A 57671-nucleotide genomic window follows, 5' to 3' on the forward strand; every position below is an offset into this window, starting at 1 on the left:
ATGTGGCCATGATTGTGGACACAGGTATTTTGCTGGCGATTGCACCGCTGATTATTTTGTATCTGTTTGTGCAGCGTTATTTCGTGGAGAGCATTGAGCGCTCAGGTGTAGTGGGTTAAGGGGAGCGTTGAATTGAGATGAAAGAAGCGTGGGTATTCGCTGTAACAATTCATGCGAATACTCACGCTTCTTTCTGGTGGGGTACATATGTAAATGGAGCTGTCCTTTGGAGAAACATTATAATCTGTTTCGAACCAAAATCTAGTTTGCCGGTTGTAGCATATCTCGGATATTGGGATATAAATTCACACTGTTCGTGAATAAGATATATGATTGATTAACCGTACGGATCAGAATCCTCTCGCTTGTGCCATTAACCGGACCGATCCGAATGGCGGATGGTTCGCTGCCACCGTACGTATCATCCAGAGTGACCGATGAGATATGTGCGATGGGGATTTCGATTTTGGAGAACTGCCAGCGGATGACCAGTTGATCTTCTATTTTTTTTACGTTAACACCAAACATAGGTTGATCTCCTCCTGTTGTAATTCATATCATTGTAGTAATCTCGTATGTCCAGTTTATCATATTATGGATAAAATTACCTTATTAATAATGAAGGGAGTGGAAGGGTTGAACGACTGGAATGCCTATCATTATTTTGAACAAAGTCTTGGTCCTTTCAGAAATCTCTCCAGCCTGTCTGCGGATGAAGCAGAAGCAGTAACTCAGCAGATCCGTCTTCAGGGAAGGAACTTTGCCAGTCGGCGATCCGCAGATTACATGGCCATTCGCAGAATGCTTGAGCATAGAGCTTATGAGCAGTTTGTTGCCAAAGGTGGAAAGCCGTTGCAATCATATCCCCATTACCTGACGCTTGGCGCATGTGAATGGTTGTCGTCCTGGTATTCAGAACCTGATCATGTGCTCATTCCGTGGGGTGATCTTCCTGTCGATGTTGTGAGTTTTACCTACGGGGACTTGTTTCCAACGATGAGGTTTGACGATGCTAAACCTTATCGTAAGCAGATTTATACCAAAGATGAAATCATCGAAGTGATCCAAACCTATGGTTGGCCTCAGGAATGGAACCGTCAGGGCGATAAGGGGCCGGAACGTTATATTGAGGTGCAAGTGTGGGACGAGCGGTTCATCCAATCGTACACACGGGTGTAAGATAACGGGGATGGATACAGGATTAACCATAAGACATACCGAATACAAATAGAGAAATGAGTCAGCTTAAACTCCAACACAAAGGGTGTGCCACATGACGAATCTATTCGAACATTGTTCAGGTCAGACATTATCTGCCAACCTGGGATGGCTGAACGAGCCAGCAGATTGGTCCATTGAAGACGGCAAAGTAACGATAACCGTTTCGCCAGTCAGTGACTTTTTCATTGATCCGGGAGGTGACCCGGTGAAAGCCTCAGCTCCATTTTTACATACGATAATCAAGGGAGATTTCAGCATCGTCACTCAAGTACAGGTGGACATGAAAGAACAGTATGACTCGGGCTGTCTGATGGTAATGGTGGACGATACGAATTGGGCTAAAGTCTGCTTTGAATTTTTTGAAGAACAGCCGTCCATTCTCAGTGTTGTGACCCGTGGTAACTCGGATGATTGTGTATCATCCCCTGTAGATGTCAGCAAGCCTTATCTGCGTGTAGCTCGTGCAGGCAGCAGCTTTGCTTTTCATTATTCCCAGGATGGTGAGAAGTGGAAACTGGTACGTTATTTTGGCCTTGATTGCCCCGAAGAGATCAAAGTTGGCATCGTGGCCCAATCCCCAATCGGGCAAGGGACCACAGTTACTTTTGCAGATGTATGGCTTCAGCATGGACTGACCGGAAGTGTACGCCGAGTAGAATAAAAAACGATCAGAACGTTGTTCTGTCATTTATTTCACTCGAATTAACAATCCGAACAGGCCGAGTACAGCAAAGGCCAGAAATGCCGTTGTATTGGAGAACACTTCAATCGTGTAACCTGCCATGGATGAACCGAGGAATTGCCCAGCACCCAGCGCGAGAAAGGCAAGACTAATTCCGATGGATACATTGGGACTGAATAGTCGCGTTGCCCAAACGATAAATACACTGGTCAGGAAAATATATGTGCTGCCAAATATGATCGCAGAGATCAGGCTTGCCGCCATGGATGGAAGCAGGATTACCCCCAGCGAGATAGCCAATAAAAGTATACCTATCCGGTAGGACCACCCAATCTCAATACGTTCAATAATGCGTCCGGCGCATCCACCGAGTATCCCCATAACCCCCATCACAATCCAGAACAACACGGCTTCCGAATCGGAGGCCCCTTTCTCGTCCGTGAGGAAGTTTCGGGCAAAGGTCCAGTAGATTGCGGAACTAACACCTGTTAACAGACAAGCCATCAGAAGAGCAGACCCGGGTCTGGTTGGTTTCATACATGTCCAGAGCGACTTGGTACAAGGCAGTGTCTTGGTTGCCGGAATGACACGTCTGTTCCACAGCAGAACTACAACACCGATCACGGCAAACAGGATGTAGGTTAGACGCCAGTAATCCGTGAACAGCCAGTAGAGTGGACCGGATATAACAATTCCGAAGCTGGTCCCTGTATTAATCCAGCTGTTGCCTCTGGCTTGCAGATCCGGTGCAAGTTCCGCATTAACCGTGTTACCAAGTGCCGGAGAGGCCCAGCCTGTACTTAAACCGGCTAGAAATACACTAAATGCAAGAACCCATGCATTCTGAGACAGGGCAATGCCGGTTAATCCGAGCACTGCGCTGATGCCTGCCAATTGAATGACATAATGGTGCCCCTTGTGATTAATCAACAGGGGTGCCGTTAGAAGGGACAGACAATAGGCAATATACGTTCCAGAGTTAATCGCCCCAGAGGCTGCGTCATTCAAGTGTAAGGCTTCCGAAATTTCCGGCATAAACAATCCATAACTGAATCGCCCGAATGCATAACATACAGCGATAAGTGCAATGCCTGGAAAGATAATTTTTTTCATAAAATCCACCGCCTTTTAGATAGAACGATCATTATATTTTCACTTAAATAAAAAAGTGAGTTGAACTACTAACTCACCCGGAATAGGACTACTTGAAACTGGTTTGCGTCATATGGATCAATTCTCGGCAGACGTCATTTACATTTTCTGTCTCAGCAAGTGCCGTAGAACCCTCCAGCAGCAGGGCAAATCGTATCAGATCTTGATCACTTGCAGCAGGCGCCAATGTTTGGATTAACGTTCGCATATGTCTTTTATGTGCATTCACTGTCTGGACGATGATATGGTCTGCATGACCTCCGAATTCTTCTTTGGCGCGTAAGAACAAGCAACCTCTTGACTCGTGTTCTTTCAACCAAGTTGCATGTCCTTCAGCCAGATTGAGAAACATGGGTTGTTCTTTATTGTTTGCATATTGCCTTAACTGTTCCAAATAACGCTGTTCGCGCCGGAGGAGCACCTGAACGATAAGGTCATCCTTGGATTCAAAGTGGTTATATAACGTCATGATGGCGATCCCGGCATCTGTGATAATTCGCTTCAATCCAATGGAGTGGAAGCCATGCAGATAAAATAATTCTTCAGCCACGTTCAAAAGCATTTCTTTTTTGCTGCTCATAATCAGGAATGTCCTCTCTTGAAAATAGGATAGAACGATCATTATACCTTATAAACGTATAAAAAATGGCTCACACTGTCAAATCGTGTGAACCGTTTCAATCTCCATTTGATGTAGGGCCTCAATCCATTCTGTCGAACATTCGGAGTCTGTAATGACCATTGATACGTGATTCATGGGGGAGATCTGTGCAAACGTGGATCGACCAAATTTGGTGTGATCGGCTACCAAAATGGACTCTTCTGCTCGTTCCATCATTCTGCGGGAAACAAGTGCTTCTTCCAGCAAATAGTCTGTTACACCATCCATTAACGAAACACCGCCGGCAGAGATGAATGCTTTGTTTACTTTGAACTGACTCAGCAATTCATGTGTGACTGGCCCCGTGGAAGCTTGTACCGCTGAATTGATTTCACCTCCAGCAAAAATGATTTTACCTGCAAAACCTTCCAGCGCACAGGTGAGGATTGGAACTGAGTTGGTGATGACAGTCACCTGTGAACGATTTCTTAGTTGACGCATGATCTCCAGTGTTGTTGTGCCATTGTCCAACATCACGGTTTCACCATCTTCAATCAGAGCGGCAGCTGCTATGCCGATGCGCTGTTTCTCACTCATCTGAAGCTGCGCACGCTTTTGAAAAGGGGCTTCGATCATTCCTGAACGTACACGAACAGCTCCGCCATAGACTTTACGCAATTCGCCTTCCTTTTCGAGTCGATCCAGATCACGTCGTATGGTTTCTGTAGATACCTGAAACAGATCTGCCAAAGCCTGAACCTGAACTTTCCCTTGGGTAGCCAAACGAGTAAGAATAGTGTTTTTGCGCTCTTCGTACGTTAGAGACATACGTTGTCGAACCTCCTGTATTGCGTATACATATGTATTTTAAATTTATAATTCGTGTAGTCTTGTGGATTTATGTTGATTTATATAGTTTAAAAGGTCAAGCAAAGCTTGTCAATTTGCCGAATATGTACTTTAAAAGAAATAAATCTGCACCGTCTAGGATCTTGATTATTTTGTTATCCAAGAACATGGGACAGAGATGTGATGATGAAGTTAATGATGTATTGACAGTACTATCATGTGAAGATAAGATCATATAAAACAACATAATGTCACAAGAAACAACATACGGAGTGTAACGAGATCATAATTATATAACATGTATTTTTACTTACTAATGAGGGGGTCAAAAGAGTGAAGCGACAGCTGACTTTTCAAAAAGATGGAACGTTTAAAATTGTGCAGTTTACAGATCTGCACTGGAAAGACGGTCGTCCTGAGGATATCAGAACCCGGAAGTTAATGAATACCGTTGTTCAAGCGGAACAACCCGATCTGGTTGTGTTTACAGGGGATGTGATCTATACGGGGCCGGTAGATCAGGGGAAAAAGGCATGTGAGCATCCGGAGCAGGCTTTCCGTGAGGCCGTAGCAGTTGTGGAAGAGTGTGGCATTCCGTGGGCATTTGTGTACGGCAATCACGATACGGAAAATCGGATTACTCCCGATGGATTAATGGATGTCATTCAGGAGCATGAGTATAACGTGACAGAGCCTGGTCCAAGCCAGATTGCAGGGATGAGCAATTACACGCTAGAGGTAGCCGATCCGAATGGGAGTCCGGCTGCAGTATTGTATTTCCTCGATTCAGGGAGTTATTCCACAGTTGAGTCTATTCCCGGCTATGACTGGATTCAGCCCAATCAGATCCAGTGGCTGATGTCTGAATCCATACGCGTCAATCCCGGCCGCAGCCGCGGAGATAAGCTACCCGCCTTGGCGTTTTTTCATATCCCGATTCCTGAATACCAGTCCATGTGGGACACGCAGATCTGTTATGGCAGCAAGTACGAGCCTGTCTGTTCTGCCCAAGTGAACTCGGGGCTGTTCTCTGCACTGCTGGAGATGGGCGATGTGATGGGAACCTTTTGCGGACATGATCATGTGAATGATTTTCACGGGAATTACCATGGCATTCGTCTCTGCTACGGGCGTTCGAGTGGGCACAGTACATATGGAAGGGAAGGCATGCTGCGCGGAGGACGCATCATTCAGATGAAGGCGGGACAACGCAGCTTTGATACATGGCTTCGTCTGGAAGACGGCTCTGTCGTGAAGGAGCAGCCAGAACATCAACCTGGGAGCGCTTCAGCACAATAGATTATATAAAAGAGTAATGGAGTAGAGAGGAACGTTTTGATTATGATTTTACCTATAATGCTGGTACTGGCTTCCGGGATGGCTCATGCCGTCTGGAGCATGTTTACCAAGCGCAGTCTGAATAAAAGTGTGTTTTTGTGGTCCATCATGATGATTCCAACGATTCTATTGCTTCCTGTACTCATTGTGGAATTGGCACGTGAACCCTTATCCATGGCAGCCTATGCGCTACTGATTCTGTCGATGGGCTTGCAGGCATTGTACTCTTGGCTGTTGTCTCAGACCTACGAACTCGGCGATCTATCTCAGATCTATCCGATTATGCGGGGAACGAGCACCTTATTGGTACCTCTAATCGGAGTTACTTTTCTGGGCGAAACCTTATCATTGTACGGCTGGATCGGCATTGCGTGTATGCTCGGCGGATTTACGGTGCTCAGTGGTGCCGGAAGCAGAGATGTTAATACGGGCTCGCGTGTAACGGGATTGAAGCCGGTTTTGATGGCTTTATGTGTAGGTTTATGTACAACCAGTTACGTGTTCGTGGATAAGCTGAATCTGGAACATATCTCACCCTTATCATTACTTGAAGTGACCAACATTGGTTTTGTCGCCGGTTTAACCCCTGCGTTGCTGGCTTCTCGTCAACTGCGTCAGGAGTGGAAGGTGAATCGATCGACCATTATGCTTGGCGCGTTACTGAATCCGGGCTCGTATCTGTTGTTTCTGTTTGCGTTACAGCAGGCACCGATGGCAAGACTGGGTCCCCTTCGGGAAGTAGGAACGATATTTGCAGCCTTCCTCGGTATTTTACTGCTGAAAGAACAGCAGGGGAAAAAGCGTATTCTCTGTTCCGTCGTTATTTTTGCAGGCATTTTGCTAATTGGGATGTGGGGCTGACTAAAAAAATGAATCAGATTTCTTCATGCAATCCCCTCAGGTGAATGACCTTAAGATGCATCTGTTCAGATGACACTTAGGTGACCGCCTGAGGGGATTTGTTCATTTTATCGGAGACACCCAAACATGATATATTGGATGCAGGCAGAGTAAGCAGGTAGAATAGATTGAGGGAGTGAGTAGAGCATCGGGAGTAAAGAGAAGGACCACTTGTTGCATGAGGAGAAATTCATCCGGGCAATTGCGGAGCACGAGCAATTAATGCATGACCTGCGGAGAGTCCGAGGTCTCCATTTGCCACAATGTTACATAGGTGCAGGATATATTCGCAATTATATCTGGGATGTTCTTCATGGATATGCTGTTCGAGAGCTGCATAGTGATATTGATGTTGTCTATTACGATGCGCAAGATCTGCGAGAGGAACGAGACATACAGTTGGAGTGTCAGCTTCGTGAGTTGACAGGCAATGCCAAGTGGTCGGTCAAAAATCAGGCCAGAATGCATCTGCGCAATGGCACAGATCCTTATCTTTCTACTGAAGATGCTCTTCGCTATTGGCCAGAGATTGTGACTGCCATAGGCGTACAGTTGGATGAAGAAGATCGGGTTAACATCTGCGCTCCTCATGGTCTGTATGATCTGTATGCGTTAATGGTTCGTCGAAGCCCGTTCTTCACGGATGCTGATTATTATAATCAACGCGTACAGAAGAAGTGCTGGCAACAACAGTGGCCCAAACTAACGATAATAACAGACTGAAAGATAAGTGATTTGCGGAAGTGCAGGTACAAGAAGGAGTGTCTACGGAATTGATGAAAAAGTTCTTACAGAAAAATGGACTGATCATTGATCTTGTCCTGTTGGCATGTTTTGTAGCTTTTCTGGTCTTTTGGGGCCAGAGGTTTGCGGTCATGTTTTTCGGAATGATCACGGTGGCTTTTATCGTGCTAAGACGGATTGACTATCAGAAGCATGTTATTCTGAAACGGATTATCCTTACCGGATTTGGTGTGGTTGCCGTCTCCTTTGTCATTGTTGAAGCACTTGTGTTCACACAGCTTAGTGCGAATGATCCGGAAGAAGCGGACTATGTCATTATTCTGGGTTCAGGCATTCGGGGAACGGAATTGTCATTGACCCTCAAGCAAAGGTTAGATGCCAGTCTGGACTACATTCGCAGTCACCCTCAGACGCCGGTCATTGTATCGGGTGGACAGGGACCCGGGGAATCGATTCCCGAAGCGCTTGCCATGAAAAACTATCTGATTGAACAGGGGATTAACCCCGCCCAAGTCATTATGGAAGATCGCTCGACGAGTACACAGGAGAATCTGGCCTTTTCCAAAAAAATCATTCATGAATCCGGATTGGAGCACCCCGAGATCATGATTGTCACCAGTGATTATCATATGTTCCGTTCCAAATATATCGCTGCCAAGAACGGGTACGCGGCAGAATACGGTATATCGGCCCCGTCACCGGGATATTTGAAGCCGGTCAACATGATCCGTGAATATTTTGCTACGATCAAAACGTTTATCTAATATGCAAAAAGGACGAAGCGTAATACTTATGCTTCGTCCTTTTGCATATATGGGTGTACTTGTTCCTTAACGTTGTGTTACTTCTCTGAAGGAACAAGTACAGCTTCAGAAATCTGATCCGCAGGCGCTACCATCTCAGAAGATGAGGCAGGAGAAGGAACGGTTGCAGCCTCGGAAGGGAGGGCTACCATCTCAGAAGATCCAGCAGGAGAAGGAACTGTGGCTGGTTCTACAACTTGAACTTCAGAGGGTTCAGTAGTCGAAGGAGCTGGTATATTTTCTGAAACTTCATCTTCAGGGATAGCCACGATTTCAGGCGTTTTGGAAGCAGCGGGAGCAGTTACAGCTTCAGAAATTCCGGATTTAGATGGAGAAGCTGCGATTTCAGGAGTTTCAGATACGGTAGGAACAGGCACGGCTTCAGTAGCTTTGGCCTCTACTTTAACCGTATGGTTTGATGCCCATACTGCGGTGGATGTACTTACTCCTGTAATAAGCAATAGGGCCCCCATACTTAACATCCAGTGTTTCTTGTTCAGTTTCTTCACGTTAAACATGTTCATCAATCTCCTTTTTAATTGTTTGCCTTCACCCGACAGGGATGAACAAAATTGAGCAGGCATATTCTTGGTTCCAGCCATCACATTTAAAATTGTCTCACCATATTGTCTTCGTTCTTCGTGGGACATCTCTTTCACCACATCTTCATCACAGGCTAATTCGCTCCAGGTATGAATGTCCCGGCGAATTATATGAATCAGGGGATTGAACCAGTGCAGGGCACTAACCCCCAAGGTCAGAGCTTTGACCCACAGATCTTGATGTTTCAGATGTACCAACTCATGATGAATCACCATCTTGATGTCCATCTTTACCGTATTTTCGGGTGGAAGATATATTGTTGGTTTAAACAAGCCGACCAGTATAGGGCTCCGTACTGCCGTGCTGTGAGCAAGCGTGATATTGCGTTGGATACCCAAAGTCTCTTTGATCAATGGCAGCTGTATAGCGGCTTCACTATCATAGAGAACTGGTGTACGTGTGCGTGATAGTTCATTCAAAAATCTCCGATAACAGTACACCTGCCATGCAGAAAAACCGATGACGCCAATGCCCCATATGCATAACAGGGACCAGGCTGTAGTTACAGAAATGGTTTGTGCCGAGATAAATGTCCCTGCAAGTAAGCTTGTAGATGTTGCATGCTCCATACTCGGTACAGTTGATGTAGGAGGGAATGCAAAACCCAAAAGCCATGAAAGGCCAAGGGATACCGGGAGCAGATAGAACAAGAGAGCCATTTTACCGAGTCTGTAGAGCCACTTGGTCGGAAAAACAGATACAGGTATGAGTCGCAGAGTCAACATACATATGGCAACGATACTTCCAGCCACGGTCAGGCTGCACAGAATTTCAAAAAAGATGTTCATGATCTGCACCTACTTTTCCGAAAGCCATTTTTTCAGTTCTGAAATGTCATCGTCTGAAAGCTTATCGCCGTCATACATGGCCGAAACCAAATTCTTGACAGAACCTTGATAAAGCCCATCAAGCACGTGCTGTGTTTCCTGTAGTTTATAGTCTTCTGGTTGTAGAAGAGGTTTGTAATCATTGATTCTTCCACGCCTCGTCACGGTAAGAGCGCCTTTATCCACCAATCTGGACAGAAAGGTAGACATGGTCTGCGCTTTCCACGCTTTCCCTTTCTCAGCGAATATGTCTAATAGCTCTGTCGAGGTGACGGGTGGATCGCATGACCATATAACGACCATTAACTCCATTTCTGTTTCGGATAATTTTTGAATCTGGTTCACCGTGAACACTCCTTAACATCGTTATGCGTCCATAACGAGCATATTACTACACTACGTAGTACGTATAAACTACTACAACTTGTAGTGGATAGTCAAGTTATCCTGATAGATGATTGCCAAACCATGTTATAATATAGGTCATTAATAGAAGAACGATGTAGGAGTGAATGATCATTACAGCGTATCAATTACCTGCTCTCTATGAGCAGAAGCGAGTTTCAATGCAAGAAATGGAAGAGATTGTACGCCTATTGGCCCAAGCCCCGCTACTATATGATGATGGAGAGAGCATTCAGGTTCAGGACTATCTGGAAGGATTGGAAGTCGAACTTGAGCATGAGGTACGCCTTGCTGTGACTGAATTGTATGCACTGGCTGTTCAGGCCTGCCGCGTCTTCGCTGATCCATTGGCGTACGAACAACTTCAAGATGCGCTTGGGTTACAGGCTGAGTTATGGCAGGAGGAAGTGCTTACTCTTGCGAAGTGGATGGACTGGCTGAAGCAGATCAGTGAAGGAAAAAGAACACTGCCCGAGTACAACTTTACAGCCATGCTTGGGACTTTGCCGGACGGATTCATGATCCATGACTTTTATGATGAGCTCCGATATCAACTGGAACAAAACCCTGCAAACACATGGGCTATCGAAGAGCGGGATCGCTTGTACACGGCGCTGGGTGCGAATTAAATCAAACCAACGGGTCACCAGCGGTGTTTAATCTAATATCTGTATTTTGCATGCATAGAAACAGGTTGATCTATCTCTTGCGAAATCTTTACCCAGTATGGGAAATGAGGGGATACCTTGAAAAAGATTGTATTAGCTGGTGGAACGGGTTTTGTTGGACAGGAGTTTGCCCAAAGGTTCAGGAAGCTAGGTTATGAGGTGCTGATTATCTCGCGTCAGCCCGGTCATATTGCCTGGGAGGATCGTACAGGAATCATAGAGGCACTGGAAGAAGCAGAGATGTTGATTAACCTGGCAGGTAAATCGGTGAACTGCCGTTATACGGATGAGAATCGCAAAGTCATTCTGGAATCCAGAACGCGTACAACACGTATTCTCGGTGAAGCCGTCCTGGCTTGTAAACATCCTCCCGAACTATGGATTAATTCGAGTACGGCGACCATATACAGACATGCTGAAGATCGTCCCATGACGGAAAAAGAAGGCGAGATTGGCTCTGGCTTCTCGGTCGACGTTGCCAAAGCTTGGGAACAGGCTTTCTTTGAATTCAGTTTGCCATCTACACGTCAAATTGCATTGCGAATTGCGATTGTGCTGGGCGAGGGCGGCGTGATGGTGCCCATGACGAACCTGGTCCGTTTTGGCCTGGGAGGATCTCAAGGTGCAGGAACACAGCAATTCAGCTGGATTCATATCGAGGATCTGTTCCGCATGGTGATCTATTTGCAAGAGCATCCACACTTAAATGGTGTGTTCAATGCGTCCTCTCCGCATCCGGTTACAAATCGGGAGCTCATGGCACGTCTGAGAGAACAGATGGGCGTTCGGATCGGGCTGCCTTCTCCTCGCTGGATGCTTGAACTGGGCGCACGATTCATCAAGACCGAAACAGAGCTGGTTCTCAAAAGTCGATGGGTCATTCCTGAGCGACTGGAGGGGGAAGGCTTCACTTTCACCTACGGAACGTTAGATGTCGCTCTTGCCGAGATCCTGAGTAAGAAGAAATGACACTATATAAAAAAGAAAACACAACAGCAAGGGCAGAGGCATCTGCCCTTTATTATATATTTTAAGGCTTCTATTAAATGGCGTTTCGCCATTTGAGGTTAAGGACTCATTTCATTTATATATGTTCAACTAAACATTTACACGATAACAGAGAGGACAGAAATAACTTGAAGAAGCGAAGCGTGCGCCCAAAAGCTTTCTGAAAGAAAGCTGCATCGGAAGCATCGGCTTATCCCCGGATTTTCCCTTTTTAAGAAGGGAATCAAAAAAATCTGGGGATAACAGCGATCGGAAAGTTGTTCTGTCATCGGAGTGTCTGTGTAAATACTAATTAGCTGAACTTATATATATCAGTCAGATGAACAGAAAGAGGTTGGGGAAATGCAACTTAGAAGAGTGAGGATTGCGGGAACAGGGAAGTACCTGCCTGAACAGGAAGTTACCGATGAGGAACTGGATCGCCGCTTGGGCGTGCCTGCAGGCTGGGTTAGCAAAGCCACAGGTGTAGGTGTACGCCATTATGCTTCGGGTGAAGAGACTTCCTCCTTCATGGGCGCGCGGGCTGCTGAAGCTGCACTTGCGGATGCAGGATTACAATTCAGTGATATCGACTGCCTGGTGTGTACCAGTGGCACGAAGGAACAACCGTTGCCTAGTACGGCGGTGTTTATCCAGCAGGCCATGGGGCAGCAAGATTCGGGCGTACCCGCCTTTGATATGGATGCAACCTGCCTGAGTTTCCTGAACGGACTGGATGTGATCTCCTATATGGTAGATGCCGGACGTTACCAGCGAGTACTGCTCGTAGCCACCGAGATTGCCTCAGCGGGACTAAATTGGTCGGATAAAGAGAGTGCGGCCCTGTTCGGAGATGGAGCAGCCGCCGTTATTATTGAGCGTTCGCCTGAAGGGTCATCCTCACAGATTGTACATGCTTCCCTTCAAACCTACAGCCGAGGTGCTCGCTTCTCGGAGATAGCAGGTGGCGGTACACGGCAGCATGCTTCGAATTATAATGCAGATCAGCCTGAGCCTTACCTATTTCATATGGATGGACAGGCCATCTTCCGCATGGCTTCCAGACTTTTACCCGGATTCATGGGTGGTATGTTGCAGGCGACCGGGAATCGGATGGAGGATTTCCAATTGGTGATTCCCCATCAGGGGAGTGCCATGGCGATGAGACTGATCCGCAAAAAGCTAGGCATTGCTGAAGATCGGTTTATGGACATCACACGAAATCACGGCAATACAATTGCGGCATCGATCCCGATGGGTCTGCATGAAGCGATTAGACAACAGCGGATTCAGCGGGGAGATCGGGTGCTGATGATTGGCACGGCTGCCGGATTATCATTGGGAGGACTCATTTTTGACTACTAGATCTGGGGAAACCGGACATCGTACAGCTGCTTCTCTTCGTGTGCTGCTTACAGGCGGAAGGGCTCCCGTGACGCTCGATCTGGCACGTATGCTTCATCGTGCAGGCCATCGGGTCTATGTTGCGGAGAGTGCCGTACGGCATCTGACCAGATCATCCCGTGCAGTGGAACAGTACGCTGTGGTTCCATCGCCGCGTCATGACACACGTACTTATCTGGCGGAACTGGAACGGTTGGTACAGGATTGGCAGATTGACCTGCTGATCCCCATGTGTGAAGAAGTCTTCTATGTTGCTCAAGGGGCAGACAGACTGCGTGCATATTGCCGTGTTCTGGTTACAACCATGGAGCAATTACATGAGCTGCACCATAAATATGATTTTATCCAGCTTGCAGGGTCACTCGGTCTTCCCGTTCCCGATACGCGCGTGATCAACAATCAGCAGGAATGGATGGAAGTTCATTCTGTTCTGGGAGAATCAGGAGATTGGGTGTGGAAACCGGTGTATTCCCGCTTCGCAGCCAAAGTTCGCATGCCAGCACGTTTGATCGATGAGGGTACGGCCGGGACTGAGCAAGAAGGACACACAAGCAAAAAGAAGCATCGACATTTACGTAACGATCCTCCGGAAGAAAGGGAATTATCCTCTGCTTCGCCTTGGGTTGCACAGGCCTTCATTCCGGGTCAGGTGTTGTGTACATACAGTATAGCCCACGAAGGACAACTGGTTGCGCACGCCACCTACGATAGCCGCTACCGCACAGGAAGCGTGGGGGCCAGTGTATTTTTTGAACAGGTGGAACATGAGGGTGCCCTTGCGTGGGTAAGACAATTCGTTGAAGGAACGGGGTTTAGCGGACAGATTGGGTTTGATTTTATAGTGGTTCAGGATGGGCAACTGTATGCAATTGAGTGTAATCCGAGGGCAACGAGCGGGATTCATCTGTTTCACCCCGGAGATGACTTGGTGCGTGCACTGACTGAACCGGAGACGTTGGTCAAAGAAGGAAAATGGATCACGCCTGCAAAGGGTAGCAAAGCCATGCTCATGCTTCCCATGCTGGGAAGCGGAGTACAGCAGATCTTCGGCAAAGGAAAGTTCCGGGCATGGGCAGCTGCCTGGCGTGGAGCCAGGGATGTGGTTTATTTAAGGCAGGATATTCAGCCTTTCTTTGAACAATTCGCGGTGGTGCTGGTCGCCTGGCGTCTGGCAAGATCACAGAAAATCTCACTGACTGAAGCTTTGACTCACGACATAGAATGGAACGGTGAACAACAATGAAGAGAGCATTGGTTACAGGAGCTACGGGATGTCTGGGCAGGCACCTCGCGATACGGCTTGCAAAAGAGGGATGGGACGTCACAGGCATGGGCCGACAGTCCAAGGTTGGTGCAGAACTTGAGTCGGCAGGAATCCGATTCCTGAATGGAGATATACGGGATGAGGCGGCAGTAAATGAAGCGTGTACGGGGCAGGATGTGGTCTTTCACTGTGCGGCGCTATCATCACCATGGGGGAAGTATAGGGACTTTTATGGAAGTAATGTGGAAGGAACACAGAAACTCATGGATGGCTGCCTGAAAAATGATGTACAGCGATTCATACATGTCTCGACTCCAAGTGTATATTTCAACTACATACCACGATTTAACGTACATGAAAATGACCCGTTGCCATCCAAACCAGCGAATCATTACGCAGCCACGAAGCTTCTCGCTGAACAGGTCGTAATGGAAGGGAATAGAAAGGGACTTCCGTCGGTCATGATTCGACCGCGAGCGATCTTTGGTCCGTATGACCAGACGTTGTTTCCCCGAATTGTCGCGGCCAATGCGAAATCCGGCGTGCCCATGATCGGTGGCGGACAGGCTTTAATTGATCTGACCTGTGTGGATAATGTGGTGGACGCCCTGTTATTGTGCCGTGATGCACCGGACGAAGCGCTCGGCAGAGCGTACAATATCTCCAATGGCGATCCGAGGGCGTTTAATGAGTTGGTGAGCAGCTTGTTTGGCATGCTGGACATGCCTCTGCGTCGTCGAAACATTCCTTATCAGGCAGCTTATGGCGTTGCAGCATTGCTCGAGCGTGTTCATGGCTTTATTCCTGCGCTGGGTGAACCTGTGTTGACAAGGTATACCGTTGGCTCCTTATCCATCCCGCAGACATTGGATATTACGGATGCACGGGAGCGATTGGGATACGTCCCTCGGGTGTCTATTGAAGAAGGTTTAGAACAATTTGCAGATTGGTGGAGGGCTGAATCATGCTGACAACAACTCCGGTAGAACTATATCTGGGTGCGGCAGGTTACTGTACACATCCAGAATTTCTGACGTTGCGGGGTGGTGGGTTGAAGCCGGTGCCTTTCCCGGCAGGTTTTGCCTGCATCATTCACCCTGTACATGGACCAATCCTGCTGGATACGGGATATAGCTCCCGCTTTTTCAAGGAAACGGCTCATCTGCCCAATGCACTGTATCGTCATATTACACCGGTTGTCTATCGTGAAGAGGATAGTGCCGTTCATTTTTTGGCTGGGCTTGGGCTGAAAGCTTCGGATATCCGGTATATTATCCTCTCCCATTTTCATGGCGATCACATCGCAGGTGTACGAGATTTCCCGGAGGCACAATTCATCTATCTGCCAAGGGCTTATGATGCGGTGCGCTCACTCGGTCCGATTGCGGCTGTGAAGGCAGGTTATCTGTCTGGATTGTTGCCTGAAGATTTTGTAGCCAGATCCTTGCCTGTTACGCGTCAGCCGGAGCGGTGGACAAGAGCGGGAGAATCGTTCCCTTATGATGAGGTTTACGATATCTTCGGCGATGGCAGTCTGCTGGGGGTGGAGGTATCCGGTCATGCGGAAGGCATGATGGGACTTCTGTTGCGTACAGAAGAACATGATTATTTCCTGTGCGCGGATGCCGTGTGGTCGAGTCGGGCTTTTCGTGAACAGCGCAGGCCTCATGCGCTCGCGGGTATCATTATGTCTGATCGACAGGAATACCACCGTAACTTTGACAAGTTGGTTCAGCTGCATCAGCAGTTTCCCGACATTCGGATTGTGCCGAGTCACTGCCGAGAGGTGCTGGACGCTTGGGGCACAGGAGGGCTGAAACGATGAGCAATACCCTTCGTATTGTAGTACATTATGCGCTTGCACGCGGGTTGCGAACATGGAAAACGCGAGAACAACTGGAGCGCTGGCAAGAGCGCCGGATTATTCGACATGTCCATCAGATCCGCGCCCGCTCTCCGTTTTACCGAAAGTGGTGGGGTGGCGTGGACGCATCCAACTGGAGAAGCTTTCCGATGATTGACAAATCAATCATGATGGAGAACTTTGATACACTGAATACGGTAGGCATTACCAAGGATGAAGCGTTGGCTCTAGCAGGTGAAAGTGAAGAAACGCGTGACTTCAAACCCTCCATTCAGGGAGTGACTGTTGGATTGTCCTCGGGTACGTCAGGGAACCGGGGAATATTTCTGGTAAGTGATCAGGAGCAGGATGCGTGGACGGGCACGGTGCTGGCCAAGCTGCTGCCTGGTGGGCTGTGGAAACCTGCGAAGATTGCGTTTTTCCTGCGGGCCAACAGTAATCTGTATGAATCGGTGCAGCGTGGGAAGTTACAGTTCCAGTACTTTGATCTGCTGGAGCGTGTGGAGACCTTGGTAAGACGGTTGGAAGAATACCAACCTACCGTATGGGTGGCTCCCCCATCCATGCTGCGTCTGTTGGCGGACGCCTATGTGGCGGGTCACCTGACCGCTGTACCCGATAAAATCATCTCGGTTGCCGAGGTGCTGGACCCCCTGGATCGCAAGGTACTGGAACAGGTCTTCGGACAGAACGTTCATCAAGTCTACCAGTGTACAGAAGGGTTCCTGGGAGCGACCTGTCGTTATGGCACACTGCATTTGAATGAGGATATAGTCCATATTGAAAAAGAGTACATGGACCCGGCCACCCGCCGGTTCGTGCCCATTATTACGGACTTCTCCAGAACATCACAGCCGATCATCCGGTATCGGCTGAATGATATTCTGACCGAGGCGGCGACGCCATGTGCCTGCGGTTCTCTGTTTACAGCGATTGAGCGGATTGAAGGCCGCTGTGATGATACGCTTTATTTTGAACAACTGCATACGGGTGTGTCTGTACCGGTCTTTCCGGATTTCGTTACTCGCGCTGTCATTGCGGCTTCGCCGGATATTGAACATTATCGTGTGGTGCAACGTGAGGACGGGACGATGGAGGTATCGCTAGTACTTGGTGGAAATGCAGCAATGGAGCAAGTAAGGGCTGATGTGTTGCATGAATTGAACAAGATGGCAGACAGGATGGATTGTACTTTGCCGGAGGTGAGATTCGTTCCGTATGCGTTCAAACCAGGGGTCACCAAGCTACGCAGGGTGGAGAGACAGCTTGATTGAGTTGGTGAGAAAATATTGGGGGAGAGCAGGTGGCTGCATGACAGTGGTGACATACAAGATAGGAGATGGACAGCAACGGATGCAGACAGAGAATGATAGAAATGAAGAAACGAAGGAAAAAAGAATATCAATATCCGGTGCATATGATCCCGTGGCTCTCATTACAGGCACATCCAGTGGCTTCGGTATGTTAACGGCCATTACTCTTGCCAAGCAGGGATACCTTGTTGTTGCCACCATGCGTGACCTGAACCGAAAAGAAGAGTTGGTCAGACTTGCAGGAGAGGCAGGCATAACAGAACGTTTGGTGTATGAGCAGTTGGACGTTACGGATTCTGAATCGGTGCAAGCAGCTATAACCAAAGTCGTTCTGGATTATGGGCGCATCGACATACTGGTGAACAATGCAGGATTTGCGGTTGGCGGGTTCATTGAGGAAGTATCGATGGAGGATTGGCGGCGCCAGATGGATACGAATCTGTTTGGGTTAATCGCTGTGACACGTGCAGTCCTGCCTGTGATGCGTGAACAGAAGCAAGGTCTAATTGTTAACTTGTCCAGTGTCAGCGGGTTGTCCGGTTTTCCGGGTTATGCTCCATATGCTGCCTCCAAATTCGCTGTGGAGGGATTCTCGGAAAGTCTGCGGCATGAGATGTCCTCGTTCGGCGTTCGCGTGGTATTGGTTGAGCCAGGTGCTTATCGTACGCCGATCTGGAATAAAGGTCTGGGTGAGATTCACCGGAGCGAGGACTCTCCGTATAAACATAAGCTGGATGCGGTCCTTCGTTATTCCCAACATGCAAGCGAGACGGCACCTGACCCACAGGAGGTAGCAGATCTGATCGGACGAATTGCACGGATGCGTGCACCAAAGCTTCGATATGCGCTGGGCAAAGGATCGCGTGTGCTGATCATAGGTAAAGCATTGCTACCGTGGAAGTGGCTGGAATGGATCATTGCCCGTGGATTAAAATAGAGATTATATACTTCAGTATCCATTCACAATTGCGGCTATTTCCAAGAGAGGGGTGGATTCGTGTTTGAAATCATTGTTGTTATTCTGCTTCTTGTGATTGTGGGCTTGCTCTTGCGAATCAACAGCAAGCTGCCGGAACGTGATTGGGTGAAGGAAGCGATGGAACGGGATCGGAATCAAAAACATAACCAGAATTCTCCAAATTAAAATAAGCGGAGGTTGCCAATGAAAATTGCATTCGTTTTGTTTGATGGACTGACTTTCCTTGATTTTGCTGGGTTTTATGATGTGATCAATCGGTTGAATTTCTTTGAACAAACCAAAGGAACAACATGGGAAACCTGTGCAATGACAGATCAGGTCACGGATGAGTCTGGTTTAACGATGAAGGTGGATCGAGTGAAGCCTGACCTGTCGGAATATGATCTCGTGTTTGTCCCTGGAGGCATGGGAACACGTAAGCTACGATACGACGAGGCATTTGTAGGCTGGTTGAAACAAGCGGAGTCTGTTCCTTTGAAGGTATCCGTGTGCACAGGCTCTCTTCTGCTGGGTGCGGCTGGATTTTTGTCTGGTAAAAGAGCGACGACACATCCGTATACCTATGATCTGCTTCAGCCGTACGTTGCTGAGGTTATTCAGAGCCGGATCGTGCGGGATGGAAACGTAATTACAGCCGGTGGAGTAGCCACGTCCATTGATCTGGGAATTTATGTTGTTGGGTTGCTTGCAGGACAGGAAGCGGCAGCAAATGTGAAACTCCAGATCGATTATCCTTATGAAATGGAGGGAGTGGTCGAAGAATGAACGAAAATGGAAAGCAAGAAACCTATATCTTTCGCAATATTAAGCGGGATGAAGCAGATGTATACTGGCCGTTTCGACTGGAAGCATTGAAAACACATCCTGAAGCCTTTGGGGCTTCCTTTGAATTATCCATTCGGATTCCCATGAATGAAGTGCAGGAACGCATACATAACGAGCCCGACGATTATATCCTGGGCGCATATACAACAGAAGGAACACTCGCGGGAATGATGGGTTTCAAGAGAGAATATGGCCTGAAGCTCAGGCACAAAGGCATAATCTGGGGCGTCTATGTTGCTCCGCCATATCGGGGAAACGGTCTGGCATCGCAATTGCTCCAGGAAGTCTTGGAACGGGGAAGATATCTGGAAGGCATCAAGCAAATTAATCTGAGTGTGGTAACGACGAACGAATCAGCCAGACGCTTATACGAGCGATATGGATTTGAAGTGTATGGCATTGAGCGTAACGCACTGGTGGTCCATGGTCAGGGATATGATGAGGCGCATATGAATTACTTTTATACGTAGCATTCAACATGAATGAAGATATCACAGCAGGAGGTGTCCTATGACAGGTCAAGTTGAACTTGAGATCGACGGTATTTCCTTTGTCTTGAAAGAGTCTCACTCATTTGATTGGTTACGGCCCTTGGGTACGGTCTTTCGCGTATTCGATCAGCAGGATTCAGGAAATCTCTCCTTCGGTATCGTGCAAAAGGATGGAAAGAGGTTGTTCGTAAAGTATGCGGGAGCACGTACCATTCATGCGAATCATACGGGAAGTCCCCCGGAAGCCTTTCGTAATCTGAAATCATCTGTTTCCGTCTATGAAGATTTGAAGCATGACACGTTGATCCGACTAACGGATCATTTTGCAACGGAGCAAGGGTATGTCTGTGTATTCGATTGGGTGGAGGGGGAGAATCTTCATAACCACTGGAAATTTCCGCCTCCGGCCAAATATGAAGATCCTCGTTCCCCCTACTATCAGTTCAGACAACTTCCGCTGAAGACAAGGATTGGCGCGATGGAGCAGATTCTTGATTTTCATATCGAGGTGGAGCGGAGAGGGTATGTGGCTGTTGATCTGTATGACGGCAGTCTGATCTATGATTTTGACAAGTACGTCATGAAAATTTGTGATATAGACTTGTATCGGAAGGGCTCTTTTACCAATACCATGGGGCGTATGTGGGGATCTTCCCGTTTTATGTCTCCAGAGGAATTCGAGCTGGGTGCACTCATAGATGCGGTTACCAATGTATTCAATATGGGAGCCATGGCATTCGCGCTGCTGGGTGGGGAGAAAGACCATTCATATGATAGATGGGATGCCGGAGAGGCTTTATATCAGGTTGTGATACGTGCAGTCAGCGCAGATCGGTCCCAACGGTATGCATCGATTGCAGAACTCGGTGAGGCATGGAAAGAAGCTGCAATGCAAAGGTAAGGAGCGCGTATACGAATTATTCGCAAATATGCAAAATCCATTCGTATGTGTGTGATAAATACCGTATAATGGAAATTATTAAGGGGGTGCAGATGATGTGCAGATATGCCATGTCAGGACCATACAAAGACATCTATGCATGCTTCAATTGTCGCAAATCATTTAAACAAGTTTCCAGATACGACCTTCGCCCTGAAGTTGTGGAACAACTCGAATATAAATGTCCACAATGTGCTGCGTCTATGGTTAGCATGGGACAGGATTTCCAGGCGCCCAAACAAAATGATAGCAAACAATGGACCAAAGTGATGATTCTGTATCGCCATGGTTATACCTTTCATAATTGTGGATGCGGGGCTGGATATCGGCCGTCAGATTTACGTGAATTACCCGATTTTCTGGATCAGCAGGAAGCAGGTAAAGGCAGTGAAGGCAAACGATTATTGCAAAGGTTAACTTCATAGTTATGGCTCCTACATCGAACCTGTCGTCTATGGAAATGTTGAAGATACAAGCGAGCACGTTATATACAATCAATGAGCAGCAGCGTCTATTAAGCATTAACGAGCCGGGTGGTGGGCAGGCTCCAGCCATATTTATCGGATTGGCTTCTGCCGGTTCACTGATCTATTACCACGAGCAGTTACCGCCGGATCTGATGGATGAATTGAGTAAGGAATGCGAGCTTCCATTGGATATTCCGAAACTGATTCGAAAGGTGCAGACCTTTGAGCCAGTTAACCATGTGTGGATGGGACCAGCCTATGTCTTTCCTGAGTCATCTGACGAATGGAATCGGCAGGTTCAGTTGATTGGTCAGGAGCAGTGTAATTTGCTGGCAGAGCATTTCCCTGAATTAACAGATCTCTTGCATGAAAAATGGCCTGTTTCGGCTTATGTTATTGATGATTCTGCTGTGGCAGTGTGCTGCTCCGCACGGATTTCCGAACATGGGGCGGAAGCAAGTCTCTATACGGCACCTGGTTATAGAGGACATGGGTATGCAGCGGAGACGGTAAAATGCTGGCAGTATCATGTCAAGGAACGTGGACGCATGCCAATCTACAGTACATCTTGGGATAATCTCGCTTCACAGCAAGTTGCCCGTAAATTGGGATTAATTCAGTTCGGTGTAGATTTCAGTATCACAACTGTGGAGTTGAGGAAGGGCTGTGATGTTGGATGATCCGCACTTTCCTACAAAAGGACCTTCAGTATGTCATTGAAGCGCATATCCGAATCTACCGAGATGAGTATAATTATGATGATAGCTTTGCTGAATTTATCACCCATGCGGTGAACTCGTTTGGTTGCTCAGGCAATCACGCGAAGGAGATGTTATGGGTTGTGGAGTTAGATCAGACAGCTTCCGGTTCCATAGGACTTACTCAGGTGAATGAACATACGGCTCAACTGCGCTGGTTTCTAATCGAACCGGAAGCGCGTGGTGCAGGGTGGGGCAGGAAACTGATCGAACAGGCAGTTCTTTACGCAAAAGAGCAGTGCTACACATCTATCATCCTGTGGACCAACGAGTCTTTGGATGGAGCACGCAGATTATATCAGTCCTTCGGCTTTAAAGTGATGGAAGTTCGTCAGCAGATTCTGTCAGGCCAGGAGCTTGCCGAAGAAAAATGGGAACTTGCTCTATGATTGGGACTGCGATTTAAGCATTACAGACAGCTTCCGGTTGCGTTAACTCGTTGTTGAAAGGAGTGGTCCAGTGAATCGCAGAAGATGGATTCTGGGTTTGTTATCTGGATGTATTGCACTGACGGTAACGGCGTGCTCGACTCAGACGGAAGAACAAGTATTATCATCAACCATCGAAAGCAACCTGCAGCAGATAGTTAGTGACCCTCTCCTGCTGACCAGCAGCAATCCCAATGATTACATTGCTGGTAACCCGGATGTTTACAGGGACATCCTGAATACGGGTAAGGAAGGATCTCTTCTCCTGTTACAGCAACTCGAATCCAGTCCGGAGAACGGTCTTAAGGAATGGATCATGGCTCAGGCAAGTAGCGAAATGCTTGGAGAGCACAACCCTGTAGAGACGTGGCATAGTGGCAAGGACTGGCTCAGGCAGTATAAAATAAACGTAGAATAATGATTCATCATCATCCCTAGTATCTGACTTAGCGGAAATAATGGAGGGGACGGAATCGATTCTGAAGAAGCGATAGCGTTCGCCTTTGTCTCCGAATTTATACATCTATAAGTTTATTCAAGAAGCTTTGGAGACAACAGCGATCAGAAGAACGATCCGTAACCGGGAATGATTCCCGCAAGTCGTCAAGCACTGTAGTGTGTGATGAGCCGGAAATACAAACCTCACCTCCAGTCAGCATGAGCAGCATTGAGAGGTTCTTGGAACCCGAAATAATACATTATAGAGGTGAAATCCTTGAATAAGAAAATTGCTTTTTTTGATTCAGGCATCGGTGGTTTGACCGTTTTGCATAAGGCATTACAACAGTTTCCCGAAGAAAAATTCCTGTATTACGCGGATACCTTGCATGTCCCGTATGGAACCAAATCTGCGGATGAGGTGAGGGGACATATTTTTGATTGTGTGGAAGCCATCGTTCAGGAGGATGTCCGAGCAATCGTAATTGCTTGTAATACTGCAACCAGTCTGGCTGTTAAAGATCTGCGCGCCAAGTACGATATCCCGATTATTGGTATGGAGCCTGCGGTGAAACCAGCCGTGGAGATGAATCGTGAGAGTGGGAAGAGAGTGCTTGTATTTGCCACGGCCCTCACCTTGAGCCAAACCAAGTATAACGAACTGGTATCGCGTGTTGATGATCACCACAGTGTGGATTCCATTGCGCTGCCGGAACTTGTGGAATGGTGCGAACAGCTGGATTTTGATCCGGGCAAAATCGCTGATTATTTCCGGCTCAAGCTGGCAGATCTCGATCTTCAGGTGTATGGTACAGTGGTGCTTGGCTGCACGCATTATCCATTCTATACGTCCATTCTGCGCACGGTTCTGCCAGATCATATACAGATTATTGATGGCAGTACAGGCACCGTGAATCATCTGAAGCAGCGGCTTGGATTGGTTGCTCAGCATGGAGACAGAATTGGGGAACAGGTCACTTTCCTCAGTTCAGCAGGCCGACCGGAAGAGCAGGAGAAGATGTACAGGGCACTCCAATATCTTGAGAAGAACTCCATGTAGGTTACACCATAGGAGGTGATCGCTATGCAGTCCATTTATCTTATCCGTCACGCCAAGGCCACAGGGCAGGAACCCCATGCAGAGCTTACAGATGAAGGGGTCAGGCAAGCCGAAAAACTTGCAGATATCTTGGCTGATCAATCCATTACGTATATTGTCTCCAGTCCGTGGAAAAGGGCTGTTCAGACGGCTATGCCGTTGGGCATGGCAACGCTGCAACATATACATACGGATGAACGTCTCCAGGAGAGGGTACTTAGCTCTTTGGATCTGCCTAACTGGATGGATGTACTGAAACGTACATACGATGATGTGGATTTGGTGGAAGAAGGCGGGGAATCTTCCAGAAACGCGGCTGCAAGGGGGCTGGAGCTTCTGGAAGAGTTGTGGAGCAGACCTGAACAGCATGGGGCCGTGGTTACACATGGGAACTTGTTATCACTGCTTATTCGTGAGTATGAACCATCCTTTGGCTATGAAGAGTGGGCCAAACTTTCGAACCCGGATGTGTATGTATTGGAGAAACAGCGGCCAGAAGCAGGGCAGTTCACCATTCGCAGAATCTGGACAGATTAAACAGGAAAAGAGTGCTCCAGCGATAGGATATCAGCCAGAACACTCTTTTCGTTTATTCATAGGGGATGCTTATAAGGCGGCAATCATGATCATAACCCATCCAGCCAAAAATGCGACTCCACCAAGTGGCGTAATGGCTCCCAATTTGCGAACACCCGTAACACTCAAAGCGTACAGGCTGCCAGAGAACAGGATGATGCCGGCGAACATCAGCCATCCGGCAAGCATGACGAGTGAAGAGGATTCGAGACGGTCTGCCAGCAGCCCAATCAGGATGATCCCCAGCCCGTGGATGAGGTGATATTGAACACCGGTTTCATAGATTTTGATCATGTCAGCGGATAATTTGCGCTTGAGCGCGTGTGCGCCAAAAGCACCCAAAGCAACAGCCAAGAACATCATAATGCTGCCGAGTATAATCAGGGTTTGCAATGTGTTTTTCTCTCCTTTTAAGGGTAATTAGTTATAACATCAAGGTTTATTTTGCACGAGTGTTGTTTAGAGTTTGCGCAATTGAATCAGCCCAATGGAGTGATCGGCTTCCTTTTTCAGAATCAGTCTGGCACGCCCTTTGGTTGGCAAAATGTTCTCATGCAGGTTTTTGGCATTGATATCCTGCCAGATCTGGTTGGCGGTCCGCACGGTTTCTTCTTCATCAATATTGGCGAAACGTTGATGGAAAAAGGAATCCGTGTCTTGGAATGCCGTATTGCGGAGCAGCTTGAAACGCTCAACGTACCAGTGTCTTATATGCTCTTCTTCTGCGTCAATGTAGATGGAGAAATCAAAGAAATCACTAACCAGCAAAGGCGTTTCTTTTTTGACCTGAAGTACATTGATGCCTTCAATTATGAGAATATCCGGTTGACAGATCTGCACCTCTTCTCCTTGAATGACATCGTAGGCGAGATGAGAATACACTGGTGCTTTCACTTCGGGTTTGCCTGATTTCACATCGCCCATGAACTGAATCAGGGATTTGATATCATAGCTTTCCGGGAATCCCTTACGGTTCATGATGCCCTTCTCTTGCAGCACGGCATTGGGATATAAGAAACCGTCGGTTGTGACAAGGTCAACCTTCGGGCTATTCTTGCCTCGAGCGAGCAGTGCCTGAAGTAAGCGGGCCGCTGTACTTTTGCCCACGGCAACACTTCCCCCGATTCCGATGATGTAGGGGGTGGGGAGCGCTTCTTTTTTCATAAAGGAGGCCGTTAGTCGATTCAGCTCTCGTGAAACTCTTGCATATAGGTCAATAAAGTGGGTAAGAGGCAAATATATATCTTCGACTTCTTGAATCGATACCTCTTCATTCAATCCCTTTAACTGTTCTAATTCGGCTTCCGTCAGTGGAAGAGTGGTCTGATGTTCTTTAAGTTCAGCCCATTCCTTGCGGTTAAACTCGATGTAAGGAGAGTATAAATTCATGAGATCCCGCTTTCTGTATGTAATATAATTGTGGACACAACCTTTAGTGTACCAAATTTCAGGAAACTGACAACACCTTTACATTGTCCGTTTCATAATGCCTTTCGTGAAAATGGAGCGAAAACCAACTTATAGGAAAGTTTAACCCAATTTATGTTAAAGTCAACGTATACCATGCGGAAGGGTGACAGCATATGATCATATATGAGAGAGAGCATGATTTTGTTTTGACCGCACAGCATGAGCATGGATTAGTAGCCGGAGAGATGGCTTCCCACTGGAAGAAAGAATTACTAGCCGACGCTGCACATCGGGATGAATTGATTCTGGCGGCGAGAGAACATGACCGGGGCTGGATTGAGTTGGATGCTGCTCCGTTCTGGAATGATTATAGCCAATCACCATATTCGTTTCGGGATTTTCCTTTGCGTCCGCGTTTTGTATTCTACCATAAAGGGATTGAAGAGGTTTGTCAGAAAAACCTCTACGCCGGATTATTGTGCAGTTTGATGTATACGGAGCTATTTCAAAAGAATCTGGGTGCTAATGCTCAGGATGATGAAGACATCCGAACTTATCTCCAGCAAGAACACGAACGTCAGCTGAATTGGCAGAAAGAGCTTGGCGGTGATGCTGAAGCATTGAAACAGAGGCTGCAAAGCGATGTGGAAATCATGCTTTTCTGCGATCAGCTCAGTTTGTTTCTATGTATGGAGGAACCTGGAACACCTGCTGCGCGTTATGATTTTTTTGCAGAAGGGCTTAGTTGCACGTTTGATGCCTGTTCCAGACAACCGATTCAGGCAGAGTGGTTATCCAATGAAAAAGTAGGCCTGTCTTTTTTTCCGTTTGATGAAGACTTTACGGTCGTTTTGCCTTATAAATCGGTGCCGAAGGCAAGTATCCGCAAATTTGGTATGCAACAGGCTTATCGCCGGGCTGAGTGGAAGGAACGTCGTGTGTTAATTACGGATTTGAACTGAGAACTGGAAACGCCAAGCTAGGGGAATGAGCAACATAGAATATCACAAAACAGGCGGGCTTCTGATGTACAGGGTGTCCGCCTTTCGTATGCATATATCAGCGTGGGAATAAAGAAGGAAAACACAGGTTATTCCCAGAAATGTTAGTGTACAGCAGAGAAGCGCATGTTAGCAGGAGGACGAATATGAACACCAGAATAGAGATATTAACGATGTGTATGGTATGGGACAAAGTGAATGATCAGGTGTTATTAATGAATCGGCCGGATCGCAAAGGATTTCCGGGATACATCGCTCCTGGGGGAAAGGTAGACTTTCCGGAGAGCATTGTGGATGGTGCTGTGCGGGAGGTTCTGGAGGAGACGGGTTTAACGGTCAATGAGATTACGTATAAAGGACTCGATGAATTCTGTGATCCCGAACAAGGATTACGTTACATGGTATTCAACTATTTGGCGACTTCATTCGAGGGACAATTATTGCAGAATCCGCCCGAAGGCGAACTGTTATGGGTGCCTATGAAGCGGGTGTCCGAGCTGCCTATGCAGGACTGGTTCGCTGAACGTCTCCCACGATTTTTCCAAAAGGGTACGTTTGAGCGGAGTGTGATCTGGGAGAAGTCATCCGGACGTACGCTGCAAGAGACATTTATGTTGTATAGCGATTCCGCTCTTGAACAGCGTGGGGTTCGATAAAATCAACGTGAAAGGGAGAGAAGATCATGGGATACCAGCATGCCTTAGAAGGATACATTGCAGCGACGAATACACATCAGTTTCATGAAGTGAGCAAATGGTTATCGCCAGATGCCGTATATTGGTTTACAGGAACGTCATGCACTACTCCAGACGAAATCCGGGCTTATTTTGAGAACGCTTGGGAAACAGTCCAGGAAGAAGTCTACAGTGCTGAAGAGGTTAAGTGGATTACGACTAGCAAAGATCAGGCAGTTTGTATTTATACCTACCACTGGAAGGGGATTTATCAGGGAGAGCCGGCTTATGGAAAGGGGCGGGCAACGAATGTGTTTGTTGCTGGGCTTGATGGGGAATGGAAATTAATCCATGAGCATTTAAGCTTGGGTTAGGATAAAATTAATGCCTCATAATATATCATCCATATCTATATATTTATATCCAAATATTATGGTATAATGAAGGTTACTATTTTTATGGGAGATGACTAGCCCAAGAGAAACAGTGTGTGTTTAATAGATTGAGTAAACTAGTTTGTTGAAGTAAGCATGATATATTTGTAGATTTGCCATACATAGGCTTCTGCAAACAGAACGAGAATGAATATTGTACGATGAAAAGGTGGAGATTGGCATGAAATTGTCGTTCCGGATTTTGGATTGGGAAGAAGAGCGACCATACGAACTTTTATTGATGGCTGATCCTTCAAAAGAAATTGTTGATGAGTACCTGAGTCGGGGTGTTTGTTTTATTGCTGAGTATGAAGGAGAGATGGTTGGAGAGTTCGTATTGCTCAAGACTCGTCCGGAGACTGCCGAGATAGTTAATATTGCCGTACAGGAAGAACTGCAGGGACAAGGTGTAGGTAAACACATGATTAAGGAAGCGATGGAAGCTGCACGCAGATTAGGCTGCCGGATTCTCGAGATTGGAACAGGCAACTCCAGCTTTCATCAATTGAAGTTATACCAACGTTGCGGTTTCCGCATTATCGGGGTTGATCGTGATTTCTTTGTGAGGCACTATGAGGAAGAAATTATAGAGGATGGTATTCGCTGTGTGGATATGATTCGTATGGCCATAGATCTGGATGCTGTTACAGAGGATGAAGACGAAAGGAAGAGTACTTAGGTGAATCGGTATACACATATTGGCGTATATGGCTTGGTCACTTGGGAGCAAAAAATTCTGTTGATTCATAAGGCACGGGGAGCATATCAGGGGCAATGGGATTTACCGGGCGGAAGGCTGGAGTTTGGTGAGCATCCAGAGGCAGCTCTTCATCGTGAGATTGAAGAAGAGACCGGCCTGACCGATCTACAAGTAATGATTTGTTCTGCGGAGTCTAAGGTTGTGGAATGGGTGCATCAAGGTGAGCCGGAAGAGCTGCACCATATCGGGATGCTGTACGATGTTGTTTTGACCGCAGCTTGTCAGCCGGATCAGATCAAAAAAGAACCCGATGGTGAAGATTCGTTAGGCGCGGATTGGTTTACACTGGAGCAAACTACTGATCTTTCCCTAACGCCGTTTGCAGAGTATATGATTAGTAAAAGAACACCCTGATGCGCCTCATCAACTATATTGTTAACTCAAATTGGCTATATCCAAAGAAGCTGCTCGGATCATTCATGTCTGGGCCAGCTTTTTTAGTGGGTCTCCTGAAGAAAAAACCAATTATTTGTTGAATGTCATGTCAATTGGTTAATGTTTAACTTGACGGTTTGTTTTTGAACATAATGGACCACAATTCAATTAAGGAGGTAAAATGGGAGATCATATGCCTATTTTGTTATAATTAAGCGTTCGTTGTTCTAACCAAATTGCTCGATGAATTTTGATTCATCTAATTTATGCATCAATTGAGCTAAAAATAGGAAATGCTCCTGAGCGTAAAAGTTTATAGAATAGATATTAGAACACGGACTTCACTTGAAGAAGAGGAGAAAGTGTAACCTTCGAACGGATCAGGACAGTATTCGACATCTGTGCGACGGTATATACAATCATTGTTCTACTTTGATTTTGAAAACGCAGACAAACCTTGACGGGAGCGTCGGACTAACGTTACTACCACCAACAGCACGATTATTGGACTTCATGAAAAATTTCGCTTAAAATGTTGAACGAACGCAAATTACGGCTTAGTCAATGATTTCCGTCAAAAACTTATGACTAAATCAAGACGGAGGGAACGTCGATGACGATCGTGGAAGGCAACAAGAAGCCCTGGGAAAGTTACTATGGCCCCAATATGGGATACGTACAGGAACAATATGAATTATTTGCTCAAGACCCTGGTTCGGTTACACCGGCCTATCGTGAACTATTTGAACAATGGGGTGCACCGCCAATGTCTGGCAAGGATGCACGCACAACCTCGAATTCCGGCAACGCCCAATCGGCTTCCGGAAGCGTGGACATTCAATTATTACAGAAAGCGGTTACAGCAGGTAAGCTGGTATGGAATATCCGTACGTATGGTCATCTTGCTGCAGACATAGACCCGCTTGGAATCAGTGAAGATACAGATACATCTTTGCTGGAACCTCAGCATTTTGAATTAAACGAAGAAGATCTGAAAGCTTTGCCTGCTTCCCTGATCTGGGAAGGTGCAGATGGGCAGACAGCAACCGGTTGGGATGCAATCCAACGCTTGCGTCAGATTTACACTGGACCCATGGCCTATGAATTCAGTCATGTGCACGAAGTTCAAGAACGTGAGTGGTTGAATCGCCGTGCGGAATCCCGGACTTCACCAGCTCCACTTACGCCGAAAGAACGTAAGGCTTTGCTGGAACGTTTGGTTGAAGTTGAGCAATTTGAAGACTATCTTCACAAAACATTTGTTGGACAGAAACGTTTCTCTATCGAGGGTAACGATGTGCTTGTACCGATGCTGGATGAAGCTGTTCGTATCATGGCAGAAGCCGGATCTAGCCACATTCTGATGGGTATGGCCCACCGTGGACGGTTAAACGTACTTGCCCATGTATTAGGCAAACCGTACAGCAAAATTTTCTCTGAATTCCATCATGCTCCGAACAAAGACCTGGTTCCATCGGAAGGTTCGACGGGAATCAACTACGGTTGGACGGGGGATGTCAAATATCATATGGGTGCCAACCGTTTTGTAAAAGACGGGGAAACTGTGCAGGCCCGTCTTACTCTCGCGAATAACCCGAGCCATCTGGAATACGTCAATCCGGTTGTACAGGGTTTTGCACGTGCGGCTCAGGATGACCGTCGTGACCCTGGATATCCGAAACAGGATGTAACGAAGGCAGCTACCATTTTGATGCACGGTGATGCCGCATTCCCTGGAGAAGGGATCGTTGCGGAGACACTTAACTTCAAAGCTCTGCCAGGATATCAGAATGGTGGAACCATCCATATTATCGTTAACAATCGTCTGGGTTTCACTACAGATAGCGGTGATTCCCGTTCAACATACTACGCAAGTGACCTTGCTAAAGGGTACGAAATTCCGATTGTACACGTGAATGCGGACAATCCGGAAGCTTGTATTGCAGCCATTCGTATGGCAGCAGAGTATCGCAATCGTTTTAAAAAGGATTTCCTGATCGATTTGATCGGTTACCGTCGTTACGGCCATAATGAAACTGATGATCCCGAAACGACTCAACCTATCGTTTATGACAAGGTGAAAAACCATCCAACGGTAAGCCACCTGTATCAGGATCTATTGAAGCAGGAATCGGTTATCGATGATGCGTCCATTACGAGCATTCGCGATGGAGTAACGAACAAATTAAAAGAAGCTTATGACCAGATGAAGAAAAATGAAGTACATGAATATTACCAACGGAAAATCAGTGAGCCGGAAGCAGTTACAATTACGCCTACTGCCGTACCATTGGAGAATCTGCGCAGCATTAATGCGGACCTGCTGAAATGGCCTGAGAACTTCAATGTGTATCCGAAGTTACAGCGCATTTTGCAACGCCGGAGCACTTCCCTGAACGAAGGGGAAAAAGTGGATTGGAGCCTTGCGGAGACACTCGCATTTGCAACCATTCTCGCTGATGGCAAACCAATTCGGATTAGTGGACAGGATGCCGAGCGCGCTACATTCGCTCATCGGAATCTGGTACTGCATGATTCGGAGAACGGAGCCAAGTTCTGTCCGTTGCATCACTTGCCACAGGCAAGAGCATCCTTTGCCATCTATAACAGTCCGTTGTCTGAAGAATCCGTTGTTGGATTCGAATACGGATATAACGTATATTCACCAGATACACTGGTCATCTGGGAAGCTCAATTCGGGGATTTTGCCAACTGTGCACAGGTTATTTTTGACCAGTTTGTATCCGCAGGTCGTGCCAAGTGGTCTCAAAAATCCAGTCTGGTGATGTTGCTTCCACATGCGAATGAAGGTCAGGGACCTGAGCATACAAGTGCTCGTCTGGAACGCTTCCTTCAGTTGTGTGCAGAAGACAACATGACGGTTGCCAACTTGTCGAGTGCTTCCCAGTACTTCCACTTGTTGCGTCGTCAAGCTTCGTTGACTGAAACGGAAGATGCCCGTCCACTTGTGATGATGTCACCGAAAAGTCTCATCCGGAATCCGCGTGTTGCATCACCGGCAGTGGAATTCAGTGAAGGCAAATTCGAACTTGTGCTTGAGCAAGCTGGGCTGGGTACGCAGCCGGATCGTGTGGAGCGCATTATTCTGTGCAGTGGCAAGATTGCCATTGACTTGGAAGATGCTTTTGAAAAAGACAAAGCAGATTGGTCATGGCTTCACATTATTCGAGTGGAACAGCTGTATCCGTTCCCGGCAGAAGAGATCAAACGTATCCTCGCACGTTTCAGTAATGTAAAAGAACTGGTATGGGTACAGGAAGAAAACAAAAATATGGGCGCCTGGACTTACATGGAGCCTCGTCTTCGCGAAGTTGCTCCGGAAGGCACAACCGTTAGATACGAAGGTCGCCCGGAACACGCAAGTCCTTCCAGCGGTTATCAGCTTGTGCATAGTATGGAACAGCAACAGATTATTACATCTGCGTTGAAACAAACGACGAAGAATAATATTCCACTGGGGAGGTAAGAGCTGTGAGTGAAATTAAAGTACCTGCAATGGGTGAGTCAATAACTGAGGGAACTGTATCCAGATGGATGGTTAAAGAAGGGGAAACCGTTAATCAGGGTGATGTGCTTCTTGAACTGGAAACGGATAAAGTAAATATCGAGATCAGCGCAGAAGAAAGTGGCGTGCTGGAGAAGATCATTCGTCAGGAAGGGGAGACGGTAGAGATCGGTGAAACGATCGGTACACTCTCAGCTGGCTCTGGAGGAGGAAGCGGTGCACCCGCTTCCGAACCGGCAGCGGCAGAAGAGAAAAAGGCCGCTACTCCTGCACCTGAAGCACCAACACCAACAGCACCTGTTGCTGCGGCACCGGAATCATCCGATAGTGCCAAGACGGCTTCACCGTCCGCTCGCAAGCTTGCACGTGAACGTGGTATCGAGTTGGATCAGGTTCAGAGCAAAGATCCAATTGGACGGGTATACCAGGACGACGTGAAGAGCCATAACAATCAGGCACCTGCTCCGGCAGCTCCACCTGCCAATAAAGCTCCTGCGGCACCAAGTGCTCCGGCAACTGGAAGTTCCACGTATACCAAACCAGTGGAGCGTCAGCGGATGTCTCGCCGTCGTGCGACCATTGCCAAACGTCTGGTAGAGGCTCAGCAGACTGCAGCTATGTTGACTACGTTTAATGAAGTGGATATGACTGCGATTATGGATGTACGTAAACGCCGTAAGGACAAGTTCAAAGAGAAACATGAGATTAACCTCGGGTTCATGTCCTTCTTCACCAAAGCAGTTGTGGGAGCTCTGAAAAAATTCCCTACAATTAACGCAGAGATTGATGGCGAAGATGTTGTACTCAAAAAGTATTATGATATCGGCATTGCCGTATCTGCGAAAGAAGGACTGGTTGTACCGGTTGTACGTGATGCCGATCGACTGGGCTTTGCCGAGATTGAGAAGAGCATTGCGGACCTGGCATCCAAAGCTCGTTCCAACACACTGGCGTTATCTGATCTACAAGGTGGAACGTTCACCATCACGAATGGTGGAACATTCGGTTCCTTGTTATCTACGCCAATTCTGAATACACCACAAGTGGGTATTCTGGGGATGCATAAGATCCAGCTTCGTCCAGTGGCGATTGATGCAGAGCGGATGGAAAACCGTCCAATGATGTACATCGCGCTATCTTACGATCACCGAATTATCGACGGCAGTGAAGCTGTACGTTTCCTTGTGACCGTGAAAGAACTGCTTGAAGACCCGGAATCACTGTTGATTGAAGGTTAATCCATAACGTTTGATCAAGGCTATTATTCATATCGCTTAACAAGAAACCCCTGAATTGGAGCGCAGCGTGAGCTGTACATCCGATTCAGGGGTTTCTTTTGCTATAATATAGTATTGTATTGTTCCGGCTCTATTATATAGAGTCAGCTGTTTCAGTAAGGCTCACAGGCCTATCGTGTGTATTCGAGCCAGGGGTATTCCGCTCTAGCCAGTCTACAACATGCTGAGCCACTTCTGTTCGGTTGATCTCATGCAGCATTTCGTGGCGTCCACCCGGATACAGGCGATACTCAATATTCTCCAGTTGAAGATTCTTGTACTGGGAGACCAGATTAAGAACACCTTTGCCATGAAGTCCAACGGGGTCCTTTTCACCTGAGAACAGATATACGGGTTTGTGTTTGGGTATGCGCTCCATATTGTGTGGAAGATGGACTTCGAGCAGCAATTTGAAGAAGTCGCGGAAAAAGCCTGCTGTACAGACTGCCCCGCACAGGGGATCATCAATGAATCGCTGAACCTCTTGTGCGTCCCGGGACAACCAATCAAACGGTGTCGTTGCAGGGCGGAAAGAGCGGTTAAATCCACCAAATACAATCGCGTTGAGCAGCATGCTGGGATGAGTATCCCCCTGAATGCCGCATTGCAAGAAGGCCAGCTTCTCTCCAAACCGTAGCAGACCACGTCTACCATTCGTCCCGGATAGAATAAAGGCATGGTACTGCTCATGACCAGCGTACATGAGATGTTGTACCAAGAATGAGCCCATGCTATGTCCCATTAGAAACAAGGGCACCCCAGGATTCTCCTTGGCGGCTACCTCGCCGAGATTAATCATATCACTTGCCATCCAGCGGAAGGCATCGACACCAGCATTGCCGAGTAGCTTGGCATTCTCCACAGTTTTGCCATGACCCCGATGGTCATTGGCATAGACCGCATAGCCATTTTCAGTAAGAACGCTGGCAAATTCCGCGTATCTGGCGGCCGTCTCGCCCATGCCATGTGCAATTTGCACCACACCCTTAACGTCGCATTCCGGATCGGGAAGCCAGCGGTACACATGAATACGGGTACCTTCACTAGCAACCAAGGCAAAGGTAGATTCCTGCATCTCGTGTAATTCCTCCTTCACAGGTTACATATGAGCTTGATTTATGGCAGATAAGAGCGAAGAACAGTAGTATTCCCGTTTAAAGTATAAGAACCCAGATTGGCTGGCAAGAGATAACACTGTCCAGCTTTCAATTCAATGCTGTCTGATTCAGCATGTGCCCACTCCAAAGTGCCTTCTCCTTCACAGACAACGAGAATTGTGAAGCTGTCAGGATTGGTGGAGAGTTCCCAGCGTTCAGTTACAACCCCTTTTTCCACCACAAAATAAGGACATTCCGCAAGCTTGAGCCATTCACCAGGAGTAGCGTTATTTGTTTTCATTGTTGAAGCACCTGCGCCCTCATAGGCGGTGACATTCAATGAGTCTTCAACATGCAACTCACGTGGTTTGCCATCCAGTCCAGGACGATTGTAATCGTAAATCCGGTAAGTTGTATCCGAGTTTTGCTGAATCTCAGCGACAACAACACCTGCACAGAGCGCATGTACGGTTCCGGCAGGGATAAAGAACGTATCACCAGCTTCTACAGGTACCTGACGAAGGGTATCCATCACCGTGCCATTTTCCAATGCCTCTTTCAATGTTGCCCGATCCACGCCTTCATTCAGGCCGTAGATGATGTGCGCGCCCGGTTTTGCGTCGAGTACATACCACATTTCTGTTTTGCCAAGCTCGCCAGGAGGAAGTGCCTCATACTCGTCTGTGGGATGAACCTGAACGGACAGGTCATCGTTGCAGTCAAGCAGCTTAATCAGAAGGGGGAAACGACCGCCTTTTTCGGAAACGCCTTTGGTTCCAAGCCATTCGGTGCCCAGTTGTTCACGAACTTCATCCAGACCCTTGCCAGCTAGTGCTCCATTTAATACCTTGGTTGTACCGTTTGGATGATCGGCTATCATCCAGCCTTCTCCGATATGTCCTTCAGGGGGCGTAAGGCCGAATTGCTCCAGCGCACGACCGCCCCACACACGTTCTTTGAATTCAGGTTGGAATTGTAATGGGTATGGCGTAGACATCAGTAATCTCTCCTCTAGTATATGAAATGGTGGATCGCTTTAATCAGTCATGGGCATGTAATCGCCATGAATAAACAAGTGAATACGTTTGCATATGTAGATTTAGAACACAGATCGCAGGAAGGAGAAGCCGTTAACAGCTCACCTTGCGATTGTGTCTAGTTTATTGTATTTGGTGAACAAAGGAAATTATTTTTTCTCAATGCCGATCAGAAAAGGAGAAGTTTCTCGCTGTAATTGGCGATACAGTACAACCTGTGCCTGTTCTACCGGCAGGGAAGAGGACCACTCCAACACGGCTGATGCTTCCTGTGCGCCTCCGTCATGACCGGGGTAGAGCACAACTGTAATAATGCCGCGAGTACGTAATAAAGCGAGTGCGGCCTCGAGTGCAGCAATTGTACTGTCAGTCTTGGTTATGATGGAGGAATCTGCATTTTCCGAAGGCAGATATCCCAGATTAAACATGACTGCACCAACCGCACCAAGCCATGACTCCGGCACGGCTTCTGCCATTCGATCATGACTTAGTTGAAGCATGGAGATGGAGCCAAGCTTGGCTTCGTCGTTTTGTTTTCGAATCCGGGCCTGTGCAAGCGTAAGGGCTTCATTTTGAATATCGAATCCAATGACTTGACCACGTTTGCCTACTTGTTGTGCCAAAAATAGTGTGTCTGCCCCAGTACCAACCGTTGCATCTATGGCCAGATCACCTGGCTGCAGACGGGAAGCAATCCACTGATGAGCACAGCTGAGAACCGAAAGAAAGCCCATCTATGCTCGCCTCCAATACTTACCCTGCCATGAATCCCGCTCTCGCAGCTCACGATCAATGGAGTTCAATACTTCCCATTTGTTCATGGACCACATTGGTCCAATCAGCAGATCACGCGGTGCGTCGCCTGTAAGGCGGTGTACGATCATTTCTGGCGGGAGCATCTCCAATGTATCTACGATCAGCTTGATATACTCGTCCTGATCGAGAAAACGTAAAAGACCGGCTTCGTATTGCTTTACCATTGGTGTTTTACGCATCAGATGTAACAGGTGAATCTTGATGCCCTGTACATCCATATTGGCTACTGCCCGTCCTGTGTCCAGCATCATCTCATGCGTTTCTTGAGGCAGACCGTATATGATATGTGTGCACACACGTATATTTCGTTTGCGCAGTTTCTCAACCGCTTCTTCGTAACACTTCGTGTCGTGCGCCCGATTAATCAATGTTGATGTGGAATCGTGGATCGTTTGAAGCCCCATCTCAACCCACAAGTATGTGCGCTCGTTCAGTTCAGCCAAATAATCAACAACGTCATCTGGCAAACAATCCGGGCGCGTGGCGATGGACAGACCAACAACACCTGGTTGCTCTAAAATTTCTTCAAAATATTCTCGAAGCTCCTCAACCGGAGCATATGTGTTCGTATAGGCTTGGAAGTAACCAATATAATGGGCTGTAGGCCACTTGAGGTGCTGTTTATCTCGAATTGTATTGAATTGGGTGACCAGATCTTCACGTCTGCTGCCAGCAAAATCGCCTGATCCGCGCGCACTGCAGAAGGTGCAACCACCTTTGGCAATGGAACCGTCACGGTTGGGACAGGTGAATCCAGCATCCAGCATCACTTTGAAAACTTTATTATTGAATTGATCTCGCATCTCATAATTCCAGGTATGGAATCGTTTATCTCCCCACAGGAGAGGGGACTGTAATGCAGGTGCATTCATCTTCAAGGTACTCCTTTGGCTGTCTAATTACAGTAATCATACGTGAACAAAAGAAGAAGCGCTATGCGATTTCCGTCATAGACGATGGGTAGCGATTATAGGTGTCTTCATGAACTTTTATCATTGTATCAAAAAACTAAAAAAAAAGGGAACCAAAACGCAAAATAGGCCGTAAAATCAAGGTTTTCTCCTTGCTATAGTTTACACCTTATGTTATATTTAAATCAGCGTCAGACACCATCTAATGGGTACTATTCATCATAGCATTTGAATCAATGTTGACGTCATGGACCATACTATACCGTGAGGTGATATGAATGAATTCCCAAGTAAAAAACAATGAATTGAATCATGTGTCTGTTGAATTGACGGCAGAAGAAGCACTGGCTTTAACGGGTGTTCGTTTTAATGGAAATCCGAAAGTGAAAGCGGCTGCAAGACAAAAAGTTCGCGATGCTTTCGAAAAGACATTTGATTTTTCACACCAAGATAAGGTAGACTATGAACTACTAAAGTAGTTGGACCCCAATTCCAAATAAATCGAAGAGGGAATCTTTGAGATTTGCCCAAAGTGGCAGATCCGAAGATTCCCTTTTCATTGCTCTTTACAATTTGCGAGTTCTTCGGCAAAATAAGTCTGAGACAAGTATGGGACAAACGGAGGAATAAAATGCGTTTACGTGGCAGAAAAGGGATAAGAGAAAATCTAGAGCAACAAGTTGATCTTGTTGTACTGGACCCCAAGCAACATAAAGGAAAATGGTCTGAACTGTTTGGCAATAACCATCCGATCTTCGTGGAATTTGGTATGGGTAAAGGTCAATTTATCAGCCAAATGAGTTATAAATATCCGGAATTTAATTTCATCGGTATTGATATGTATGATGAGCTGGTGCGTCGTGCCAGTGAGAAAGCTCGGAATGCGTGGAGCCAGGCAGATGTGGAGACACCACCGAACCTGAAGCTTGCGCTGGCAAACATTGAACAGATCGAGGAAGTTTTTGAACCGGAAGAACTGGAACGCATTTATTTGAACTTCAGCGATCCGTGGCCAAAAGCAAAGCATGCACGTCGCCGGTTGACGCACCCGCGCTTCCTGAAGAAATACACGGAATTGCTTAATGCAAAAGGACAGATTCATTTCAAAACCGATTCGGAGACGCTGTTTGATTTCTCACTCAACGCCATTGCCGACTTTGGTCTGCAAATGACGAATCTGTCTTTGAACCTGCATCGCGATGGACTTAACGAAGAACATGTGATGACCGAGTATGAGCAGAAATTCATGGGCAAAGGCATGAACATTCACCGGGTTGAAGTGATTGTGGGTGAAGAGGCACTGCGTGAGTATCAGCAGACACGTCTGGACAAGTATAAAGTTCGCGAAGCGACAGATGAGTCTGGTGAAGGTCAGGAACAGGAATAAAATCGAAATCTAACTTAAACTCATTAAAGAAGAGCGACACATGAGGGGAATGGTTCATTCTCATAGGTCGCTCTTTTTGGCGTTGTGAAGTGCTCCTAAAAATCATGTCTGGGATGATTTCAAAAGTTCTCTGAATGAAACTCTTTGCGGCGATAATCGTTCGGTGTAACACCGTTGAACTTTTTGAACATGCGATAGAAATAGGAACTGTTGGTGAATCCGGTCCTCTCGGCAATATCGGCAACGGAGTTCTCTGTCTCTACCAGCAGATGTTGAGCCTTGGCTATGCGGGTTTCATTAATCACGTCCGTTAACCCTTTCAGGGTGAGCTGTTTGTAGAGCCTGCTTACATAGATGGGCGACATGCTAAGCTCATCTGCAATAGAAGTTAGACATAGGTTAGGGTCCGCATAGTCCCGCTCAATAATGCCGTTGATTTTGCGAATCAACTCTTCGTGCTTCAGTGTACGTTTCTCTTCAACTTTGGAACCAAGCTCATCAAACATACGATAGAAGTGTTCATGCACTTCACTGATGTCTTCCGCTTCTTTCACAGGCAGCATGAGTCCATCCGATACAGAATCAAGCGTGAGTTGATTATTCTTCTTAAGGGTATTTCGTACATGGTTGAGTGTCATCGTCAGATGGGATAAGGCTAGCTGGAAGACGGTGAAGGGATAAGCGGCTGTTTCACCGACGATATCTGCATAGACTTGCTTGGCTTCTTGCGTCTTGCCTGTCATTAGATGATCGACAAGCTGTCTTTCCTTACCTGCCGGGAATGCGTACTCCTTGGCGTGATAAGCCATAATGTCAGAAGTATAGATCAGACAGCCGGGTCCCATGAACAAACGATGCAGTGAAGCTTCGGCTGATCTGGTGTAGGAAGCAATACTGTCTTCCAATGAATCTTCCTCCGTGCCGATCGTACAGGAGATGGAGCATTTCAGATGGGTCATTACAGCAGCCTGCATCATGCGCAGCAGCTCTTCTATCCGGTTGTTAGCAGGTTGCTCAAGTTCCTGGTATTCCGCTTTCTCGTTGAAAATGAGTGTGATCAGATCACCGCCCATATCCACAGCTTCCGCATTATAGTGGAGATCGGCTGTCTCGGTGCAAATGTTCATCATGGCGTATTTGACAAGCTGGGTCTCATCACGATACGTTTCGCAGAATTCCGTAAAATGATCAATACGCAGCAATACGAGTCTGGAAGCACGCTGAACATCAATGGAGGAACCGTAGAACTTCATCCGTTCTTCCAACATACCTCCAGTTACTGTTTCACGACCCTGCAAGGCCCCACGCAGAAAATCCTGCCGTAACAGATGAAGACTGCCACGTCGCTCTGCTTCCATCACACGTAAACGAACAAGCACCTTATCAATAGGGTGATATAGTTTTCGGGATACAAGGTAAGAGAGCAGCAACCCTGCGATGAGAAGTCCAACACAAAACAGAACGGTATGTGTACGCATACTCCGTATATCTGAGGTAATCAGATCATACGGTGTTATTCTCACATAACGCCAGCCCAGATCATCGGGAGCGGTATAGGTGATGAGTGATTTTTCTCCGTCGACCTTCTCGGTAAAATAAGCGGAATGCTCCGCATCCTGCATAATTGGCTTCATAAAAGCTTCACTGGAGAGATTTTTCATCAATGAACGATCACCAAAGTCGGATAATAGATCCCCATTCTCATTCACGATAAAGGTCTTGCCTGGTTGATCCACAGCATTCATGTTCGGACTGAGCCAATCATCCTTGATATTAACGATGACAGCATAGTTTAATTTCGCGTTGTCATTGATCGTGTCGTAACAGAGATAAGTGTAGCTGTTGACCTCTGTTTCTTCAGTAGAGCCGACCTGATATGTACGCGGGATGGGAACAAAAGGTTTATAGTCATGGAAGCGTTGGAGGATGCTTGTAATCCCCTGATCGTCGATCTCCGAGACGGACTGCTGCCCATTACGCACGTTGGAACTGATAAAAAATTCATTGCTTTTAGAGTTATATACATAGATAGATTCGATAAAGGGAAGGGACATGCGGTAGTTGTCGAGCTGCTCCATCGCCGATGTAATCTCATAGATATTCGGTTTGGAATAAAGCAGTAATGATGAGATGGTGTAGTCCTGATAGATCTGATATGACAATGATTTCGCAGTCTCGGTCATTTTGGCTACTTCACGGCTGGTTTGTGTAAGGCTGTTCATATCAGTACGATACACCTGGCGAAGAGCAATCCGATTATAGTTGACATACAAAATAGAAGAAGCCACAAGCAAGGTGGCGACGGTACTGATGATAATGCCGATCAGAATCCGTGTGAAGACCTGCTGACTGTCCTCTGAACGTTTACGCATTCTTTTTCCCCCTTGGACCTCTTGTTATGGGTGGAGAACATAGAACTTCATATACATACGCCAGACTTCATACCTGGATGAGCAGAAGAACAAGAGTATCTTGAATTATATATTATGTATGCGTTTACATCAACGCTGGACAGGCTGTTTTGCCTACTTTCTCTACATAAAGTTCAACTTTCGCAGGATTGTTCACCAGGTGCAGCCTATGCACGATATCAAGATTTGTGAACGGATGCGTGTGGATGTCTGTTCATTTCATGGTTCGTTCGTTTTGTTCATAGTTCATTTCGCAGAATCGTTCATTTTCTGAGGGGAAGCTTCAGTATCCGTGAGCGAAGGGAGCACCTACAATAAAAAGAGAGCTCCACCACGCAGCACCGCAAGAAATTCGGGAGGGATCGAGCCATGCTCAAAGAATTGAACAAAAACAAAATCATGTTTCTGATGCTGTTGCCCACGCTGATCTTTTTTCTGATTAACTCGTATTTTCCAATGGTTGGTATCTATTATGCGTTCACCCGGTATGATTTTGAAGGCGGACTGTTTGGCAGTCCATTTGTCGGTCTGGAGAACTTTAAGTTCCTATGGCAATCCGGAATGCTGCTGAAGCTCACAACCAACACTGTGGGTTACAACCTCGCCTTCATTATATTAGGAAACGGACTGGCGATCTTCTGTGCGATCATGCTTAGCGAAATCCGGGGCAGGTTATTCAAAAAAATTACGCAATCCGTCATGTTCTTGCCGTACTTCATCTCGTTTGTACTATTAAGTGTAATCGCTTACAACATGTTCAACTATGAGTCGGGTTTTGTGAACACGGTGCTCAAACGTTTCGAGGCTGGACCGGTGGATATTTATAATACACCTTGGATATGGGTATTTCTGATCATCATTTTTTATCTGTGGAAGAATCTCGGATACAGCATGGTCATCTATCTAGCCGCCATAACGGGGATCAGTGACGAGTATTATGAAGCTGCCCGAATCGACGGAGCCAATATATTTCAGCGGATCTGGTACATTACGGTACCAATGTTGAAGCCAACCTTTGTCATCCTATTGTTGTTCTCGCTCGGCAGCATCATGAAGGGACAGTTTGACCTGTTCTATCAACTGATTGGCAACAACGGGGTGCTATACAACGCTACAGATATTATTGATACGTATGTTTATCGTTCTCTGAAAGTAACGTTTGATATCGGGATGGCAACGGCTGCTGGTCTGTATCAGTCCTTGTTTGGATTCATTTTGATTATGACCGTCAACTATATTATCCGCAAAGTAAATGAGGACTACGCCTTGTTCTAGAACGCCCCCAGGGCAGAAGGGAGAACGATCATGAACACGCCAATGAATACTCGCACGCGTACGAATACACGTCTCAGAGATTCGGAGTTTACTTTCATGTTTCAACTGATTTCCTATAGCTTCATCATCATCTTATCCATCATGTGCCTGTTACCTTTTCTTCTGATTCTATCCGGTTCGTTTAGCAGCAACGAATCCATTGTAAGGGATGGCTATCACCTCTTTCCAACGGACTTTTCCCTGGAAGGTTACAAAATGGTGTTCAAATTCCCGACTCAGGTACTCAAGGCTTATGGGGTAACCGTTTTTACAACGGTGGTGGGGACCACGCTAGGGCTGTTTCTCATCACGATGGCCGGCTTTGTGCTCCAGCGTAAGGACTTTAAATATCGGAACACGTTCTCATTTTTTATCTACTTCACAACGTTGTTTGGTGGGGGACTTGTGCCTTGGTACATTATGCTGGCGAACTACTTCAACCTCACAGATACGTATACCGTACTGATTTTCCCGGGGTTGATGACACCGTTCCTCATTATCTTGATGAAAAACTTCATTCGTTCGGCTGTGCCGGATGAGTTGGTCGAGTCAGCCAAGATTGACGGAGCTAACGACTTCCGCATCTATTTCAGCATTGTGTTGAAACTGGCGATGCCTGGGATTGCTACTGTAGGTCTGTTTCTGGCATTGGGGTACTGGAATGACTGGTTTACCTCATCGCTCTTCATTAACAATCCTGATATGTACCAACTGCAATTTTATCTTTATAACACGATGAACACGATTACTTTTATTGACCAGATGGCGATTGGCACAGGGATCACGCTTAGTCAGGATGTGCCTACGGAATCAACCAAGATGGCGATGGCGATCGTTGTGACGGGACCGATTTTGTTCCTGTATCCGTTTGTACAACGTTATTTTGTCAAAGGACTTACGATTGGTGCAGTGAAAGGTTAGAACGTGAACACGCTCTGGATATCAGGCTGCTAGCATCATCTTCGGTCTGAAACATGGCGAGTCTGCGCTAACATATAAAGGTTCACCACAAAAAGGGAGGATGCGTATGCGTAACAAAACAATTCGGCACCTGTCTCTGGTACTTGCCCTGATGTTGTTCGCCGGGGTGCTTGCCGCATGCAACAATGGTTCGGGGGGATCGGCGCAAGGAAGCGAGCAAGGGGGAACATCCGAGAATAAAGGTGATAAAGTAACACTGCAATTTTACATGCTTGGGGATGCTCCGAAAGATCTGCCTGTCATTGAATCCGAGATTAATAAGCTGGCTGAGGCTGATCTGAACGTCAATGTGAAATTCAACTACACCTCCTGGACCGACTGGGATCAAAAATATAAACTGCTGCTGTCTTCCGGACAGCCGATCGATCTGATCTTCACAGCGGATTGGACATTCTACCAGTCCTATGCCAAGAAGGGAGCGTTTCTGGCACTGGATGAAATGCTGCCTAAAGCAGCACCAGCACTTAAAGCTCATGTCCCTGATGACATGTGGGATGCTGTCAAAATCAATGACAAAATCTATACGGTTCCATCTACTTGGATTGAGTATGTAACCGAGGGGATTGCGTACCGCGAGGATTTGCGCGAGAAGTACAATCTTCCGAAGCCAGAATCGCTCGAGACACTCGAAGCGTATCTGGAAGGCATTAAGGCCAACGAACCCAATATGATTCCGATCGCGGATAGCAATGCCAACCATACGCACGGTATCCGTCAACTGACATCCAAGCTGGTGAATACAGCGGGTCAACTTCCATATGGATTGGATATTATGTATGACACACCTTCGACCGTGACGTCCTATTGGGGATCGGCACAACATCTGGAAGACCTGAAAACATACAAACGCTGGATGGACAAAGGATTCTTCCCGAAAAACGTACTGAATGTAAAAGATACTTCCAACTCATTGCTGCAAAATGGAAAAGCGGCTGTTGTTCTGTCCGGGGAGAACCCTAACAAATTTAATGCAGATGTTATCAAGGTGCAGTCTACGCATCCAGATTGGAAACTGGCTTATTTCCCTTACCCGAATGCAAAAGGGTTTGCACAACCTGTTCACCCGATCCACAATGGGTTTGCGATTCCACGCAGTAGTAAGAACCCGGAAAAAGCATTGGCATTTTACGAAAAGCTTGTGACAGACAAACGATATAATTGGTTGACTGAATACGGCGTGGAGGGCAAAAACTTCGAGGTAGATAATGGATACTACAAAATGGTGGGGGATGCACAAACGAACGGCTTCCCGCGTGAGGGCATGAATGGCTGGGCTTGGCGTAATCCGGAATTTATGCTCTATGATAAAACCTTTGATGATGTCCTGACCATGTTCGAGGATCTGGACAAAATCAAAAAGCCAGATATTTTTACCGGATTTGCGGAAGACTGGACTCCATATCAGGCCGAGAAAGCTGCATTGGAGCAAGTTGAGAAACAATATTTGTATCCGCTTAATGTGGGTTTGGTGGCAGACGTAGAGGCTGGGTTGAACACATTTATGGAGAAGGCAAAACAAGCGGGATTAGAAAAAATTCAGTCAGAATACACCAAGCAGTGGCAGGAGTACTTGAAATCAGCAGGCATTCAGTAAATTTGTACTTTCCTTCATACAGAAAAGGTGCCTTCAAAGTCGAAGGCACCTTTTCAATGTGGTTGCAGGTTTGTTTGAAGCCGCCGCTTAAAGGCGTAATTGGACGAGATATGCGGGAAGCAGCAAATGTTCGGATAAATTCATATATGGGCCTCTTCTGCGGATGAAGGACGAACGTCCTCCAACAGATCGAGAATACTTTGAGCGCTCTCCATTGGATGAACCTTGGCAATTTCCGCCAGATGACGTTTGCGTTTACGTACGACATCCGGATAGTGGTGCAGCAGTTTGTTCATCCATTTAATAACTACGTCAGACGAAGATATGGGTTCTCCCAACCCTCTAGCGGTAAAATAATGGACGTTTTCTTCTTCCTGACCAGGTATAGGGTTGTGGAACAACATCGGAATTCCTTTGGCTAAGCCTTCGCTGCATGTCATTCCTCCAGGTTTGGTGATCAGCAGGTCGGAGACTTCCATCAATTTGTCCACTTCGTTGGTGTACCCGATAATATGAATGTTCTCTTTGCGATACATGGGGTTCTGTTCCATGCTGATCCGTGCTTTATCATTGCGACCCAGACAAAAAATAATCTGAATATCTTTATGCCACCGTGTCAGCAACGGATGGACCAGCTCGTCGCTGAGCATGCCCCAACCGCCGCCCATTACCAGTACAGTGGGCATATTTTTGAGGTTGAATCTGCTTCGGATCTCTTCTCGTCCGGGATGTTCCCAGAAGTTCGGATGCACCGGAATGCCGGTGACTCGAATTTTGTCTATAGGTACGCCACGAAGCAATAGTTTGGACTTAACCTCATCTGAAGAAACCAGATAAAGATCTACTTCACGGTTAATCCATGTCCCATGTGCATCATAGTCGGTGATGACTGTGCAAAGAGGAATCTGTGCACCCAGACGTTTCAGTCTGGCTATGACAGCACTGGGGATCGGATGGGTACAGACAATTGCATCGGGACGTAACTGGCGCACAACGCTGCGTGTATGGGTATAGAACAGCTTGTGCAATGCGAGTGTTGTCAGCCGATTCAATGATTTTTTATATTGGTGTCTGTATACGTATCCGACAAGTTTGGGTTGGTTGGTAACCGTTTTTTTGTATGCTGTTATAATAAGAGGTGCAACCTTGGGATTTAAGAAACTTCCCAGTTCCAGCACTTTCGTCTGCACGTCTGACGAGAGCTTTCGCAGATTGCTGGATAGTGCATAGGCGGCTTGAGTATGACCCGTACCAAAGCCTTCAGATAATAGTAATACTCTTTTTTTCTCCACGCTTACTTCACCTGTTCCTGCTAGGTTTTTCTGAGTCTAACATATCGGCTTTAAGACCAGAATGCAACTGTTGCAAGTGCGACTAAAGTACCTATTGTGGCACCTGCCAGAACATCGGAAGGATAGTGTAATCCCAGATAAATGCGAGAGAATCCGACAATAAGAGCCACAGGCAACAATATTAGCAATAAGATCGGATCAGTGGTCATAAATGGAACCGTGACCGAAAAAATGGCAGTTGTGTGTCCTGATGGAAACGAATGGTCCGTCAGGGGATTCCGAAATGTAATTGTATCCGGCAAGGCCAGATAAGGTCTAATGCGGGGATACAATTTTTTTGCGATGGCTACAGGAATGTGGCTGACCGCAAGAGCGATGCAAGCTTGGAGTCCTGTTGTGCTCCATGGAGCCGGAGCAAGCAGCCAGATTAACAAAGATACTGCAATAGAAGAAGTTGCTCCACCCAGATGGGTGAAATAATACAGCCAAAAATTCATAAAACGGTTATGAAGTCGGCCGTTGATCCACATAAAAACATTTCGATCATAATCTTGAAACTTTAAGAATAAACGGCTCATATTGGCCTCCTGCCAGTCAGGCCGCCTGTAATGGCGGCATTATTTCCGGTCATTTTCTGCATCCGGTTTCGTCCTGATTAATATATAACCGTTTTTCATGAACTTGAGGTTATTTCAGGTATATGTTTATCATATTTTTAAATGTTGTCCTTTTCAAGAAGAACCCATGTAAAGAACGTAAAATTCATGTTAAAGAGTGGATATATACCCATCTTAACTTTTTGACTTGGGTTAGCCAAAAAAGATACAATGATTCAACATGGCTGAAATGAGGTAAAAAAAATGTGAGTTTTGGTTTAAACTTTTTGAGGTCTGTTTGCGTTATTTGTTATAGAGCCTCTGACGAAGAATAACATGCTGATGAAAAAAGCAGGGACTTTAGAAATAAAAATCAAGTAAACGGCTGAAAATAAGATATAACAGGCATGAATGCGAGGTTGTGGTATCACGAAGTGTCTATTCAGCGTTTAAAGATCACATTTCTCGTTCAGAAAGTGGAATTGGGGTTTTGACAAATGACTGAAAAGAATACAGAATCGATAAAGCAGCCAACTGATAGCAACCAAGCTTTGAAACATTGCCTGATAAATTCACGTATTACACAAAAGAACAGGGTCATATTCTGCACATTACAAAAAAAATAAATTGCAGAATCAGGAAGAGAAATGCTTAAGTAAACTGGGTTTGAAAAAAAGGGGGTAACAGAGAACGATGTTGGACGCTATATTCGTCACGATGCAGGTCATTCTGGCACTGCTAGCCGTGTACCAATTCACGTTTTCGCTGTTCGGTCTGATTAAGAAAAAGAAAAAGAAACATTATCCAGCCACAAAATCATTCGCTGTACTCGTCGCAGCACACAATGAGGAACAAGTCATTGGTGCCTTGATGGAGAACTTGAAACAACTTGATTATCCGGAAGATCTGTACGATGTGTTTGTCATCTGTGACAACTGTACGGATGGAACGGCTCAGATTGTTAGAGAACATGGGTTGAATGCCTGCGTACGTACCAACGCTGATCTAAGAGGTAAAGGGTATGCCATCGAATGGATGCTTAAGTACCTGTGGAAATTGCCACGTCAGTATGACGCAGTTGTTATGTTTGACGCGGATAACCTGGTTGACCGTAACTTCTTGCTTGAAATGAATGATGACTTGAACAATGGTTCACGTGTTATCCAAGGATATATTGATACGAAAAATCCGGAGGATTCCTGGATTACTGCAGCTTACGGCGTATCTTACTGGTACATTAACCGTCTGTGGCAGTTGTCTCGTCATAACTTGAATATGGCGAATTTCCTCGGAGGAACCGGAATGTGCTTCGAGACCAACCTGTTGAAGGAAATTGGCTGGGGCGCAACAAGTCTGGTTGAGGATCTGGAGTTTACGATGCGTAGTGTTCAACGTAACGTGTATCCTGTTTTCAACTATGACGCCAAAGTATTTGATGAGAAGCCATTAACATTCAAAGCTTCAGCGAGACAACGTCTGCGCTGGATGCAAGGTCACTTTACAGTTGCACGTAGATATTTCTTCCCGCTGCTCTGGCAGTCCATTAAGGAAAGAAGCCTGGTGAAATTTGACCTTGCCATCTATGGAGCCAATGTCTATGTTGTGTTGCTTACGTTCCTGATGACGGCTGTGATGTGGGTAGACATGGCCATATTCAATGGTCCGCACATTGCGAATATTTATGGGTACTTCCCGTTATGGGTTGGATTCGTCGCTATTGGTCTGAATATTCTGACGTTCCTGTTATCCATGGCGCTGGAGAAGGTTACCTTTGCCAAAGTTTATCTATATCTGATTTTGTTCCCAATTTATCTGCTGTCTTGGTACCCGATTACGTTCTACGCTTTCTTCACGCAGAACAACAAACAGTGGAGCCACACCCAACACACACGTGTTGTGCGGCTCGATGAGGTGCAGAGCAAACAAGGATAAGGAACATGGATACGTGACTTTGTCGACATTGGATATAACAAATGTATAATTCAGAAAAAAGTTGTGAAGATATTGACAATGCATTTCGTGGATGTTATAGTATTCAAGTGCTTTAAAACGGATTCAAAATGAATAGCAATGGAATCACAAGTAGAAGTCCGACTTCTCACCTGATCAACACTATGTTGGCTGGTCAACGATCCCAATAATTTATGAAGTGTATACTCATGAAGAATTGTGTTGATTACAGGGATGTCGGTAGCTTGACCGGCATCCCTTTTATTTTTGTGTAACTGGATATTCAAAATGACCTGGAGGTGGACGGTTATTAGTAAAGATCACATGATTAATGATGAGATTCGGGCGAAGGAAGTACGCCTTGTCGGAGCTGAAGGAGAACAAATTGGGATCACGCCCATTCGCGAAGCACTGCAAATGGCGATTGACCTGAATTTGGATCTGGTCAATGTGGCACCACAGGCTAAACCGCCGGTGTGTCGTATTATGGACTATGGCAAATTCCGCTATGAGCAACAAAAGAAAGAAAAAGAAGCCCGTAAGAACCAGAAAATTGTTGACATTAAAGAAGTATGGTTCCGTTCCAATATTGAGGAGCACGATTATCAAACGAAGCTTCGTAATGTAGTTAAGTTTTTGAACGAAGGCGACAAAGTGAAATGTTCTGTTCGTTACCGCGGACGTGAAATTGCACATGCCGCGATTGGTCAACGGATTTTGGAGCGCGTTAAGGTAGAAGTTGCAGAACTTTGTACTATTGAACGTCAACCGAAATTGGAAGGCCGCAGTATGATCATGATCTTGGCTCCTAAAGCCTGATAACATTGGAGGAGGAAACACAAAATGCCTAAAATGAAAACACACAGCAGTTTGAAAGGACGCTTCAAAATTACCGGTTCCGGTAAAGTCCTTCGTTACAAAGCTCACAAAAACCACTTGCTTTCCCACAAATCTAAACGTGCTAAGCGCGTTCTGAACGGTAACCCAGTTATGGCTGCCGGGGATGTTAGACGTTTGAAACAAGGTTTGGCTAACTTGAAAGGCTAATTCTAATTAGTACATTCCGTATGGGGGATCGGCTACGGCCGTACACATACCACGGATACATTTATATTTATTTGGGAGGTTCTTTAATATGGCAAGAGTAAAAGGCGGTTTTGTAGTACGTCGTCGTCATAAAAAGGTTTTGAAACTGGCAAGAGGTTATTTCGGTTCCAAACACCGTATCTTTAAAACAGCTAACGAGCAAGTAATGAAATCCCTGGTATACGCATACCGTGACCGTCGCAACACGAAACGTAACTTCCGCAGACTGTGGATCGTTCGTATCAATGCAGCAGCACGTATGAATGGTTTGTCTTACAACAAACTGATCCATGGTTTGAAACTTGCTGGTGTAGACATGAACCGCAAAATGTTGGCTGATCTGGCCGTTAACGACATCAATGCGTTCAACTCTTTGGCTACTGTAGCTAAAGGCAAAATCAACGCTTAAAATTGTATGATACAAGCCGCCGTACCTATATGGCGGCTTTTTTTACGGCTTGGAAGCAATCCGAAGGTGAATCTCTGAATGAGTAGAGCGAATAGGCTATGGTCTGGCAGGGAACAATGAAAACCAGATAACCGGTGAATAACAGTCCGTGGAAATACATAAAATACGAACGGTGAAATAATACAAATGAAAACAGGTAAATTCCATTCCTCACTAAAGTTCACGATATGTTTTTGTTATATAACATCACATCGTTGTAACGTTAGCGTGTTAAAACGCTAAATTATTAAGCGTTTTCAATAAAAAAAGAACAAAAATATGTGATATTTGGTGATGAAACATCTGGATTTTAACACTGGTTGATTGTATAATCACCTCTAGTAGGCTAGTCCTAAATTTTTCTCTCCATGTCATAATGTTCGGTTTTTCGACAGATGATAGAATGCTTCAAGGGTGAGAATGCGCTTTTAATGTCGAAGAAACCATACATTCTGCATAAAAGCCATTCCTGCTATCTGTTAACCGTTCAATTGTAGGCTGGATTGGAATGAAGGATATATCATTAAGGGGGAAAAAGAGAAAATGAAAAAGATGCTCAGCTTGTCTTTGGTAATGTTGCTGGCGGTATCGGTTATGCTCGCAGGTTGTGGTAGCAAACCGAAAGAAGAAACAAATGCCGGAGGAGATACAGGTGGCACATCCACTGAAGCGAAATCCGATCTCAAAATCGGTATGGTTACTGACGTAGGTGGAGTTAATGACAAATCCTTTAACCAATCCGCTTGGGAAGCTCTGCAAGCGACTGAAACAGAAACAGGTGTAGCAGTTAAATACCTGCAAAGTAAATCCGATGAAGAGTACATTCCGAACTTGAACGAATTCGTTAAGGGTGGATATGATCTGACTTGGGGTATCGGTTTCCAATTGGCTGATGCAATCAAAACGGTTGCTGACCAAAACCCGGATGCCAAACTCGCGATCATTGACAGCGTAGTGGATTCTCCTAATGTTAAGTCCGTAACTTTTGCTGAAGAAGAAGGGTCCTTCTTGGTTGGTGTTGTTGCCGGTCTGACAACAAAAACAAACAAAATTGGTTTTGTAGGCGGTATGGAAAGCCCACTGATCAAAAAGTTTGAAGTAGGATTCAGAGAAGGCGTAAAAGCAGTTAACCCTGATGCTCAATTCATTTCTAACTACACAGGTGCATTTGATAAACCAGATTTGGGTAAAGCAGCAGCAGCAACACTTTACAATGAAGGCGTAGACATTATCTTCCACGCTTCTGGCGCAACTGGTAACGGTGTGTTTAACGAAGCAAGCGCACGTAAAAAACAAGGTCAAGATGTTTGGGTTATCGGTGTCGACAAAGACCAATCTCTTGAGTTTGGTGATGAGATCACTTTGACTTCCATGATCAAAAAAGTAGACGAAGCGGTTAAACGCGTAAACCAAGAAGTTGTTGATGGTACATTTGCTGGCGGTTCTGAGAACCTGACACTGAAAGAAAACGGTGTAGGTATTGCTGATACTTCTACTGCTAACGTATCTGCTGATATCCTTGCTAAAGTAGATGAGTACAAAGAAAAAATCATCAGCGGCGAAATCAAAGTTCCTACAGAGTAATTTTGGTCTTAGTCACAGATGAATAATCATTGAGGCCGGTCTAGACCGGCCTTATGATTGCAAAAACAGGAACATTTGATCAAGTCATCATAACAATTGTACAAGGTCACTGTGTATCAACGCTCCGGGTAGGAGCTTTTCTTTCGTTTGCGGAACCACACTATATCAGTTATAAGGGTGATTACATGGGTGCAGCAACCCCCGTCGTTGAGTTAAAACAAATTACGAAGCGTTTCCCAGGCATTGTTGCCAACGACGCTATCAGCCTTCAGCTTCGTAAAGGCGAGATCCATGCGCTACTGGGCGAAAACGGCGCTGGTAAGTCAACGTTGATGAATATTGTATTTGGTCTCTATCAGCCAGATGAAGGTTCCATTGAAGTGAATGGCAAGCCTGTCATCATCGACAGCCCTAACCGAGCGATCGATCTTGGCATCGGCATGGTGCATCAGCACTTTAAGCTTGTACAGCCGTTCACGGTAACAGAGAACATTATTTTGGGATCTGAACCAACGAAGGGTCTCAATATTAATTATAAAAAAGCAGCCGCTGAAGTTCAGCGGCTATCCGAACAGTATGGACTGAAAGTAAATCCTCATGCCAAGATTCATGATATCTCTGTCGGAATGCAGCAGCGTGTGGAGATTGTTAAAACATTGTATCGTGGTGCGGACATTCTTATTTTTGACGAGCCTACAGCCGTATTGACTCCTCAAGAAATCAAAGAACTGATGATCATCATGAAGAAGCTCGTCGCAGAAGGCAAGTCAATCATCTTGATTACGCACAAATTAAAAGAGATTATGGAAATCTCCGACACCGTAACGATTATCCGTCGGGGGAAAGTCATTGATTCCGTCAAAACTTCGGAAACGAACCCGAATGAGCTGGCAGAGAAAATGGTGGGGCGGAATGTCACATTCAAAGTGGACAAAAAGCCGGCTACACCTGGTGCCAATGTGCTCGAAGTTAGCAAACTAACTTCCAAGAACAAAGAGGGTATTGCAGTTCTGAACCAACTTAACCTGAACGTACGTGCTGGAGAGATTGTTGGTATCGCAGGCGTGGATGGTAACGGTCAAAGTGAACTGATTGAAGCCCTTACCGGACTTCGTAAAGTCGACAGTGGTTCAATTCTTTTGGAGGGCAAGGAGCTGTCCAATCATTCTCCGCGCCATATCTCGGAGTCGGGTGTAGCCCACATTCCGGAAGATCGACATAAACACGGACTTGTACTTGATTTTTCAGTGAGCGAAAATATCGTACTGGAATCGTACTATAAGGCACCATACACTCGTAAGGGGTTCCTTAACTTCGATGCCATCAAAAAGCAGGCGAAGCGGCTTGTGGAGGCATTTGACGTGCGTACACCAAGCATCGAGACCAAAGCCCGTTCCTTGTCTGGAGGAAACCAGCAGAAGGCCATTATCGCACGTGAGGTGGATAAAAATCCTGAATTGCTTATCGCTGCACAGCCAACCCGTGGCTTGGACGTAGGGGCTATTGAGTTCGTGCAAAAGCAGCTGATTGCACAACGCGATCAAGGCAAGGCTGTTCTGCTAATTTCATTTGAACTGGATGAGATTATCAATGTATCTGACCGAATTGCTGTCATCTATGAAGGCCAGATCGTTGGCGAGGTGCTGCCGGAAGAAACCAATGACAGGGAGCTCGGCTTGATGATGGCGGGCAGCACCCAAAAGAGAGGTACTGCGCATGAATAACGTATTGAAATGGTTTACCCGAGATTCATTTATTTTGCCTGTAGTCGCCATTATTATGGGTCTGATACTCGGTGGGGTTGTCATGCTGATTGGTGGCTACAATCCAATTGAAGCCTACGGCGCATTGTTCACCAAGGTATTTGGAGACATGTACAACTTTGGTGAAGCGGTACGGGAAATGACACCGTTAATTATGACTGGACTTGCATTTGCATTTGCATCACGTGCAGGGTTGTTTAACATCGGGGGAGAAGGCCAATTTCTCGTCGGTATGACTGCTGCAACATTTGTAGGTGTTAAATTTGCAGGTTTGCCAATCTACCTTCATGCGCCACTGGCTTTGATTGCTGGTGCATTGTTTGGTGGTCTGTGGGCAGCTATTGCTGGTTATCTGAAAGCATCACGTGGGGTCAATGAAGTTATCAGCAGTATCATGTTGAACTGGATTGGTCTATATCTGGCGAACCTTATCGTACGCCAATTCTTGTTGTTGAAGGGCGAGAATCGCTCGGTCGATATCAGCGAATCGGCTTCGATCAGTCTCACATGGTTATCTGAACTAATGGGTAACTCCCGTGTGCACATGGGGACATTGATTGCTCTTGTGATGGCTGTGCTCTTCTATATCTATATGTGGAAAACTAAACAAGGTTTCGAAATTCGCGCGGTAGGTTACAACCCGAATGCGGCTGAATATGCAGGTATGCATGTTAACCGGAATATCGTAAAAGCAATGTTTATCAGTGGTATGCTTGCCGGTCTTGGTGGTGCATTCCAGGTTCTTGGTGTGTTCCATTACCAGACTGTAATGTCGGGTTCACCAGGTACAGGTTTTGACGGAATAGCAGTTGCCCTGATTGGTTTGAATCATCCGTTTGGGGTGTTGTTGGGTGCAGTGTTGTTTGGTACCCTCACGTACGGATCTGCAGGTATGAGTTTTGCTGCGGATGTTCCGCCTGAGATTATTCGGATTGTGATCGGTTCGATTATCTTCTTCATTGCGGCACAAGGCATCGTGCGCTGGATACTCAAACCGTTCTATTCGAAGCGTAAGAAAGAGAAGGTGTTGTAGATGGACTTGTTGACAATTGGGCAGATTATCAATACGACGCTTGTCTTTGCTACGGCATTGATTTTTGCTTCACTCGGCGGAATTTTTTCGGAAAAATCAGGTGTTACGAACCTTGGACTTGAAGGTTTTATGGTCTTCGGTGCCTTTGCGGCTGGAATCGGGGCGCACTATGCTCAAGAAGCGGGTATGGGCGGAACGACATCGGCTTGGATGGGGGTTTTGCTCGCGATTGTACTGGGCGTACTGGTATCGTTGATTCATGCCGTTGCGTCTATCACATTTAAGGCAGACCAGATTATCAGTGGTATTGTCATTAACTTTTTGGCAGCAGGAAGTACGTTGTACTTGGTTAAGCTGTTGTTCGAAGGTTCTGGTGATTCACCATTGGTTCAAGGCTTCAGCAAATTTGATGTGCCATTCTTGAAAGACATTCCGTTGCTTGGAGAAGCTTTTTTCAAGAACGTATATCCAACGACATATCTGGCCATTCTTTTCGTATTCCTGACGTATTACATTATGTTTAAAACACCATTTGGTCTGCGTCTTCGTTCAGTTGGTGAACATCCAAGTGCGGCTGATACGGTTGGTGTTAAAGTACGTCGTTATCGCTATGTTGGCGTTATGATCAGTGGTGCGCTTGCAGCCATTGGTGGTGCTGCAATCACGTTGACGACAACGGGTACATTCTCACACAATACGGTTTCCGGCCAAGGTTATATTGCCATTGCAGCCATGATCTTTGGTAAATGGAATCCGATTGGTGCGTTTGGTGCGGCTGTCTTCTTTGGATTCTCACAAGCGATTCGTAACTATGTGCAGTTGTTTGAATGGTCACAAAGTATTCCCCAGGAAATTATTTTCATGTTGCCATACCTGCTTACCATCATCGTTCTTGTTGCAGCGGTTGGACGTTCTTCGGCTCCGTCTGCACTCGGTGAAGCGTATGATCCGGGTAAAAGGTAACGACTTGCAACATATTGATTTACTTTCCAAAAGTTTGATGGAAAGGTCCGCCATGTGCGGGCCTTTTTTGTTTTTATGAGCTTCGGCAGGCCGCTTTTTCACGTTCACTTTGGTTCTCGTGCAGATACCCATATTTTCAGGTAGGGACAAAGAAACAGGCGAATTCAGTGATGGACGAATACACTGTTTTGAACGATCCGAGGAGGAGGGGAAAGTATGAAACAACAAGTTACGCGTGATGAAGCGATGAAATTAATAGGCAAAAATATTGTTGCAATCAAAAAAGACGGCACTCGGGTTACGGGAAAGCTGTTGAAAGTATCCGGCAACAAACTGGTACTGAAGCGTCTGAATGGCAAAAAAGTACGCACAAAAGCGATTTTGCCGTTGGTACTGTTTGATCTGCTCGCTATTGCCACACTGCCTTATGCTTATGGACCTGGTCCCGGCTTTGGTCCCGGCTTTGGTCCCGGATATGGACCTGGCCCGAAACCGGGCCAGGGATATGGTCCAGGCTACGGGCCGGGTTATGGACCAGGAGGACCTGGTGGCGGTTTTGGCCCAGGGCCTGGGTTCGGTCCTTATGGACCAGGACCACGTCCACCAGGATTTTTCTAGGGGATTTTATAATGTTTTTTCCAATTCGTAGCAGCGGCTCATCATGATGTATCGAATCGCGCTGTACCCATTTTTTTGATAAAACTGAAGCCCTTTGGTATTGCCTTCATCCACCATCACTTTCGATCTTCGACATCCCCGGGATGCCGCAAAGCTCTCTGCTTTGAGCAGCAAAGTTTGGCCGTAACGTTTGCGTTGTTCTTTCAGGCTAACAGCCATCATATCGACATAGAGCAGTTCCCCATGCATGAGAAAATGGATGAATGCCACAGCAGCTTTATCTGGCTCCGGCGAGACAACAAAGGTCATGCCCCTGTTCATTCGCAGGGGTATTTCTTTGCGGATTTTGTTAATTTCTTTTTCACTCATGTGAGAGAGAGGCACAAGTTGAGTGTCAATCAGCTTCATGATGGCGCCATCATCCAGCTTGGATGTGCGTTGCCGAATCACCATACGGAGCCTCCTTTCAGGACCAGTCGTGCTGCTCGTATATCCTATGCCCGAAGCAAGATAAAAGGTGACTGAATGAAGCGCTGGGATTAGGGCAACCTTAAAGGTTGAAGAGGGAGGAAGAAAGGTTCTCTGAATTTTTATGCAAAACAGGTATTGACTTATCGGTTGGAGGAATCATATAATGTTCCTAACATTTAACGAGAATATTTCATCGGCTATGAAGAGGACGAAGTTTTAAGGGCTCTTTTGCTCAG

The 57671-nt window shown here is 46.3% G+C and carries 62 protein-coding genes (1 of these 62 cut by a window edge); 46 read left to right on the top strand and 16 right to left on the bottom strand.

What is annotated here, in order from left to right:
* Window positions 1–119: the 3' end of a carbohydrate ABC transporter permease gene (locus MKX40_RS08280; protein ID WP_339240727.1), read on the top strand. The gene continues 892 nt to the left of window position 1, outside the view; only the last 119 of its 1011 coding nucleotides appear in the window; the start codon falls outside the window, past its left edge; it ends in the stop codon at window positions 117–119.
* 142 nt (window positions 120–261) lie between these two features.
* Here MKX40_RS08280 and MKX40_RS08285 read toward each other — a convergent pair whose 3' ends face one another.
* Window positions 262–528 (bottom strand): hypothetical protein, encoded by a 267-nt coding sequence (locus MKX40_RS08285; protein ID WP_339240728.1) that lies wholly within the window; start codon window positions 526–528, stop codon window positions 262–264.
* Window positions 529–636: 108 nt separating this feature from the next.
* Here MKX40_RS08285 and MKX40_RS08290 point away from each other — a divergent pair, with 108 nt between their 5' ends.
* Window positions 637–1179, top strand: coding sequence for a hypothetical protein (locus MKX40_RS08290; RefSeq protein WP_339240729.1), 543 nt, complete (start codon window positions 637–639; stop codon window positions 1177–1179).
* 94 nt (window positions 1180–1273) lie between these two features.
* Window positions 1274–1882, top strand: coding sequence for a DUF1349 domain-containing protein (locus MKX40_RS08295; protein WP_339240732.1), 609 nt, complete (start codon window positions 1274–1276; stop codon window positions 1880–1882).
* Between the two features lie 27 nt (window positions 1883–1909).
* Here MKX40_RS08295 and MKX40_RS08300 read toward each other — a convergent pair whose 3' ends face one another.
* The 3 genes from MKX40_RS08300 to MKX40_RS08310 form a co-directional block, all read right to left on the bottom strand.
* Complete coding sequence (locus tag MKX40_RS08300; protein WP_339240733.1) at window positions 1910–3016, bottom strand: MFS transporter; 1107 nt, start codon at window positions 3014–3016, stop codon at window positions 1910–1912.
* 88 nt (window positions 3017–3104) lie between these two features.
* Window positions 3105–3635, bottom strand: a complete 531-nt coding sequence (locus MKX40_RS08305; RefSeq protein WP_339240734.1) for a TetR/AcrR family transcriptional regulator — start codon at window positions 3633–3635, stop codon at window positions 3105–3107.
* A 78-nt stretch (window positions 3636–3713) separates the two neighbouring features.
* Window positions 3714–4484: a DeoR/GlpR family DNA-binding transcription regulator gene (locus tag MKX40_RS08310; protein WP_339240735.1), complete on the bottom strand. Its 771-nt coding sequence runs from the start codon at window positions 4482–4484 to the stop codon at window positions 3714–3716.
* A 354-nt stretch (window positions 4485–4838) separates the two neighbouring features.
* Here MKX40_RS08310 and MKX40_RS08315 point away from each other — a divergent pair, with 354 nt between their 5' ends.
* From MKX40_RS08315 to MKX40_RS08330, 4 genes are all read left to right on the top strand, one after another.
* Window positions 4839–5804 (top strand): metallophosphoesterase family protein, encoded by a 966-nt coding sequence (locus MKX40_RS08315; RefSeq protein WP_339240736.1) that lies wholly within the window; start codon window positions 4839–4841, stop codon window positions 5802–5804.
* 42 nt (window positions 5805–5846) lie between these two features.
* On the top strand, window positions 5847–6704 hold the full coding sequence (locus tag MKX40_RS08320; protein ID WP_339240737.1) for a DMT family transporter: 858 nt from the start codon (window positions 5847–5849) through the stop codon (window positions 6702–6704).
* A gap of 213 nt (window positions 6705–6917) precedes the next feature.
* A complete protein-coding gene (locus tag MKX40_RS08325; RefSeq protein WP_223868836.1) occupies window positions 6918–7466 on the top strand; it encodes a nucleotidyltransferase family protein in 549 nt (182 codons plus the stop codon).
* Window positions 7467–7519: 53 nt separating this feature from the next.
* Window positions 7520–8251 carry a YdcF family protein gene (locus tag MKX40_RS08330; protein ID WP_339240739.1) on the top strand — a complete coding sequence of 244 codons (732 nt, stop codon included), beginning with the start codon at window positions 7520–7522 and terminating at the stop codon, window positions 8249–8251.
* 77 nt (window positions 8252–8328) lie between these two features.
* Here the strand turns inward: MKX40_RS08330 and MKX40_RS08335 are convergent, their stop codons facing one another.
* The gene (locus tag MKX40_RS08335; protein ID WP_339240741.1) at window positions 8329–9681 is read right to left on the bottom strand and encodes a M56 family metallopeptidase; all 1353 of its coding nucleotides are present in this window, start codon (window positions 9679–9681) and stop codon (window positions 8329–8331) included.
* Window positions 9682–9690: 9 nt separating this feature from the next.
* The gene (locus tag MKX40_RS08340; protein ID WP_339240744.1) at window positions 9691–10065 is read right to left on the bottom strand and encodes a BlaI/MecI/CopY family transcriptional regulator; all 375 of its coding nucleotides are present in this window, start codon (window positions 10063–10065) and stop codon (window positions 9691–9693) included.
* 167 nt (window positions 10066–10232) lie between these two features.
* On the opposite strand from MKX40_RS08340, the gene MKX40_RS08345 reads away from it, so the two are divergent.
* The 18 genes from MKX40_RS08345 (at window position 10233) to MKX40_RS08430 (ending at window position 24587) form a co-directional block, all read left to right on the top strand.
* The gene (locus tag MKX40_RS08345; RefSeq protein WP_339240745.1) at window positions 10233–10754 is read left to right on the top strand and encodes a hypothetical protein; all 522 of its coding nucleotides are present in this window, start codon (window positions 10233–10235) and stop codon (window positions 10752–10754) included.
* A gap of 117 nt (window positions 10755–10871) precedes the next feature.
* A complete protein-coding gene (locus tag MKX40_RS08350) occupies window positions 10872–11762 on the top strand; it encodes a TIGR01777 family oxidoreductase (protein ID WP_339240747.1) in 891 nt (296 codons plus the stop codon).
* Between the two features lie 381 nt (window positions 11763–12143).
* Window positions 12144–13145 (top strand): beta-ketoacyl-ACP synthase III, encoded by a 1002-nt coding sequence (locus MKX40_RS08355; RefSeq protein ID WP_339240748.1) that lies wholly within the window; start codon window positions 12144–12146, stop codon window positions 13143–13145.
* Window positions 13135–14427, top strand: a complete 1293-nt coding sequence (locus tag MKX40_RS08360; protein WP_339240750.1) for an ATP-grasp domain-containing protein — start codon at window positions 13135–13137, stop codon at window positions 14425–14427. Before MKX40_RS08355 ends, MKX40_RS08360 begins: the two co-directional genes overlap by 11 nt.
* The gene (locus tag MKX40_RS08365) at window positions 14424–15419 is read left to right on the top strand and encodes an SDR family NAD(P)-dependent oxidoreductase (protein WP_339240752.1); all 996 of its coding nucleotides are present in this window, start codon (window positions 14424–14426) and stop codon (window positions 15417–15419) included. Before MKX40_RS08360 ends, MKX40_RS08365 begins: the two co-directional genes overlap by 4 nt.
* Window positions 15413–16273, top strand: coding sequence for an MBL fold metallo-hydrolase (locus MKX40_RS08370; RefSeq protein ID WP_339240753.1), 861 nt, complete (start codon window positions 15413–15415; stop codon window positions 16271–16273). Before MKX40_RS08365 ends, MKX40_RS08370 begins: the two co-directional genes overlap by 7 nt.
* Window positions 16270–17586 carry a F390 synthetase-related protein gene (locus tag MKX40_RS08375; RefSeq protein ID WP_339240755.1) on the top strand — a complete coding sequence of 439 codons (1317 nt, stop codon included), beginning with the start codon at window positions 16270–16272 and terminating at the stop codon, window positions 17584–17586. The genes MKX40_RS08370 and MKX40_RS08375 overlap by 4 nt, the downstream gene beginning before the upstream one ends.
* 37 nt (window positions 17587–17623) lie before the next feature.
* The gene (locus MKX40_RS08380) at window positions 17624–18562 is read left to right on the top strand and encodes an SDR family oxidoreductase (RefSeq protein ID WP_339240756.1); all 939 of its coding nucleotides are present in this window, start codon (window positions 17624–17626) and stop codon (window positions 18560–18562) included.
* Between the two features lie 60 nt (window positions 18563–18622).
* Window positions 18623–18769 carry a hypothetical protein gene (locus MKX40_RS08385; protein WP_339240759.1) on the top strand — a complete coding sequence of 49 codons (147 nt, stop codon included), beginning with the start codon at window positions 18623–18625 and terminating at the stop codon, window positions 18767–18769.
* Between the two features lie 18 nt (window positions 18770–18787).
* Window positions 18788–19369, top strand: a complete 582-nt coding sequence (locus MKX40_RS08390; RefSeq protein WP_339240760.1) for a DJ-1/PfpI family protein — start codon at window positions 18788–18790, stop codon at window positions 19367–19369.
* On the top strand, window positions 19366–19899 hold the full coding sequence (locus MKX40_RS08395; RefSeq protein WP_339240761.1) for a GNAT family N-acetyltransferase: 534 nt from the start codon (window positions 19366–19368) through the stop codon (window positions 19897–19899). Before MKX40_RS08390 ends, MKX40_RS08395 begins: the two co-directional genes overlap by 4 nt.
* Before the next feature lie 40 nt (window positions 19900–19939).
* Window positions 19940–20821 (top strand): serine/threonine protein kinase, encoded by an 882-nt coding sequence (locus MKX40_RS08400; protein WP_339240762.1) that lies wholly within the window; start codon window positions 19940–19942, stop codon window positions 20819–20821.
* Window positions 20822–20913: 92 nt separating this feature from the next.
* Window positions 20914–21285, top strand: coding sequence for a hypothetical protein (locus MKX40_RS08405; RefSeq protein ID WP_339240764.1), 372 nt, complete (start codon window positions 20914–20916; stop codon window positions 21283–21285).
* 2 nt (window positions 21286–21287) lie between these two features.
* Window positions 21288–22007 carry a GNAT family N-acetyltransferase gene (locus MKX40_RS08410; RefSeq protein WP_339240765.1) on the top strand — a complete coding sequence of 240 codons (720 nt, stop codon included), beginning with the start codon at window positions 21288–21290 and terminating at the stop codon, window positions 22005–22007.
* Entirely contained in the window at window positions 22004–22474 is a 471-nt protein-coding gene (locus tag MKX40_RS08415; protein ID WP_339240767.1) for a GNAT family N-acetyltransferase, read from the top strand. Before MKX40_RS08410 ends, MKX40_RS08415 begins: the two co-directional genes overlap by 4 nt.
* 70 nt (window positions 22475–22544) lie before the next feature.
* Window positions 22545–22931, top strand: coding sequence for a hypothetical protein (locus MKX40_RS08420; protein ID WP_339240768.1), 387 nt, complete (start codon window positions 22545–22547; stop codon window positions 22929–22931).
* 297 nt (window positions 22932–23228) lie between these two features.
* Window positions 23229–24011, top strand: a complete 783-nt coding sequence (murI, locus tag MKX40_RS08425) for a glutamate racemase (protein ID WP_339240769.1) — start codon at window positions 23229–23231, stop codon at window positions 24009–24011.
* A gap of 24 nt (window positions 24012–24035) precedes the next feature.
* Window positions 24036–24587 carry a histidine phosphatase family protein gene (locus tag MKX40_RS08430; RefSeq protein ID WP_339240772.1) on the top strand — a complete coding sequence of 184 codons (552 nt, stop codon included), beginning with the start codon at window positions 24036–24038 and terminating at the stop codon, window positions 24585–24587.
* 69 nt (window positions 24588–24656) lie between these two features.
* Here the strand turns inward: MKX40_RS08430 and MKX40_RS08435 are convergent, their stop codons facing one another.
* Window positions 24657–25019: a DUF423 domain-containing protein gene (locus MKX40_RS08435; RefSeq protein ID WP_307538348.1), complete on the bottom strand. Its 363-nt coding sequence runs from the start codon at window positions 25017–25019 to the stop codon at window positions 24657–24659.
* Window positions 25020–25085: 66 nt separating this feature from the next.
* On the bottom strand, window positions 25086–26015 hold the full coding sequence (gene coaA, locus MKX40_RS08440) for a type I pantothenate kinase (RefSeq protein WP_339240773.1): 930 nt from the start codon (window positions 26013–26015) through the stop codon (window positions 25086–25088).
* Window positions 26016–26209: 194 nt separating this feature from the next.
* Here coaA and MKX40_RS08445 point away from each other — a divergent pair, with 194 nt between their 5' ends.
* The 7 genes from MKX40_RS08445 to odhB all read left to right on the top strand — a co-directional run bounded on the left by MKX40_RS08445 (window position 26210) and on the right by odhB (window position 34044).
* The gene (locus MKX40_RS08445) at window positions 26210–26998 is read left to right on the top strand and encodes a DUF3891 family protein (protein WP_339240775.1); all 789 of its coding nucleotides are present in this window, start codon (window positions 26210–26212) and stop codon (window positions 26996–26998) included.
* A gap of 185 nt (window positions 26999–27183) precedes the next feature.
* Window positions 27184–27693, top strand: coding sequence for an 8-oxo-dGTP diphosphatase (locus tag MKX40_RS08450; protein ID WP_339240777.1), 510 nt, complete (start codon window positions 27184–27186; stop codon window positions 27691–27693).
* A 26-nt stretch (window positions 27694–27719) separates the two neighbouring features.
* Window positions 27720–28085, top strand: a complete 366-nt coding sequence (locus MKX40_RS08455) for a nuclear transport factor 2 family protein (protein WP_339240778.1) — start codon at window positions 27720–27722, stop codon at window positions 28083–28085.
* Window positions 28086–28326: 241 nt separating this feature from the next.
* On the top strand, window positions 28327–28824 hold the full coding sequence (locus MKX40_RS08460; protein WP_339240779.1) for a GNAT family N-acetyltransferase: 498 nt from the start codon (window positions 28327–28329) through the stop codon (window positions 28822–28824).
* Complete coding sequence (locus tag MKX40_RS08465) at window positions 28825–29259, top strand: NUDIX domain-containing protein (RefSeq protein WP_339240781.1); 435 nt, start codon at window positions 28825–28827, stop codon at window positions 29257–29259. It begins immediately after the preceding gene.
* Window positions 29260–29893: 634 nt separating this feature from the next.
* Entirely contained in the window at window positions 29894–32767 is a 2874-nt protein-coding gene (locus MKX40_RS08470; RefSeq protein WP_339240783.1) for a 2-oxoglutarate dehydrogenase E1 component, read from the top strand.
* Window positions 32768–32772: 5 nt separating this feature from the next.
* Window positions 32773–34044, top strand: coding sequence for a 2-oxoglutarate dehydrogenase complex dihydrolipoyllysine-residue succinyltransferase (odhB, locus tag MKX40_RS08475; protein ID WP_339240785.1), 1272 nt, complete (start codon window positions 32773–32775; stop codon window positions 34042–34044).
* A gap of 133 nt (window positions 34045–34177) precedes the next feature.
* Here the strand turns inward: odhB and MKX40_RS08480 are convergent, their stop codons facing one another.
* The 4 genes from MKX40_RS08480 to MKX40_RS08495 all read right to left on the bottom strand — a co-directional run bounded on the left by MKX40_RS08480 (window position 34178) and on the right by MKX40_RS08495 (window position 37905).
* Window positions 34178–35158, bottom strand: coding sequence for an alpha/beta hydrolase (locus tag MKX40_RS08480; protein ID WP_339240787.1), 981 nt, complete (start codon window positions 35156–35158; stop codon window positions 34178–34180).
* A 41-nt stretch (window positions 35159–35199) separates the two neighbouring features.
* Window positions 35200–36177 (bottom strand): type I phosphomannose isomerase catalytic subunit, encoded by a 978-nt coding sequence (locus tag MKX40_RS08485; RefSeq protein WP_339240789.1) that lies wholly within the window; start codon window positions 36175–36177, stop codon window positions 35200–35202.
* 189 nt (window positions 36178–36366) lie between these two features.
* The gene (locus MKX40_RS08490; protein WP_339240791.1) at window positions 36367–36951 is read right to left on the bottom strand and encodes a class I SAM-dependent methyltransferase; all 585 of its coding nucleotides are present in this window, start codon (window positions 36949–36951) and stop codon (window positions 36367–36369) included.
* Window positions 36952–37905, bottom strand: a complete 954-nt coding sequence (locus MKX40_RS08495; RefSeq protein WP_036610193.1) for a TIGR01212 family radical SAM protein — start codon at window positions 37903–37905, stop codon at window positions 36952–36954. It lies immediately after the preceding gene.
* 317 nt (window positions 37906–38222) lie between these two features.
* On the opposite strand from MKX40_RS08495, the gene MKX40_RS08500 reads away from it, so the two are divergent.
* A complete protein-coding gene (locus tag MKX40_RS08500) occupies window positions 38223–38423 on the top strand; it encodes a hypothetical protein (RefSeq protein WP_036610190.1) in 201 nt (66 codons plus the stop codon).
* 152 nt (window positions 38424–38575) lie between these two features.
* Window positions 38576–39331, top strand: coding sequence for a tRNA (guanosine(46)-N7)-methyltransferase TrmB (gene trmB, locus MKX40_RS08505; RefSeq protein WP_339240792.1), 756 nt, complete (start codon window positions 38576–38578; stop codon window positions 39329–39331).
* A gap of 119 nt (window positions 39332–39450) precedes the next feature.
* Here the strand turns inward: trmB and MKX40_RS08510 are convergent, their stop codons facing one another.
* The gene (locus MKX40_RS08510) at window positions 39451–41703 is read right to left on the bottom strand and encodes a helix-turn-helix domain-containing protein (protein ID WP_339240793.1); all 2253 of its coding nucleotides are present in this window, start codon (window positions 41701–41703) and stop codon (window positions 39451–39453) included.
* A 408-nt stretch (window positions 41704–42111) separates the two neighbouring features.
* On the opposite strand from MKX40_RS08510, the gene MKX40_RS08515 reads away from it, so the two are divergent.
* The 3 genes from MKX40_RS08515 to MKX40_RS08525 all read left to right on the top strand — a co-directional run bounded on the left by MKX40_RS08515 (window position 42112) and on the right by MKX40_RS08525 (window position 45631).
* Window positions 42112–43017: an ABC transporter permease subunit gene (locus tag MKX40_RS08515; protein WP_017689672.1), complete on the top strand. Its 906-nt coding sequence runs from the start codon at window positions 42112–42114 to the stop codon at window positions 43015–43017.
* A gap of 30 nt (window positions 43018–43047) precedes the next feature.
* Window positions 43048–43977 (top strand): carbohydrate ABC transporter permease, encoded by a 930-nt coding sequence (locus MKX40_RS08520; protein WP_339240794.1) that lies wholly within the window; start codon window positions 43048–43050, stop codon window positions 43975–43977.
* Window positions 43978–44083: 106 nt separating this feature from the next.
* On the top strand, window positions 44084–45631 hold the full coding sequence (locus MKX40_RS08525) for an extracellular solute-binding protein (protein ID WP_339240796.1): 1548 nt from the start codon (window positions 44084–44086) through the stop codon (window positions 45629–45631).
* Window positions 45632–45771: 140 nt separating this feature from the next.
* On the opposite strand, the gene MKX40_RS08530 is transcribed toward MKX40_RS08525, so the two are convergent.
* Together MKX40_RS08530 and MKX40_RS08535 are read right to left on the bottom strand one after the other, a co-directional pair.
* The gene (locus tag MKX40_RS08530; protein ID WP_339240798.1) at window positions 45772–46923 is read right to left on the bottom strand and encodes a glycosyltransferase; all 1152 of its coding nucleotides are present in this window, start codon (window positions 46921–46923) and stop codon (window positions 45772–45774) included.
* A gap of 50 nt (window positions 46924–46973) precedes the next feature.
* Window positions 46974–47501 (bottom strand): phosphatase PAP2 family protein, encoded by a 528-nt coding sequence (locus MKX40_RS08535; protein ID WP_169478872.1) that lies wholly within the window; start codon window positions 47499–47501, stop codon window positions 46974–46976.
* Window positions 47502–48212: 711 nt separating this feature from the next.
* Between MKX40_RS08535 and MKX40_RS08540 the strand changes: the two genes are divergently transcribed.
* The 9 genes from MKX40_RS08540 to MKX40_RS08580 all read left to right on the top strand — a co-directional run bounded on the left by MKX40_RS08540 (window position 48213) and on the right by MKX40_RS08580 (window position 56964).
* On the top strand, window positions 48213–49451 hold the full coding sequence (locus tag MKX40_RS08540) for a glycosyltransferase family 2 protein (RefSeq protein WP_339240801.1): 1239 nt from the start codon (window positions 48213–48215) through the stop codon (window positions 49449–49451).
* Window positions 49452–49793: 342 nt separating this feature from the next.
* Window positions 49794–50288 carry a translation initiation factor IF-3 gene (infC, locus tag MKX40_RS08545; RefSeq protein WP_062833422.1) on the top strand — a complete coding sequence of 165 codons (495 nt, stop codon included), beginning with the start codon at window positions 49794–49796 and terminating at the stop codon, window positions 50286–50288.
* 24 nt (window positions 50289–50312) lie between these two features.
* Window positions 50313–50516, top strand: a complete 204-nt coding sequence (gene rpmI, locus MKX40_RS08550) for a 50S ribosomal protein L35 (RefSeq protein ID WP_017689665.1) — start codon at window positions 50313–50315, stop codon at window positions 50514–50516.
* 88 nt (window positions 50517–50604) lie between these two features.
* Complete coding sequence (gene rplT, locus MKX40_RS08555) at window positions 50605–50964, top strand: 50S ribosomal protein L20 (RefSeq protein ID WP_017689664.1); 360 nt, start codon at window positions 50605–50607, stop codon at window positions 50962–50964.
* Window positions 50965–51546: 582 nt separating this feature from the next.
* Window positions 51547–52587 (top strand): BMP family ABC transporter substrate-binding protein, encoded by a 1041-nt coding sequence (locus MKX40_RS08560; RefSeq protein ID WP_339240803.1) that lies wholly within the window; start codon window positions 51547–51549, stop codon window positions 52585–52587.
* 185 nt (window positions 52588–52772) lie between these two features.
* Window positions 52773–54311 carry an ABC transporter ATP-binding protein gene (locus MKX40_RS08565; RefSeq protein WP_192134643.1) on the top strand — a complete coding sequence of 513 codons (1539 nt, stop codon included), beginning with the start codon at window positions 52773–52775 and terminating at the stop codon, window positions 54309–54311.
* Window positions 54304–55383 (top strand): ABC transporter permease, encoded by a 1080-nt coding sequence (locus MKX40_RS08570; RefSeq protein WP_339240805.1) that lies wholly within the window; start codon window positions 54304–54306, stop codon window positions 55381–55383. Before MKX40_RS08565 ends, MKX40_RS08570 begins: the two co-directional genes overlap by 8 nt.
* Window positions 55384–56346: an ABC transporter permease gene (locus MKX40_RS08575; protein WP_339240807.1), complete on the top strand. Its 963-nt coding sequence runs from the start codon at window positions 55384–55386 to the stop codon at window positions 56344–56346.
* Between the two features lie 216 nt (window positions 56347–56562).
* On the top strand, window positions 56563–56964 hold the full coding sequence (locus tag MKX40_RS08580) for a hypothetical protein (RefSeq protein WP_339240809.1): 402 nt from the start codon (window positions 56563–56565) through the stop codon (window positions 56962–56964).
* Between the two features lie 6 nt (window positions 56965–56970).
* Here the strand turns inward: MKX40_RS08580 and MKX40_RS08585 are convergent, their stop codons facing one another.
* Window positions 56971–57417, bottom strand: coding sequence for a GNAT family N-acetyltransferase (locus tag MKX40_RS08585; protein WP_339240811.1), 447 nt, complete (start codon window positions 57415–57417; stop codon window positions 56971–56973).
* Between the last annotated feature and the right edge of the window lie 254 nt (window positions 57418–57671).

It is taken from the genome of Paenibacillus sp. FSL R5-0517 (assembly GCF_037974355.1).
GTDB lineage: Bacteria > Bacillota > Bacilli > Paenibacillales > Paenibacillaceae > Paenibacillus.

Bases quoted from the DNA above. Each gene is read 5' to 3' on its own strand.
- MKX40_RS08285 (WP_339240728.1), bottom strand. From the start codon at position 528: ATGTTTGGTGTTAACGTAAAAAAAATAGAAGATCAACTGGTCATCCGC.
- MKX40_RS08395 (WP_339240761.1), top strand. From the start codon at position 19,366: ATGAACGAAAATGGAAAGCAAGAAACCTATATCTTTCGCAATATTAAG.
- MKX40_RS08335 (WP_339240741.1), bottom strand. From the start codon at position 9,681: ATGAACATCTTTTTTGAAATTCTGTGCAGCCTGACCGTGGCTGGAAGT.
- MKX40_RS08380 (WP_339240756.1), top strand. From the start codon at position 17,624: ATGACAGTGGTGACATACAAGATAGGAGATGGACAGCAACGGATGCAG.
- MKX40_RS08300 (WP_339240733.1), bottom strand. From the start codon at position 3,016: ATGAAAAAAATTATCTTTCCAGGCATTGCACTTATCGCTGTATGTTAT.
- rplT (WP_017689664.1), top strand. From the start codon at position 50,605: ATGGCAAGAGTAAAAGGCGGTTTTGTAGTACGTCGTCGTCATAAAAAG.
- MKX40_RS08580 (WP_339240809.1), top strand. From the start codon at position 56,563: ATGAAACAACAAGTTACGCGTGATGAAGCGATGAAATTAATAGGCAAA.
- MKX40_RS08345 (WP_339240745.1), top strand. From the start codon at position 10,233: ATGATCATTACAGCGTATCAATTACCTGCTCTCTATGAGCAGAAGCGA.
- infC (WP_062833422.1), top strand. From the start codon at position 49,794: ATGATTAATGATGAGATTCGGGCGAAGGAAGTACGCCTTGTCGGAGCT.
- MKX40_RS08500 (WP_036610190.1), top strand. From the start codon at position 38,223: ATGAATTCCCAAGTAAAAAACAATGAATTGAATCATGTGTCTGTTGAA.
- MKX40_RS08320 (WP_339240737.1), top strand. From the start codon at position 5,847: ATGATTTTACCTATAATGCTGGTACTGGCTTCCGGGATGGCTCATGCC.
- MKX40_RS08450 (WP_339240777.1), top strand. From the start codon at position 27,184: ATGAACACCAGAATAGAGATATTAACGATGTGTATGGTATGGGACAAA.
- trmB (WP_339240792.1), top strand. From the start codon at position 38,576: ATGCGTTTACGTGGCAGAAAAGGGATAAGAGAAAATCTAGAGCAACAA.
- MKX40_RS08305 (WP_339240734.1), bottom strand. From the start codon at position 3,635: ATGAGCAGCAAAAAAGAAATGCTTTTGAACGTGGCTGAAGAATTATTT.
- MKX40_RS08535 (WP_169478872.1), bottom strand. From the start codon at position 47,501: ATGAGCCGTTTATTCTTAAAGTTTCAAGATTATGATCGAAATGTTTTT.
- MKX40_RS08405 (WP_339240764.1), top strand. From the start codon at position 20,914: ATGATGTGCAGATATGCCATGTCAGGACCATACAAAGACATCTATGCA.
- MKX40_RS08390 (WP_339240760.1), top strand. From the start codon at position 18,788: ATGAAAATTGCATTCGTTTTGTTTGATGGACTGACTTTCCTTGATTTT.
- MKX40_RS08375 (WP_339240755.1), top strand. From the start codon at position 16,270: ATGAGCAATACCCTTCGTATTGTAGTACATTATGCGCTTGCACGCGGG.
- MKX40_RS08415 (WP_339240767.1), top strand. From the start codon at position 22,004: ATGATCCGCACTTTCCTACAAAAGGACCTTCAGTATGTCATTGAAGCG.
- MKX40_RS08310 (WP_339240735.1), bottom strand. From the start codon at position 4,484: ATGTCTCTAACGTACGAAGAGCGCAAAAACACTATTCTTACTCGTTTG.
- rpmI (WP_017689665.1), top strand. From the start codon at position 50,313: ATGCCTAAAATGAAAACACACAGCAGTTTGAAAGGACGCTTCAAAATT.
- MKX40_RS08365 (WP_339240752.1), top strand. From the start codon at position 14,424: ATGAAGAGAGCATTGGTTACAGGAGCTACGGGATGTCTGGGCAGGCAC.
- MKX40_RS08400 (WP_339240762.1), top strand. From the start codon at position 19,940: ATGACAGGTCAAGTTGAACTTGAGATCGACGGTATTTCCTTTGTCTTG.
- MKX40_RS08330 (WP_339240739.1), top strand. From the start codon at position 7,520: ATGAAAAAGTTCTTACAGAAAAATGGACTGATCATTGATCTTGTCCTG.
- coaA (WP_339240773.1), bottom strand. From the start codon at position 26,015: ATGAATTTATACTCTCCTTACATCGAGTTTAACCGCAAGGAATGGGCT.
- MKX40_RS08510 (WP_339240793.1), bottom strand. From the start codon at position 41,703: ATGCGTAAACGTTCAGAGGACAGTCAGCAGGTCTTCACACGGATTCTG.
- MKX40_RS08515 (WP_017689672.1), top strand. From the start codon at position 42,112: ATGCTCAAAGAATTGAACAAAAACAAAATCATGTTTCTGATGCTGTTG.
- MKX40_RS08430 (WP_339240772.1), top strand. From the start codon at position 24,036: ATGCAGTCCATTTATCTTATCCGTCACGCCAAGGCCACAGGGCAGGAA.
- MKX40_RS08585 (WP_339240811.1), bottom strand. From the start codon at position 57,417: ATGGTGATTCGGCAACGCACATCCAAGCTGGATGATGGCGCCATCATG.
- MKX40_RS08370 (WP_339240753.1), top strand. From the start codon at position 15,413: ATGCTGACAACAACTCCGGTAGAACTATATCTGGGTGCGGCAGGTTAC.
- MKX40_RS08355 (WP_339240748.1), top strand. From the start codon at position 12,144: ATGCAACTTAGAAGAGTGAGGATTGCGGGAACAGGGAAGTACCTGCCT.
- MKX40_RS08495 (WP_036610193.1), bottom strand. From the start codon at position 37,905: ATGAATGCACCTGCATTACAGTCCCCTCTCCTGTGGGGAGATAAACGA.
- MKX40_RS08570 (WP_339240805.1), top strand. From the start codon at position 54,304: ATGAATAACGTATTGAAATGGTTTACCCGAGATTCATTTATTTTGCCT.
- MKX40_RS08295 (WP_339240732.1), top strand. From the start codon at position 1,274: ATGACGAATCTATTCGAACATTGTTCAGGTCAGACATTATCTGCCAAC.
- MKX40_RS08485 (WP_339240789.1), bottom strand. From the start codon at position 36,177: ATGTCTACGCCATACCCATTACAATTCCAACCTGAATTCAAAGAACGT.
- MKX40_RS08520 (WP_339240794.1), top strand. From the start codon at position 43,048: ATGAACACGCCAATGAATACTCGCACGCGTACGAATACACGTCTCAGA.
- MKX40_RS08525 (WP_339240796.1), top strand. From the start codon at position 44,084: ATGCGTAACAAAACAATTCGGCACCTGTCTCTGGTACTTGCCCTGATG.
- MKX40_RS08575 (WP_339240807.1), top strand. From the start codon at position 55,384: ATGGACTTGTTGACAATTGGGCAGATTATCAATACGACGCTTGTCTTT.
- MKX40_RS08455 (WP_339240778.1), top strand. From the start codon at position 27,720: ATGGGATACCAGCATGCCTTAGAAGGATACATTGCAGCGACGAATACA.
- MKX40_RS08490 (WP_339240791.1), bottom strand. From the start codon at position 36,951: ATGGGCTTTCTTTCGGTTCTCAGCTGTGCTCATCAGTGGATTGCTTCC.
- MKX40_RS08540 (WP_339240801.1), top strand. From the start codon at position 48,213: ATGTTGGACGCTATATTCGTCACGATGCAGGTCATTCTGGCACTGCTA.
- MKX40_RS08470 (WP_339240783.1), top strand. From the start codon at position 29,894: ATGACGATCGTGGAAGGCAACAAGAAGCCCTGGGAAAGTTACTATGGC.
- MKX40_RS08565 (WP_192134643.1), top strand. From the start codon at position 52,773: ATGGGTGCAGCAACCCCCGTCGTTGAGTTAAAACAAATTACGAAGCGT.
- MKX40_RS08445 (WP_339240775.1), top strand. From the start codon at position 26,210: ATGATCATATATGAGAGAGAGCATGATTTTGTTTTGACCGCACAGCAT.
- MKX40_RS08460 (WP_339240779.1), top strand. From the start codon at position 28,327: ATGAAATTGTCGTTCCGGATTTTGGATTGGGAAGAAGAGCGACCATAC.
- MKX40_RS08480 (WP_339240787.1), bottom strand. From the start codon at position 35,158: ATGCAGGAATCTACCTTTGCCTTGGTTGCTAGTGAAGGTACCCGTATT.
- MKX40_RS08560 (WP_339240803.1), top strand. From the start codon at position 51,547: ATGAAAAAGATGCTCAGCTTGTCTTTGGTAATGTTGCTGGCGGTATCG.
- MKX40_RS08410 (WP_339240765.1), top strand. From the start codon at position 21,288: ATGGCTCCTACATCGAACCTGTCGTCTATGGAAATGTTGAAGATACAA.